This window comes from Pseudomonas ovata, from assembly GCF_003131185.1.
GTDB classification, from domain to species: Bacteria; Pseudomonadota; Gammaproteobacteria; order Pseudomonadales; family Pseudomonadaceae; genus Aquipseudomonas; species Aquipseudomonas ovata.
In genome coordinates, this window is record NZ_QFFU01000004.1 from 1 (window position 1) to 57,671 (window position 57,671).

41 protein-coding genes and 1 pseudogene (1 of these 42 running past the window's edge) are annotated in these 57,671 nt (G+C 63.9%); 26 read left to right on the forward strand and 16 right to left on the reverse strand.

Features of this window, described 5'->3' with window-relative positions:
* Positions 1-306: 306 nt before the first annotated feature.
* Positions 307-1,146, reverse strand: coding sequence for a 23S rRNA (adenine(2030)-N(6))-methyltransferase RlmJ (locus DGA31_RS07055; protein WP_056841391.1), 840 nt, complete (start codon positions 1,144-1,146; stop codon positions 307-309).
* A 294-nt stretch (positions 1,147-1,440) separates the two neighbouring features.
* Here DGA31_RS07055 and DGA31_RS07060 point away from each other — a divergent pair, with 294 nt between their 5' ends.
* Positions 1,441-1,701 (forward strand): hypothetical protein, encoded by a 261-nt coding sequence (locus tag DGA31_RS07060; RefSeq protein WP_109512060.1) that lies wholly within the window; start codon positions 1,441-1,443, stop codon positions 1,699-1,701.
* Between the two features lie 56 nt (positions 1,702-1,757).
* Here DGA31_RS07060 and gbdR read toward each other — a convergent pair whose 3' ends face one another.
* The gene (gene gbdR / locus DGA31_RS07065; protein WP_056841389.1) at positions 1,758-2,861 is read right to left on the reverse strand and encodes a choline metabolism transcriptional regulator GbdR; all 1,104 of its coding nucleotides are present in this window, start codon (positions 2,859-2,861) and stop codon (positions 1,758-1,760) included.
* A 595-nt stretch (positions 2,862-3,456) separates the two neighbouring features.
* Positions 3,457-4,833, reverse strand: a complete 1,377-nt coding sequence (locus DGA31_RS07070; RefSeq protein WP_056841388.1) for an L-serine ammonia-lyase — start codon at positions 4,831-4,833, stop codon at positions 3,457-3,459.
* 503 nt (positions 4,834-5,336) lie between these two features.
* On the opposite strand from DGA31_RS07070, the gene DGA31_RS07080 reads away from it, so the two are divergent.
* The 10 genes from DGA31_RS07080 to yccS all read left to right on the forward strand — a co-directional run bounded on the left by DGA31_RS07080 (position 5,337) and on the right by yccS (position 19,088).
* On the forward strand, positions 5,337-6,284 hold the full coding sequence (locus DGA31_RS07080) for a choline ABC transporter substrate-binding protein (RefSeq protein WP_056841386.1): 948 nt from the start codon (positions 5,337-5,339) through the stop codon (positions 6,282-6,284).
* A 64-nt stretch (positions 6,285-6,348) separates the two neighbouring features.
* Positions 6,349-7,197, forward strand: a complete 849-nt coding sequence (gene choW / locus DGA31_RS07085) for a choline ABC transporter permease subunit (protein ID WP_177339483.1) — start codon at positions 6,349-6,351, stop codon at positions 7,195-7,197.
* Positions 7,194-8,372, forward strand: a complete 1,179-nt coding sequence (choV, locus tag DGA31_RS07090) for a choline ABC transporter ATP-binding protein (protein ID WP_056841384.1) — start codon at positions 7,194-7,196, stop codon at positions 8,370-8,372. The genes choW and choV overlap by 4 nt, the downstream gene beginning before the upstream one ends.
* Positions 8,373-8,686: 314 nt before the next feature.
* Positions 8,687-9,280 (forward strand): transcriptional regulator BetI, encoded by a 594-nt coding sequence (gene betI / locus DGA31_RS07095; protein ID WP_056841383.1) that lies wholly within the window; start codon positions 8,687-8,689, stop codon positions 9,278-9,280.
* Between the two features lie 202 nt (positions 9,281-9,482).
* Positions 9,483-10,925, forward strand: a complete 1,443-nt coding sequence (locus DGA31_RS07100; protein ID WP_109512062.1) for a TldD/PmbA family protein — start codon at positions 9,483-9,485, stop codon at positions 10,923-10,925.
* Positions 10,925-12,250, forward strand: coding sequence for a TldD/PmbA family protein (locus DGA31_RS07105; RefSeq protein WP_109512063.1), 1,326 nt, complete (start codon positions 10,925-10,927; stop codon positions 12,248-12,250). Before DGA31_RS07100 ends, DGA31_RS07105 begins: the two co-directional genes overlap by 1 nt.
* Positions 12,251-12,258: 8 nt before the next feature.
* Positions 12,259-13,671 carry a multidrug transporter subunit MdtD gene (gene mdtD, locus DGA31_RS07110; protein WP_056841380.1) on the forward strand — a complete coding sequence of 471 codons (1,413 nt, stop codon included), beginning with the start codon at positions 12,259-12,261 and terminating at the stop codon, positions 13,669-13,671.
* A 310-nt stretch (positions 13,672-13,981) separates the two neighbouring features.
* Positions 13,982-15,361, forward strand: coding sequence for an ATP-dependent RNA helicase DbpA (gene dbpA / locus DGA31_RS07115; RefSeq protein WP_109512064.1), 1,380 nt, complete (start codon positions 13,982-13,984; stop codon positions 15,359-15,361).
* Between the two features lie 234 nt (positions 15,362-15,595).
* Entirely contained in the window at positions 15,596-16,774 is a 1,179-nt protein-coding gene (locus DGA31_RS07120; protein ID WP_109512065.1) for a BaiN/RdsA family NAD(P)/FAD-dependent oxidoreductase, read from the forward strand.
* A gap of 130 nt (positions 16,775-16,904) precedes the next feature.
* The gene (gene yccS, locus DGA31_RS07125) at positions 16,905-19,088 is read left to right on the forward strand and encodes a YccS family putative transporter (protein ID WP_109512228.1); all 2,184 of its coding nucleotides are present in this window, start codon (positions 16,905-16,907) and stop codon (positions 19,086-19,088) included.
* A 131-nt stretch (positions 19,089-19,219) separates the two neighbouring features.
* Here yccS and DGA31_RS07130 read toward each other — a convergent pair whose 3' ends face one another.
* Positions 19,220-19,957 carry a substrate-binding periplasmic protein gene (locus DGA31_RS07130; RefSeq protein WP_109512066.1) on the reverse strand — a complete coding sequence of 246 codons (738 nt, stop codon included), beginning with the start codon at positions 19,955-19,957 and terminating at the stop codon, positions 19,220-19,222.
* 224 nt (positions 19,958-20,181) lie between these two features.
* On the opposite strand from DGA31_RS07130, the gene DGA31_RS07135 reads away from it, so the two are divergent.
* A complete protein-coding gene (locus tag DGA31_RS07135; protein ID WP_056841376.1) occupies positions 20,182-20,640 on the forward strand; it encodes a GNAT family N-acetyltransferase in 459 nt (152 codons plus the stop codon).
* A 13-nt stretch (positions 20,641-20,653) separates the two neighbouring features.
* Here the strand turns inward: DGA31_RS07135 and DGA31_RS07140 are convergent, their stop codons facing one another.
* From DGA31_RS07140 to putP, 4 genes are all read right to left on the reverse strand, one after another.
* The gene (locus DGA31_RS07140; RefSeq protein WP_109512067.1) at positions 20,654-20,950 is read right to left on the reverse strand and encodes a winged helix-turn-helix domain-containing protein; all 297 of its coding nucleotides are present in this window, start codon (positions 20,948-20,950) and stop codon (positions 20,654-20,656) included.
* A gap of 112 nt (positions 20,951-21,062) precedes the next feature.
* Positions 21,063-21,581: a M48 metallopeptidase family protein gene (locus DGA31_RS07145; RefSeq protein ID WP_109512229.1), complete on the reverse strand. Its 519-nt coding sequence runs from the start codon at positions 21,579-21,581 to the stop codon at positions 21,063-21,065.
* A gap of 43 nt (positions 21,582-21,624) precedes the next feature.
* Complete coding sequence (locus DGA31_RS07150) at positions 21,625-23,754, reverse strand: two-component system response regulator (RefSeq protein ID WP_109512068.1); 2,130 nt, start codon at positions 23,752-23,754, stop codon at positions 21,625-21,627.
* 214 nt (positions 23,755-23,968) lie between these two features.
* On the reverse strand, positions 23,969-25,459 hold the full coding sequence (gene putP / locus DGA31_RS07155) for a sodium/proline symporter PutP (protein ID WP_109512069.1): 1,491 nt from the start codon (positions 25,457-25,459) through the stop codon (positions 23,969-23,971).
* A gap of 448 nt (positions 25,460-25,907) precedes the next feature.
* On the opposite strand from putP, the gene putA reads away from it, so the two are divergent.
* Entirely contained in the window at positions 25,908-29,858 is a 3,951-nt protein-coding gene (gene putA / locus DGA31_RS07160; RefSeq protein ID WP_056841372.1) for a trifunctional transcriptional regulator/proline dehydrogenase/L-glutamate gamma-semialdehyde dehydrogenase, read from the forward strand.
* Between the two features lie 71 nt (positions 29,859-29,929).
* On the opposite strand, the gene DGA31_RS07165 is transcribed toward putA, so the two are convergent.
* Both DGA31_RS07165 and DGA31_RS07170 read right to left on the reverse strand, forming a co-directional pair.
* A complete protein-coding gene (locus DGA31_RS07165; RefSeq protein ID WP_109512070.1) occupies positions 29,930-31,201 on the reverse strand; it encodes an NHL repeat-containing protein in 1,272 nt (423 codons plus the stop codon).
* 63 nt (positions 31,202-31,264) lie between these two features.
* Positions 31,265-33,910, reverse strand: coding sequence for a dermonecrotic toxin domain-containing protein (locus DGA31_RS07170; RefSeq protein ID WP_109512071.1), 2,646 nt, complete (start codon positions 33,908-33,910; stop codon positions 31,265-31,267).
* A gap of 235 nt (positions 33,911-34,145) precedes the next feature.
* On the opposite strand from DGA31_RS07170, the gene DGA31_RS07175 reads away from it, so the two are divergent.
* Both DGA31_RS07175 and mscK read left to right on the forward strand, forming a co-directional pair.
* Entirely contained in the window at positions 34,146-35,888 is a 1,743-nt protein-coding gene (locus tag DGA31_RS07175) for a potassium/proton antiporter (protein ID WP_056841369.1), read from the forward strand.
* Between the two features lie 316 nt (positions 35,889-36,204).
* Entirely contained in the window at positions 36,205-39,594 is a 3,390-nt protein-coding gene (mscK, locus tag DGA31_RS07180) for a mechanosensitive channel MscK (RefSeq protein WP_109512072.1), read from the forward strand.
* A gap of 169 nt (positions 39,595-39,763) precedes the next feature.
* Here mscK and DGA31_RS07185 read toward each other — a convergent pair whose 3' ends face one another.
* The 5 genes from DGA31_RS07185 to DGA31_RS07205 all read right to left on the reverse strand — a co-directional run bounded on the left by DGA31_RS07185 (position 39,764) and on the right by DGA31_RS07205 (position 47,521).
* Complete coding sequence (locus tag DGA31_RS07185) at positions 39,764-41,647, reverse strand: methyl-accepting chemotaxis protein (RefSeq protein ID WP_109512073.1); 1,884 nt, start codon at positions 41,645-41,647, stop codon at positions 39,764-39,766.
* A 296-nt stretch (positions 41,648-41,943) separates the two neighbouring features.
* Entirely contained in the window at positions 41,944-43,185 is a 1,242-nt protein-coding gene (locus DGA31_RS07190; protein WP_109512074.1) for an OprD family porin, read from the reverse strand.
* 147 nt (positions 43,186-43,332) lie between these two features.
* The gene (locus DGA31_RS07195) at positions 43,333-45,069 is read right to left on the reverse strand and encodes an acetyl/propionyl/methylcrotonyl-CoA carboxylase subunit alpha (protein WP_109512075.1); all 1,737 of its coding nucleotides are present in this window, start codon (positions 45,067-45,069) and stop codon (positions 43,333-43,335) included.
* Positions 45,066-46,670 (reverse strand): 5-oxoprolinase subunit B/C family protein, encoded by a 1,605-nt coding sequence (locus DGA31_RS07200; RefSeq protein ID WP_109512076.1) that lies wholly within the window; start codon positions 46,668-46,670, stop codon positions 45,066-45,068. The genes DGA31_RS07195 and DGA31_RS07200 overlap by 4 nt, the downstream gene beginning before the upstream one ends.
* 77 nt (positions 46,671-46,747) lie before the next feature.
* Positions 46,748-47,521 carry a LamB/YcsF family protein gene (locus DGA31_RS07205; RefSeq protein ID WP_109512077.1) on the reverse strand — a complete coding sequence of 258 codons (774 nt, stop codon included), beginning with the start codon at positions 47,519-47,521 and terminating at the stop codon, positions 46,748-46,750.
* Between the two features lie 360 nt (positions 47,522-47,881).
* On the opposite strand from DGA31_RS07205, the gene DGA31_RS07210 reads away from it, so the two are divergent.
* The 3 genes from DGA31_RS07210 (at position 47,882) to DGA31_RS07220 (ending at position 50,762) form a co-directional block, all read left to right on the forward strand.
* On the forward strand, positions 47,882-48,547 hold the full coding sequence (locus DGA31_RS07210) for a GntR family transcriptional regulator (protein ID WP_082481794.1): 666 nt from the start codon (positions 47,882-47,884) through the stop codon (positions 48,545-48,547).
* A gap of 16 nt (positions 48,548-48,563) precedes the next feature.
* Positions 48,564-50,027: a protein adenylyltransferase SelO gene (selO, locus tag DGA31_RS07215; RefSeq protein ID WP_109512078.1), complete on the forward strand. Its 1,464-nt coding sequence runs from the start codon at positions 48,564-48,566 to the stop codon at positions 50,025-50,027.
* A 339-nt stretch (positions 50,028-50,366) separates the two neighbouring features.
* Positions 50,367-50,762, forward strand: coding sequence for a PAAR domain-containing protein (locus DGA31_RS07220; protein WP_056841359.1), 396 nt, complete (start codon positions 50,367-50,369; stop codon positions 50,760-50,762).
* Between the two features lie 20 nt (positions 50,763-50,782).
* On the opposite strand, the gene DGA31_RS07225 is transcribed toward DGA31_RS07220, so the two are convergent.
* Positions 50,783-51,562 carry a ParA family protein gene (locus DGA31_RS07225; protein ID WP_056841358.1) on the reverse strand — a complete coding sequence of 260 codons (780 nt, stop codon included), beginning with the start codon at positions 51,560-51,562 and terminating at the stop codon, positions 50,783-50,785.
* A gap of 331 nt (positions 51,563-51,893) precedes the next feature.
* Here DGA31_RS07225 and DGA31_RS07230 point away from each other — a divergent pair, with 331 nt between their 5' ends.
* The 8 genes and pseudogenes from DGA31_RS07230 to DGA31_RS07265 form a co-directional block, all read left to right on the forward strand.
* The gene (locus DGA31_RS07230; RefSeq protein WP_109512079.1) at positions 51,894-52,625 is read left to right on the forward strand and encodes a beta-ketoacyl synthase chain length factor; all 732 of its coding nucleotides are present in this window, start codon (positions 51,894-51,896) and stop codon (positions 52,623-52,625) included.
* Positions 52,601-53,413 carry a lysophospholipid acyltransferase family protein gene (locus tag DGA31_RS07235; RefSeq protein ID WP_056841356.1) on the forward strand — a complete coding sequence of 271 codons (813 nt, stop codon included), beginning with the start codon at positions 52,601-52,603 and terminating at the stop codon, positions 53,411-53,413. Before DGA31_RS07230 ends, DGA31_RS07235 begins: the two co-directional genes overlap by 25 nt.
* The gene (locus DGA31_RS07240) at positions 53,388-53,648 is read left to right on the forward strand and encodes a phosphopantetheine-binding protein (RefSeq protein ID WP_056841355.1); all 261 of its coding nucleotides are present in this window, start codon (positions 53,388-53,390) and stop codon (positions 53,646-53,648) included. Before DGA31_RS07235 ends, DGA31_RS07240 begins: the two co-directional genes overlap by 26 nt.
* A 9-nt stretch (positions 53,649-53,657) precedes the next feature.
* On the forward strand, positions 53,658-53,912 hold the full coding sequence (locus DGA31_RS07245) for an acyl carrier protein (RefSeq protein ID WP_056841354.1): 255 nt from the start codon (positions 53,658-53,660) through the stop codon (positions 53,910-53,912).
* A complete protein-coding gene (locus DGA31_RS07250; RefSeq protein WP_109512080.1) occupies positions 53,909-54,454 on the forward strand; it encodes a COG4648 family protein in 546 nt (181 codons plus the stop codon). Before DGA31_RS07245 ends, DGA31_RS07250 begins: the two co-directional genes overlap by 4 nt.
* A 12-nt stretch (positions 54,455-54,466) precedes the next feature.
* Positions 54,467-56,149 (forward strand): acyl-CoA synthetase family protein, encoded by a 1,683-nt coding sequence (locus DGA31_RS07255; protein WP_161959166.1) that lies wholly within the window; start codon positions 54,467-54,469, stop codon positions 56,147-56,149.
* On the forward strand, positions 56,142-56,894 hold the full coding sequence (locus DGA31_RS07260) for a glycosyltransferase family 2 protein (protein ID WP_109512082.1): 753 nt from the start codon (positions 56,142-56,144) through the stop codon (positions 56,892-56,894). Before DGA31_RS07255 ends, DGA31_RS07260 begins: the two co-directional genes overlap by 8 nt.
* Positions 56,891-57,671, forward strand: a pseudogene (locus DGA31_RS07265) (LpxL/LpxP family acyltransferase) (its annotated part continues 162 nt past the right edge of the window); the annotation flags it as partial. The gene DGA31_RS07260 and the pseudogene DGA31_RS07265, both read left to right, overlap by 4 nt.

A 57,671-nucleotide genomic window follows, 5' to 3' on the forward strand; every position in this document is an offset into this window, starting at 1 on the left:
CGCTCTGCCCGCGACCGGCTGCGCAGCAGTCGTAAAAATAGCGGCGTTTAATCAATTTCTGCGAGCGCTCCGCACTCGGTCGCCGGCAAGCGGGCTCCTACCGGTCGGTGCCTACCCGAATAGCCTGTTCTGTAGGAGCGCGCTCTGCCCGCGACCGGCTGCGTTAGCAGTCGTAAATTTTCAGCGTTTTCGAGATTTCTGCGAGCGCTCCGCACTCGGTCGCGGGCAAGCGCGCTCCTACAAGCGGTGAATTTTATAGCCAATAAAATCAGTTAGTTATTTTTATGAGAGGCCTGCGGCGACTGGTTATTCGGCGATCAGCCAGTCCATCTTCCAGTCGCCCTTGGTCTGGCCGAGCTTCTCGGCCAGGTACGGCAGCAGCTCGCGCAGTTCTTCTTCCAGGCCCCACGGCGGGTTGGCGATGGCCAGGCCCGAGCCATTGAGGCTGGCCGGGGTGTCGAGCGGGTGCACGTACAGTTCCACGCGCAACAGCTTGGGCGCACCGGTTTCGGCCAGGTCCTGGTAGAAACTCCGGAGCAGGCGCGGGTCCTTGATCGGGTACCAGAGGGCCGCCACTGTCTGGCGCATGCGCCCGAACGTTTCCTTGAGCGCCACGCTGCAGCGCTTGAGTTCATCAAGCTGTTCGAACGGCGGGTCGATCAGCATCACCGCGCGCTTTTCGCTGACCGGCAACAAGGCACGCGGCACATGCCAGCCCTCGCCCAGATGCACCGCCACACGGCGGTCGAACTTCATGTTGTCCTTGAGCAGCACGCCGTCATCGGGGTGTTTCTCGTTGAGCAGCACGCGGTCCTGCTCACGGCTCAGGCGCCGCGCCAGCTCCGGGGAACCGGGGTAGTAGCGCAACTCGCCGGTCTTGCGGTTCATGTGGCGCAGCACCTCCATGTAACCGGCAGCCGCCGGTGGCAGGTCGGTGGCGTCCCACAGGCGGCCGATGCCGTCGATCCACTCACCAGTGCGCGAGGCTTCGTCGCCGCGCAGGTCGTAAAGGCCAATGCCGGCATGGGTATCAAGGTAGGCGAACGGCTGCTCCTTGCGCGACATCAAGGCGAGCAGGCGAGTCAGGACGATGTGTTTCAAGACGTCGGCGTGGTTGCCGGCATGGAAGGCGTGACGGTAATTCATGGCAGCTCCTGGAAGGCTGCGCAGTTTAACAAAATGTACGGATGAAAAGCCCCGGCAAAGCCGTCACAAAACCGGGGGCTCACGTAGCGGTGCGACCGAAGGTGACCAAACCATGGCACGGCAACACAGTGTGCAGGCTCAGTCTGCCCGTGCCACAGCCTTGGCGGTTAGCCGAAAACGACCTGTTCTTAGGTAATCCTGCCATTGCCCGCCACAGTACTTGCCCAGGCGCTGAAGCGCTTACAGAATCGGGTGACCCATCCTTGCGTCTCACTCTTGCAAAGGAACACCGTCATGATGCATGCAGACCTGATCGACCAGGACGACCTGATTGGCAAGCTCCGGGCCCTGGGCTTCGAGACCCCGTCGGGCGCCACCCCCGAGCAAGCCTGCTCGCACGCGGTACGCGGCCTCAATGATTCACGCGCCATGGCCCTCAAAGGCATGGTGGTGAGCATCCTGGGCAGCAGCGCGACCATTCTGCCGGCCGTGCGCCAGGCCATCGACCAGCAACTGCTGCCGGCCCTGGCCGCCTACAAGCAGAGCCACGCCTGAAACGCCATCGCCCCCATGAATGGGGGCGATGGCAGAGGGGCGGGTGAAGCGGGCAGTCAGACCCGGACGCTGGCGAACGTCGACTCGTTGCGTGCCTGGTTGAGCGCCGACATTGGCCCGGACAGCGGCGCCAGCACCATCGCCTGCGGAATCGGCAGCATCGCGACCTGCTGGGCGGTGTTGGAACCTACGCGCTCATCGCGCGGCGGAATGCCGAAGTATTCGCGGTAGCACTTGGAAAAGTGTGGCGTCGACACAAAGCCGCACACCGACGCCACCTCGATGATCGACATCGGGGTCTGCTTGAGCAGTTGCCGGGCGCGGATCAGGCGCAGCTTGAGGTAATAGCGCGACGGCGAGCAATGCAGGTACTTCTGGAACAACCGCTCCAGCTGGCGCCGCGAAACGGCGACGTACACGGCCAGTTCGTCGAGGTCGATGGGCTCTTCGAGGTTGGCCTCCATCAGCGCGACGATTTCCTGCAGCTTGGGCTGGTTGGTGCCCAGCATGTGCTTGAGCGGCACGCGCTGGTGGTCCTGTTCGTTGCGAATGCGCTCGTAGACGAACATCTCGGAGATCGCCGCCGACAGCTCACGGCCGTGATCACGGCTGATCAGGTGCAACATCATGTCCAGCGGCGCGGTGCCACCGGAGCTGGTGAAGCGGTTGCGGTCCAGGGTGAACAGGCGCGTGCTCATGCTGACCCGTGGAAAGGCTTCCTGCATCGAGGCCAGGCACTCCCAGTGCACGCTGCAATCGAAACCGTCGAGCAGCCCGGCACAGGCCAGCGCCCAGCTGCCGGTGCACACCGCACCCAGGCGACGCGACTGGCGGGCCTGCGATTGCAGCCAGCTGACGTGCTCGCGAGTGACGGTGCGCTGGATACCGACACCGCCGCAGACGATCACGGTGTCCAGGGCCGGCGCCTTTTGCATCGCGGCATCCGGGGTGATCTGCAGACCGTCGCTGGCCCAGACCTGGCTGCCGTCCAGGCTCAGGGTGGTCCAGCGATACAGCTCGCGGCCGGACAACTGGTTGGCCATGCGCAGGGGTTCGACCGCCGAGGCGAGGGAAATGAGCGTGAAGTTATCGAGCAGCAGGAAGCCGATGGACTGCGGCGTGCGGTTCTGGGGGGTGGATCCTACATTGAGCGATGTCATCACGGAATCTCCTCACACATGAGCGGGGGCGGCCTAACTCGGCTCTATTTTTATTGCCCTGTAAATCGTAGGGCTGTCCCATTACATCGCAAATCTCATGCCTGAAAATTGATCGACTCCATAAAAGAACCAAAAACGACGTCGCTGAGCGTATGCGCGACTGCGACCTTCATATTCAAATGCGACAAAGCGTCGCGCCTGGGGCCGACGATGAGCAATTTGGTAGCACTCGGACAGATCGAGAAACACCCCGGCACAAAACAGTGTCACTGCAAGCACGATGAACGGGGTGATGAGCGCGCCATAAGAAGGCGAAATGAGGCGTGTGTGAGCAAAAACCGGGCGGTGACGCCTGCCTTCGCGACCGCTGGTCGCTCCACAGTTATGGGTCGAACCCGGCCCCAGCACACGGCAAAAATCCGTAGGAGCGACCAACGGTCGCGAAATCATCGGTCGAACCCGGACCCGGCACATGCCACAAATCCGTAGGAGCGACCAGCGGTCGCGAAAGGGTCGGCACATTCAACACACTCAGCGCCTGCAAGACCGCATTCGCGACCGGGGGTCGCTCCTACAAATCGGTTGCGACCTTGTCTCAGCACTCCACCGCGCTGACGGCCAGGCCGCCGCGGGAGGTTTCCTTGTACTTGTCGTGCATGTCGGCGCCGGTGTCGCGCATGGTACGGATCACCCGGTCCAGGGAAATGAAATGCTCGCCATCACCGCGCAAAGCCATCTGCGCGGCGTTGATGGCTTTTACCGCCGCAATCGCGTTGCGCTCGATGCACGGCACCTGCACCAGCCCGCCGACCGGATCACAGGTCAGCCCCAGGTTGTGTTCCAGGCCAATCTCGGCGGCGTTGCACAGTTGCTCGGGCGTCGCCCCCAGAATATCGGCCAGGCCCGCTGCCGCCATGGCGCACGCCGAACCGACCTCGCCCTGACAACCGACTTCGGCGCCAGAGATCGAGGCGTTTTTCTTGCACAGGATGCCCACCGCCGCGGCCGCGAGGAAATAATCGACCACGTTGGCCTCGCTGACATCGGGGCTGAACTTGACGAAGTAGTGCAGCACCGCCGGGATAATCCCCGCCGCGCCATTGGTCGGCGCCGTGACCATGCGCCCGCCGGCGGCGTTTTCTTCGTTGACCGCCAAGGCAAAGAGGTTGACCCACTCCATCGCGCTCAGGGTCGAGCCGATGACGTTCGGCTTGCCCAGCTCCTGCAGGCTGCGATGCAGCCTGGCGGCACGACGCCGCACATTGAGGCCGCCAGGCAGGATGCCTTCATGCTTGAGACCGCTTTCGACGCACGCCTGCATCGCCCGCCACAGCTTCATGATGCCGGCGTTGATCTCGGCTTCGCTGCGCCAGGCCTTTTCGTTGGCCATCATCAGTTGCGAGACCCGCAGGCCATGCTGGCGGCACAGCTGCAACAGTTCCCGGGCGCTGGAAAACTCGTAGGGCTGCACGGTCTTGTCGCTGTCCAGCTCACCGCTGCGTGCCTGGGTTTCATCGACCACAAAGCCGCCGCCGATCGAGTAATAGGTTTCACGGAACACCTCGCCGCCCTTGCCCTGGGCAATCAGGGTCATGGCATTGGGGTGAAACGGCAGGTTCTCGTCGAGCAGCAGCATGTCCCGCGACCAGACGAAGGCGATCGGCAGGCGACCGTCGAGCAACAAGGTGTCGTCGGTTTTCAAGGCCTTGATGGTCGGTTCGATCTTCGCTGGATCAATGGCATCGGGCCACTCGCCCATCAGGCCCATGATCACCGCATTGTCGCTGCCGTGACCGATGCCGGTGGCCGACAGCGAACCGTACAGCCGCACTTCGATGCGTTCGATGCTTTCCAGCTGGCCATGCTCGCGCAGCCCCTGGACGAACAGCGCAGCGGCGCGCATCGGGCCGACGGTGTGCGAGCTGGAGGGGCCGACACCAATCTTGAACAGGTCGAACACACTGATTGCCATCGTTGAAGCTCCATCATCGGGTCGTGTCACGCCAAAGCGCTTTTATGGGCATAACTGCTACGCTGGAGCTGTCCTGCGCCTGTGCAACAGGACAGGCCGGGACTCAACAGTGCGTCGCCGTTCGCGGTTATGCCGGCATCATCAGGGTTTTCAGGCCCCACGCGCCGTCCCACACCGACCCGGTCATGCTCAGCAACGCCGCCGTCTGTAATGGGCATTTGCATGCCGTAAACGGGTGAATCGAGCCGCTTTCGACTACCCGAACGGGCGCATCAGGGGGCAAAAGAAACTGGAAACGACCTTGCGCACACTGGATGCGACCCCGCCTGTACTGGATACGACTCCCCCTGTAGGCGTTTGATTTTGGCTGGTAGATGATCGAATACATGTCGCTCACTGACAGTTCGCAAGGCACCGTGATGGGCTTCACCCAAGCCTCGCCGATATAGCCGCGTCATCCCTCAAGCGATGGCGATGAGAAGAAAAATCACAGGAGCTCACCCATGAAAGGTTCACAGTCATTGTTGTTGGCCGCCATGCTCGGCTTGCCGTTGCTGGCTCAGGCCGTAGAACCCCAGGCATGCCACACCGTCAACTTCTCCGACGTCGGCTGGACCGACATCACCGTCACCACCGCAGTGACCAGCGCAGTCCTCGACTCCCTCGGCTACAAGACCAAAACCACGATGATCTCGGTACCGGTGACCTACAAGTCACTGGCCGAAGGCAAGAACATGGACGTGTTCCTGGGCAACTGGATGCCGACCATGGAGAACGACATCAAGGCCTACCGCGAGGCCGGCACCGTCGAAACCGTGCGCGCCAACCTGGAGAACGCCAAGTACACCCTGGCCGTGCCCCAGAGCCTCTACGACAAGGGCCTGAAAGACTTCGCCGACATCGTCAAGTTCAAGAAGGAGCTGGACGGCAAGATCTACGGCATCGAGCCTGGCAACGACGGCAACCGCCTGATCCAGAGCATGATCGACAAGAACGCCTACGGCCTCAAGGACGCCGGTTTCAAGGTCGTCGAGTCCAGCGAGGCCGGCATGCTGTCGCAGGTCGACCGCGCCAGCCGCCGTGGCACCGACGTGGTGTTCCTGGGCTGGGAACCGCACCCGATGAACACCCGCTTCAAGCTGCAGTACCTGACCGGCGGCGACGATTTCTTCGGCCCCAACTTCGGCCAGGCCACCATCTACACCAATACCCGCAAGGGCTACAGCGAGCAGTGCAGCAACGTAGGCCAGTTGCTCAAGAACCTGTCGTTCACCCTGGAAATGGAAAGCACCCTGATGGGCAAGGTGCTGGACGACAAGCAAAAGCCTGACGCCGCCGCGCGCGCCTGGCTCAAGCAGAACCCACAGGTGCTCGACACCTGGCTGGCCGGCGTGACTACCGTGGACGGCAAGCCGGGCCTGGAAGCCGCCAAAGCCAAGCTGGCGCAGTAACACTGATGGCAGGCGGGCACCCCTCGCCTGCCGTCCTTTCCTACCCCGCAAGCGGACACCCGACATCATGATCACTGATCACAAACTCCCCTTGGGCGATTACATTGCCGCCTTCGTCGATTGGCTGATACGCCATGGCGCCAATTATTTCGACGCAATCGCCTACTCCCTGGAATTGATGATCCACGGCCTGACTTCCGGCCTTGCCTGGTTTAACCCCTACGTCCTGATCGGCCTGATTGCCGCGCTGACCCACTTCATCCAGCGCAAATGGGGCCTCACCCTTTTTGTCATCCTGTCGTTTCTGCTGATTCTCAATCTGCACTACTGGCAGGAAACCCTTGAAACCCTGGCCCAGGTACTGTTCGCCACCCTGGTGTGCGTGATCATCGGTGTGCCACTGGGCATCATCGCGGCGCACAAGCCGATGTTCTACACCTGCATCCGTCCGATCCTCGACCTGATGCAGACCGTCCCGACCTTCGTCTACCTGATCCCTACCCTGACGCTGTTCGGCCTGGGCGTAGTGCCCGGCCTGATCTCCACGGTGGTGTTCGCCATTGCCGCGCCAGTGCGCCTGACCTACCTGGGCATTCGCGACGTGCCCCAGGAACTGCTCGACGCCGGCAAGGCCTTCGGCTCTTCGCGGCGCCAGTTGCTGACCCGTATCGAGCTGCCGTACGCCATGCCCAGCATCGCCGCCGGCATCACCCAATGCATCATGCTGTCGCTGTCGATGGTGGTGATCGCCGCCCTGGTCGGTGCCGACGGACTGGGCAAACCCGTGGTCAATGCACTGAACACTGCCGACATTTCGGTGGGCTTCGAAGCCGGTCTGGCAATCGTGTTGCTGGCAATCATGCTCGACCGTATCTGCAAACAACCTGACGCCAAGGCAGGGTCCGACGCATGAGCATCATCAAGTTCGAAAACGTAGACGTCATCTTCAGCAAGGACCCGCGTGAAGCGCTCAAGCTGCTGGACCAGGGCAAGACCCGTGGCGAGATCCTCAAGGACCTGGGCCAGATCGTCGGTGTCGAAAAAGCCAACCTGGACATCAACAAGGGCGAAATCTGCGTCCTGATGGGCCTGTCCGGTTCGGGCAAGTCCAGCCTGCTGCGCTGCATCAACGGCCTCAATACCGTCAGCCGTGGCTCGTTGTTCGTCGAGCATGAAGGCACACAGATCGACATTGCCCACTGCACGGCGGCCGAGCTGAAGATGATGCGCACCAAGCGCATCGCCATGGTGTTCCAGAAATTCGCCCTGATGCCCTGGCTGACGGTGCGCGAGAACATCAGCTTCGGCCTGGAAATGCAGGGCCGCCCCGAGAAAGAACGGCGCAAGCTGGTCGATGAAAAGCTCGAGCTGGTCGGCCTGACCCAGTGGCGCAATAAAAAGCCCGACGAGCTGTCCGGCGGCATGCAGCAGCGCGTTGGCCTGGCCCGTGCGCTGGCAATGGACGCCGACATCCTGTTGATGGACGAACCCTTCTCGGCCCTTGATCCGCTGATTCGCCAGGGCCTGCAGGATGAGTTGCTGAGCCTGCAGAAGAAACTGAGCAAGACCATCGTCTTCGTCAGCCACGACCTGGACGAGGCCCTCAAGCTGGGCACGCGCATTGCCATCATGAAGGACGGCCGGATCATCCAGTACAGCGTGCCGGAAGAGATCGTGCTCAACCCGGCCGATGAATACGTGCGCAACTTCGTGGCCCACACCAACCCGCTCAATGTGTTGTGCGGCCGCAGCCTGATGCGCACCCTGGACAACTGCAAGCGCATCAACGGTTCGGTGTGCCTGGACCCGGGCGGCGACTCCTGGCTGGACCTGGCCGAAGGCAACGTGATCAAGGGCGCCCGCCAGGGCGTTGCCCCCATCGCGCTGCAGAACTGGCAGCACGGCGAAGGCGTCAGTCACCTGGAGCGCCGCCCGACCCTGGTGGACTCCGGCATCGGCATGCGCGATGCGCTGCAGATCCGCTACCAGACCGGCCACAAGCTGGTGCTGCAGGACGGTAACCGGGTGGTCGGCATCCTTGGCGACACCGAGCTGTACCACGCCCTGCTGGGCAAGAACCACGGCTGACATGGCCTGCGGCGGCGGCTGCTGCTGCTGCTGCTGCTGCTGCTGCTGCTGCTGTAGGAGCGCGCTTGCCCGCGACCGGCTGCGTTAGCAGTCGTAAATTTTCAGCGTTTCGCAGATTTTGGACGTGTTCACACTCAGAAATTTGTGGCGTTTCCGAAATTTTACGAGCGCTGCGCACTCGGTCGCGGGCAAGCGCGCTCCTACAGGCCATCCTTATCCGTCAACCGGGACTTTTTATCGATTTATAGGGCCGTCAAAAAAACCTAGACTGCCGGGCCGTTTTTCGCCCATTGCGTGTCAGGAGACTTCGCTTCATGCCCAAGGTCGGTATGCAACCCATTCGTCGCCAACAATTGATCCAGGCCACCTTGAGTGCCATTGATCAAGTGGGCATGGGCGACGCCAGCATTGCCCTGATCGCCCGTCTGGCCGGTGTGTCCACAGGCATCATCAGCCATTACTTCAAGGACAAGAACGGCCTGATCGAGGCCACCATGCGCCACCTGATGCACGCCTTGAGCAGCAACACCGCCAACCGTCGCCAGGCCTTGGCCGACGACAGCCCGCGCGCGCACTTGCGGGTCATCATCGAGGGCAACTTCGACAGCAGCCAGGTCAACGGCCCGGCGATGAAGACCTGGCTGGCGTTCTGGGCCACCAGCATGCACCACCCGTCCCTGCACCGCCTGCAACGCATCAACGACCATCGCCTGTATTCGAACCTGTGCTGGCAGTTCCGCCGCGTCCTGTCCGAACACCAGGCCCGCAGCGCCGCCCGCGGTCTGGCCGCGCTGGTCGACGGCCTGTGGCTGCGCGGCGCCTTGTCGGGCGATGCATTCGACACCGACCAGGCCCAGCGCATCGCCCTGGAGTATGTGGATTTGCAATTGGCCAAGGCACAAGGCTGAATACCGCATACACCGCAGTAGGAGCGCGCTCTGCCCGCGACCGGCTGCGTTAGCAGTCGTAAAAATAGTGGCCTCACTATCGCAGGAAGGTCCTTGCGGACCTTGTCGCGGGCAACACGGATAGCCGCCCCCCGCGCTCCACCCCGCGCCAGTCCGGCAACAGATCAACCCGCCGTGATACCCGGCAAGGAGCCCCGCCCGCATGTTCGATTTCCATGCCACGCTCACCCAGCGCTTTGCGGCCCTGCGCAGCCAGGCGCCGTTCTTTTCCGTGCGCCATGTGCGCCGTACCCACCAGCACCTGTCGGTGCGCCGCAACGTGGCGCAGCCGCTGGCGCTGGGCCTGGATGAAGGGGTGATGATCACCGTGCGCCTGGCCGGGGTCGAGACCTATGCCGCCACCCACGACCTGTCGCAGCGCGGCCTGCAGGCGGCACTCGAATGTGCCGAACAACTGGCCCGCCAACTGGCGCCCCATGCGCTGCTGGACCTGACCGAACAACCGGTGTCCAGCGCCTGCGCCGACTACCTGTCACCGCACCTGGACGCTGCTTTTCCGGCGCTGGGCGATGCCCTGGCGCTGCTGCAGAGCGAATCGGCCGCCGTGCCTCGCGACGAGCGCCTGGTCGACTGGCAAGCCAGCCTGGGGCTGGAGACGGTCGAACAGATCTACCTCAATACCGCCGGCGCCCGGATTCGCCAGGCGCAACGCTTTGTCTATCCGGGCCTGAGCGTCACCGCCTATGACGGCCACGACAGCCAGACCCGCAGCCTGGGCGGCAGCAACTTCGGCCAGCAAGGCGGCGTCGAGGTCATCGAGCGCTGTGGCCTGATCAATGCCGCCCCGCGCATTGCCGACCAGGCCCTGCAACTGATCCAGGCGCCCAACACCCCCAGCGGCCCGCGCGACCTGCTGTTGATGCCCGACCAGATGAGCCTGCAAATCCACGAGTCCATCGGCCACCCGCTGGAGCTGGACCGCATCCTGGGCGACGAGCGCAATTACGCCGGCACCAGCTTCGTCAAGGCTGCGGACTTCGGCACCCTGCAATATGGCTCGGCGCTGCTCAACGTGACCTTCGACCCGGACATTCCGGAGCAACTGGCCAGCTACAGCCATGACGACGACGCCAGCCCCGCCAGCAAGCATTTCCTGATCCGCAACGGTCTGCTGGAGCGCCCGCTGGGCGGCGCACTGTCGCAATACCGCAGCGGCCTGCCGGGAGTGGCCAACAGCCGCGCCTGCAACTGGAACCGCGCGCCCATCGACCGCATGGCCAACCTCAATATCGAGGCGGGTGATCAGTCGTTCGAACAACTGGTGGCGGGCATCGAACGCGGCATCCTGATGTCGACCAACCGTTCGTGGTCCATCGACGATGCACGCAACAAGTTCCAGTTCGGCTGCGAATGGGGCCGGCTGATCGAAGACGGCCAGCTCAAGGGCGTGGTCAAGAACCCCAACTACCGGGCGGTGTCGGCGCAGTTCTGGCGCAACCTCTGCGCGGTGGGCAATGCCGACACCGTCGAAGTGCTGGGCACGCCCAATTGCGGCAAGGGCGAACCCAACCAGGTGGTGCGGGTCGGGCATGCTTCGCCAGCCTGTGTATTCAATGACGTGGATGTATTCGGAGGAGACGCCTGATGGAACGGCAAACACAGTTCGAGGCACTGGTTGCCGTGCTCAGGGCCGCGCTGCAAGCGGGCGAGCAGTTCAGCCTGGCCTATGAGGCCGAGGCGTCCGATTTCATCCGTTTCAACCACGGCCAGGTGCGCCAGGCCGGCTGCGTGCAGCAGGCCAGTGTCAGCCTCAAGCTGATCCACGAGGGCCGGCATGCCGACCTGACCCTGACCCTGGCTGACGATTCCGACGAGGACCGCCGGCGCCTGGAGCAGGCCGTGACCCAGGTGCGTCAGGCTCTGCCGTTGTTGCCGCCAGACCCGTACCTGCTGCCCAATACCGAGGCCTGGCACAGCGAAAACCGGCAAGCAGCGCCTTTGCCCGATACCCAGGACGTAGTGGCCCGGATCAGCGAACGTGCCCATGGCCTGGACCTGGTCGGCATCTACGCCGCCGGTCCTATCTATCGCGGCTTTGCCAGTTCATGGGGGGCAATGGGCTGGCACCAGGCCAATAGCTTCAACCTCGACTGGAGCCTGTTCCACACCAATGGCCAGGCGGTAAAAGCCAATTACGCCGGTCACGACTGGGACAGCGCAGCCTTTGACCGTCAGTTCGAACAGGCCCGCGAGCAACTTGACTACCTGGGCCGCCCGGCCATCACCCTGGCGCCGGGTCAGTACCGCGCCTACCTGGCCCCGGCGGCGCTGGACGAAATCATCGGCATGCTCGCCTGGGGCGGTTTTTCTGCCCAGGCCATCGCCAGCAAGCACAGCCCGTTGCAGCGCCTGTACGACGGCGAGGCGCGTTTCAATGCTGCAGTGTCGCTCGATGAACAGGTCAGTGGTTCGCTGTCGCCGGCGTTTTCCGGTGAAGGCTACCCGCGCCGCGACCTCGCCCTGATCACATATGGCAAGGCCGGCGAGCGACTGGTCGATTCGAGCAGCGCCGCCGAGTACAACCTGCCGGCCAACGGCGCCAATGCCGGTGAATCGCCCAGCGCGCTGAGCATGGCCGGCGGCGACCTGGAGCAGGCACAGATCCTGGCCCGGCTCGGCACCGGCCTGTACATCGGCAACCTCTGGTACCTGAACTTCTCCGACATGCCGGCCGCGCGCATGACCGGCATGACCCGTTTCGCAACCTTCTGGGTCGAGGACGGTCGGATTATTGCGCCCGTCAGCACCATGCGTTTCGACGACAGCGCCTACAGCCTGCTCGGCGACCAGCTCGAAGCCTTGACCCGCGAGCGCGAACTGATCCTGTCGACCAGCACCTACGAACAGCGCCAGACATCCTCGACGCACCTGCCCGGCGCCCTGATCAACCGCCTGACCCTGACGTTGTAGCCAACCGCATGACGACCTCGACACCTTTGCTCGACGAAAAGACCCTGCGCTGGATGCCCTGGGTGATTGCCATCGCCTTCTTCATGCAGAGCCTGGACGGCACCATCCTCAACACGGCGCTGCCGTCAATGGCCCACTCGCTGCAGGAAGACCCGCTGCGCATGCAGTCGGTGGTCATTGCCTACATGCTGACCATCGCGCTGCTGATCCCGGCCTCGGGCTGGATCGCCGACCGCTTCGGCATCAAGCGGATCTTCTTCAGCGCGATCCTGCTGTTCAGCCTGGGTTCGTTGTTGTGCGCGGTGTCCTGGTCGGTTGACATGCTGGTCGGGGCGCGGATCATCCAGGGGCTGGGCGGTGCGCTGATGCTGCCGATCGGCCGGCTGATCGTGCTGCGCGCCTACCCGCGCTCGGAGCTGGTACGGATCATGGGTTTCATCACCGTGCCCGGTCTGCTCGGCCCGCTGCTGGGGCCGACCCTGGGCGGCTGGATGGTCGAATACATGAGCTGGCACTGGATCTTCCTGCTCAATATCCCGGTGGGCATCCTCGGTTGCTATGCGGTGCATCGCTTTATCCCGGACCTGCCCGGTGGCGGGCGCACGCGCTTCGACAGCGTGGGCTTTTTGCTGTTTGGCGCCTCGATGCTGTTGATCACCATTGCCCTGGAGGGCCTGAGCGAACTGCACCTGTCGCCGTTTCGCGTGGTCCTGCTACTGTTCGCCGGCATGGGCTGCCTGGCGGCCTACTGGCTGCGCGCCGGCCACGTCGAGTCGCCGCTGTTTTCGCCCAGCCTGTTTCGCACCCGCACTTTTGCAGTGGGCATTCTGGGCAATCTGTTCTCACGCCTGGGCAGCGGCGCGCTGCCGTTTCTGGTGCCGTTGCTGCTGCAGGTGGCGCTGGGTTACTCGCCGTCCGAGGCGGGCATGAGCATGCTGCCACTGGCGGCGGCCGGCATGCTCGCCAAGGGCCTCGCGCGCTGGCTGATCGATGCGCTGGGCTATCGAGTGATCCTGACCGCCAATACCTTGCTGCTGGGCCTGTTACTGGCCAGCCTGGCACTGATCGATGCGCAGACGCCGTACTGGGTATTGCTGGTGCACCTGGCGCTGCTGGGCGCGGTGAACTCGTTGCAGTTCACGGCGATGAACACCGTGACCCTGATCGACCTCAGCGATGCCAGCGCCGCCAGCGGCAACAGCCTGTTGTCGGTGGTGGCGCAACTGGCCCTGAGCCTGGGCGTGGCGGCTGCGGCGGCCTTGCTGGGCGGGTTCAGCACCAATGCGGCGACCGGCGAAGCCAGCGATGTGCTGGGCGCCTTCCAGTTGACCTTCCTGAGTGTCGGGGTGATGTCGGTGCTGGCCGCGGGAATCTTTCTGCAGTTGCCGGGACGGGAACCGGCAAAGCCTGCGGAGCGGTAGGAGCGCGCTCTGCCCGCGACCGAGTGCGTTAGCGCTCGTAAAATTTCGGAAACGCCATAAATTTCTGAGTGTGAACACGTCCAAAATCTGCGAAACGCTGAAAATTTACGACTGCTAACGCAGCCGGTCGCGGGCAAGCGCGCTCCTACGGATGAATTAATATCCAATAAAATCAGCAGTCATCTTTTTGGCGAGGGTAGCCACAGCTGCGAATGACGCAAGCAGCGCCGCCATCCCCGGCTAAAGCCGGTCCTACACATCCATACGACCTGATACACTGCGCAGCATTTTGTCTTGCAGGTTCACCGTCGTGACACAAACCGCTTTCAACACCTTGCCCCTGTCCGCTGCCATGCTGGCCAACCTTGAGTCGCTGGGGTACGCCGAAATGACGCCGATCCAGGCGCAAGGCCTGCCGGTGATCCTCAAGGGCATGGACCTGATTGCCCAGGCCCAGACCGGTAGCGGCAAGACCGCCGCCTTCGGTATCGGCCTGCTCAACCCGATCAACCCGCGCTTCTTCGGCTGCCAGGCCCTGGTCATGTGCCCGACCCGCGAGCTGGCCGACCAGGTGGCCAAGGAAATCCGCCGCCTGGCCCGTGCCGAGGACAACATCAAGGTGCTGACCCTGTGCGGCGGCGTGCCGTTCGGCCCGCAGATCGGCTCGCTGGAACACGGCGCGCACATCATCGTCGGCACCCCAGGCCGCATCCAGCAACACCTGCGCAAAGGCTCGCTGGTGCTCGATGGTGTCAACACCCTGGTGCTCGACGAAGCCGACCGCATGCTCGACATGGGCTTTGTCGATGCCATCACCGACATCGTCAGCCAGACCCCCGAGCGGCGCCAGACCCTGCTGTTCTCGGCCACCTACCCGGCCGGCATCAAGCAACTGGCGGCCAAATTCATGCGTGACCCGCAGACAGTCAAGGTGCAGACCCTGCACGCCGACAGCCAGATCCAGCAGATTTTCTACGAAATCTCGCCCGAGCAGCGCCTCGATGCCGTGGTGCGCGTGCTCAATCACTTCCAGCCGGCCTCGGCCGTAGCGTTCTGCTTCACCAAGCAGCAGGTCCAGGAAGTGGTCGATCACCTGACCGCCAAGGGCATGTCGGCCGTGGCCCTGCATGGCGACCTGGAGCAGCGCGACCGCGACCAGGTGCTGGCGATGTTCGCCAACCGCAGCACCTCGGTGCTGGTGGCCACCGACGTGGCGGCCCGCGGCCTGGACATCGACGCCCTGGACATGGTGATCAACGTCGAACTGGCGCGTGATTCGGAAATCCATGTACACCGCGTAGGCCGTACCGGCCGCGCCGGTGAGAAAGGCGTGGCAATCAGCCTGGTGGCGCCGCCGGAAAGCGCCCGCGCCCGCGCCATCGAGTCGCTGCAGAAGGCCGCGCTGAACTGGCAGCCCTACGACGACCTGACCACCAAGGGTGGCGCCCGCCTGCAACCGGCCATGACCACGCTGTGCATTGCCTCGGGCCGCAAGGAAAAACTGCGCCCCGGCGATATCCTCGGTGCCCTGACCGGCGACGCCGGCATTCCGGGTGCGAAAGTGGGCAAGATCGCGATCTTCGACTTCCAGTCGTACGTGGCCGTGGAACACGCCATCGCCCAGCAGGCCCTGGATCGCCTGAGCAAGGGCAAGATCAAGGGCAAGTCGCTGCGCGTGCGGATTCTCTGACGCCCGGCTGGCTATCGAATTCCCCCTAGTAGGAGCGCGCTTGCCCGCGACCGAGTGCGCAGCGCTCGCAAAATCTCGGAAACGCTGAAAGTTCATGATCGATACTTTTGCGAAACGCTGAAAGTTCATGACTGATACTTTTGCGAAACGCTGAAAATTTACGAGCGCTAGCGCACTCGGTCGCGGGCAGAGCGCGCTCCTACACACCCCCCCATGGCCTCTGAGGATTCTGTTGTGCCTGTTACTGACGTTGTCATCATCGGCGCCGGCGCGGCCGGTTTGATGTGTGCGCTGACCGCTGCGGCGCGTGGTCGGCGGGTCATGGTCATCGACCATGCCAACAAGCCCGGCAAGAAGATCCTGATGTCCGGCGGCGGGCGTTGCAATTTCACCAACATGTACACGGAACCGGCCAATTTCCTGTCGCATAACCCGCATTTCTGCAAGTCGGCGCTGGCGCGCTACACGCAGTGGGATTTCATCGCGATGGTCGCCAAGCATGGCGTGCCTTATCACGAGAAAAAGCTCGGCCAGTTGTTCTGCGACAACAAGGCCAGCGACATCCTCGAGATGCTGCTGGAACACTGCCGTGACGCCGGCGCCAGCCTGCACATGGACACCTCGGTGCAGAACATCGACAGGATCGACAGCGGCTACCGCTTGCAGACCACGCTGGGAACGCTCGAGTGCACCTCGCTGGTGATCGCCAGCGGTGGCCTGTCGATTCCGACCCTGGGGGCGACCGGCTTCGGCTATCAGGTCGGCCAACAGTTCGGCCACACACTGCTGCCGACGCGCGCAGGCCTGGTGCCGTTCACCATCACCGACGCGCTCAAGGTGCTGTGCACCGAGCTGTCGGGCACCTCGGTCGATTGCCTGGTGAGCTGCAACGACAGCGCGTTCCGCGAAAACCTGTTGTTTACCCATCGCGGCCTGAGCGGGCCGGCGATGCTGCAGATCTCTTCGTTCTGGCAGCCGGGCGACACGCTGCACATCAACCTTTTGCCCGACCACGACGCGCACGAGTGGCTCAAGCAGCAACAGGCCGAGCGTCCCAACAGCGAACTGAAAACCCTGCTGGGCGAGTTGTTCACCAAGAAGATGGCGACCCTGCTGGCCGAGCACTGGTTCACGTCAAAGCCGCTCAAGCAGTACACCCATGCGGAACTGGCCACCCTCGCGGAGAAACTGGCCGACTGGCAGGTGGTGCCGGCCGGCACCGAAGGCTACCGCACCGCCGAAGTGACCCTGGGCGGCATCGACACCCGCGAGGTGTCGTCCAAGACCATGGAGTCGCTGAAGTCACCAGGGCTTTACTTCATCGGCGAAGTGCTGGATGTGACCGGCCACCTGGGCGGCTTCAACTTCCAGTGGGCCTGGGCATCGGGCTACGCGGCGGCGCAGTACGTGTGACATGACGCCGCAGCCGGCAATGCCTGGCGACGGCCGGAACATTTTTTGCTGATGCCGGTGTACAGCCCACGCGTAGGGCTGTACATATCCCTCTGCATGATCATTTGTGAAAAAGGCTGTCAGCGCATTCATGGCATCTAAATCCTTGCGTCACACGCTGCGTCGCTTATGGGCCCAGGACAAGTTCAGCTACAGCATCCGGGTGTTCATCGCCCTGACCGGCAGCATGGCCTTGTGTTGGTACCAGAACGAGATGGGCCTGCTGATCCCGCTGTTTCTGGGCATCATCGCTTGCGCCCTGGCCGAAACCGACGACAACTGGCAGGGCCGCCTCAATTCGCTGGCCGTGACGCTGGTGTGTTTCAGCGTGGCGGCGCTGGCGGTGGAATTGCTGTTTCCCTACCCCTGGATCTTTGCCATTGCCCTGGCCCTGGCAAGCTTTTGCCTGACCATGCTCGGTGCCTTGGGCGAGCGCTACGGCGCCATTGCCTATGCCACGCTGATCCTGTCGGTGTACACCATGATCGGCGTCGACCAGCGCGGCGGCGAGGTGCTGGACTTCTGGCATGAGCCGATGCTGCTGGTGGCCGGCGCTGCCTGGTACGGGCTGTTGTCGGTGCTGTGGCAGCTGCTGTTTTCCAACCAGCCGGTGCAGCAGGCCCTGGCGCGGCTGTTTCGTGAGTTGGGGCTGTACCTGAAGCTCAAGTCGAGCCTGTTCGAACCGATCCGTACCCTGGATATCGAGGCGCGACGCCTGGAACTGGCGCAACAGAACGGCAAAGTGGTGGCGGCGCTCAACGCCACCAAGGAGATCATCCTGCACCGGGTCGGCAGCGGCCGGCCGGGCTCGAAGGTCAGTCGCTACCTGAAGCTGTATTTCATCGCCCAGGACATTCACGAGCGCGCCAGCTCCTCGCACTACCCCTATAACTCGCTGACCGAAGCGTTCTTTCACAGCGACGTGCTGTTCCGCTGCCAGCGCCTGTTGCGCCAGCAAGGCTCGGCCTGCCAGGCGCTGTCCGAATCGATCCAGATGCGCCAGCCGTTCATCTACCACGCCAATTTTGCCGAGGCCATGGAAGACCTGCGGGCGTCGCTGGAGCACTTGCGCGTGCAGAGCAACCCGGCCTGGCGCAGCCTGTTGCGCTCGCTGCGGGCACTGGCGGCCAACCTGGAAACCCTCGACCGGCTGATCAAGGATGCCAGCAACCCCGACGCCCTGGCCGATGCCAGCGACAGCAGCCTGCTGGACCGCTCGCCGCGCACGTTCAAGGATGTCTGGAGCCGCCTGCGCCAGCACCTGACCCCGACCTCATTGCTGTTTCGCCATGCCCTGCGCCTGCCGCTGGCGCTGTCGATCGGCTATGCGATGGTGCACCTGATTCATCCCACCAATGGCTACTGGATCATCCTGACCACGGTATTTGTCTGCCAGCCCAGCTACGGGGCCACCCGGATCAAGCTCGGCCAGCGGATCATCGGCACGTCCATCGGCCTGGTGGCGGGTTGGGCACTGTTCGGCCTGGTGACCAGCCCGATCCTGCAGTCGATGTGTGCGGTGCTGGCGGGCGTGGTGTTCTTCGTCAACCGCACCACGCGCTACACGCTGTCGACGGCGGCGATCACGGTGATGGTGCTGTTCTGTTTCAATCAGGTCGGCGATGGCTACGGGCTGCTGCTGCCACGCCTGCTCGACACCCTGCTGGGCAGTCTGATCGCGGGCCTGGCGGTGTTTCTGTTCCTGCCCGACTGGCAGGGCCGGCGCCTGAACAAGGTGCTGGCCAATACCCTGGCGTGCAACAGCCTGTACCTGCGCCAGATCATGCAGCAGTACGCCAAGGGCAAGAGCGACGACCTCGCCTACCGGCTGGCCCGGCGCAATGCTCACAACGCCGACGCGGCGCTGTCGACCACGCTGGCCAACATGCTCAAGGAGCCCGGGCACTTTCGCAAGGAAGCCGATGTGGGCTTTCGCTTCCTGGTGCTGTCGCACACGCTGCTCAGCTACCTGTCGGGACTGGGCGCGCACCGCGATACGCTGTTGCCACCTGCGGTGCATGAACAATTGATCGACGGTGCCGGCGCGACGCTGGCGGCCAGCCTTGAAGACATCGCCCGCTGCCTGGCCGAGCGCCAGCCGGTGGCGGTGCAGAGCGATGCCGAGGAGGCCCTGGCCACAGAACTTGAACAGGTGCCCGACGAGCTGGAGGAAAGCCAGCGCCTGGTGCAGACCCAACTGGCCTTGATCTGCCGGCAACTGGCGCCCTTGCGCACGCTGGCGGCGCACTTGATCAAGCAGCCGGAGCCGGCTTGACGACGCCGGGATAAAAACGCAAGGGCCGGGTTGTTCTGAAGGGGTTGTTCCTGCTGGCCGTGGTGGTCTGTGAGAAGGGTTCCGGCCCTCTTGCGAAGACACACCACAAACCCCCCGCCAGGCCTGCGCCTCTAAAACCCATGCCGCTTGAACAGCGCTTCATAGCTGCCATCGGCGCGCATGGCGGCAATGGCGGCGTCGAAGCGCTCGACGATCAAGGCATGTTCGGGGTGCTTGAGGCTGACCAGGATACGCAGGTTGTTCTCACTCAAGGGGTTGGGCAGGAACTCGAGTGTATCGCGCACCTGCGGCTCTTCCAGGGCCAGTTGATGACGCGCCACCAGTTCGTCCTCAAGGGTCAGGTCGATGCGCCCTGCCGCCAGCATCCGGGCGGCCATGGAAAAATTCTGTACCGGCACCTTGCGCAGCCGGGTGTTGCTGTCGAAAGCCGGCGCATAGGCATAGCCGCGCACCACACCGATGCTGTACTGACGCAGCAACGACAGGCTCCAGTCCTCGATGGGCTCATCCTTGCGCTTGAGAAACAGAATCCGGTTGACCAGATAGCCCCCGGAGAATTGCCCGATCGTGGTGCGATCTTCGCTGTACCAGGCATTGATCAACACATCGTGGCGCCCCTCGGACAGGCCAAGCATCGCCCGCGCCCAGGGCAGTTGCTGGTACACCGTCACATAGCCGGCGCGGGCCAGCGCCGTGCTGACGATATCAGTGGCCAGGCCGCCATTGAGCAGCACCGAATCGGTGAATGGCGCCCAAGGGTCAGCCACCAGCCGCAAACGCTCTGCTGCATTGCCATGGGCCATCAGCAAGCATCCCATCATCCCTATGACCTGAATCCATCGCTGCATGCATACGTTCCTGATCTGGCCCGTTGCCCGGAATGCTTCCGATCAACTCATGGATACTCGACACAGCGTTCGGTCCACGCTCACCGATGCTACCAATACACTCAGCCGCATTGACAGACCAAGCGCACCTTGCGCCCTGCACGATGGCAGGCGAAACAGGGTTTTATTGGGAATACCGCCCGATGAGTTTAGAATCCGCTCAGGTTTCCCTCCGAGTCAGCGACATGTCTATCAAATGGATCTGCAAACACCATACCGACCTGAGCATCGAACAGCTTTACGCCGTTCTGCGCCTGCGGGCCGAGGTGTTCGTGGTCGAGCAGCAATGCGCGTATCTGGATATCGACGGACTGGATATGACCGGCGACACCTGCCACCTGATGGGCTGGCAGAACGAGCAACTGGTGGCCTACCTGCGCCTGCTGGACCCGATCCAGCAAGCGGGCGATGTGACCATCGGTCGGGTAGTGACGGCACCGTCGATCCGCAAGATGGGCCTGGGCCATGAACTGATGGTCCAGGCCCTGGAGCATGCCGAGCGCAAGTGGCCCGACCAGCCCATCTACCTGTCGGCCCAGGCGCACCTGCAAGGCTATTACAGTCGCTACGGCTTCGATCCGGTGGGCGAACTCTACCTGGAAGACAATATCCCGCACATCGGCATGCGCCGCGACCTGGAATGATTGCCTGCCGTGGTCATGGATAGGCCAGCACCTGCCTGATCTTCACCAGATTGCGCTCGATCCAGGCCTTGTCGATGGCGCCCCAGTCATGGATCCGGTAGTCACCGGCCTGGTTGCGCGCGCCCTCGCGCTGCTCGAATTCACACACGATGTCCAGGTCGGCCAGGGCGGCGATGGTGTCCTGCGCGGTGCGCCGTGGCATGCCGGTCACCTCGACCAGCGCCGGCACAGTGCCGGCCTGCCCGCTGTCAATCAGCCAGGCCACGTACAGGCGGCGGTAGAAGCTGCTTTTGGTCTTGCTGACGTCCATGGTTGATTCCTTTGTCTGAAGCGCCTTGCGATCCAGCCTGACCCTGGCCGATGGGCTGATTTCACGGGCCCGTCGCGGGCAGAGCCCCCTCCCACAAGCGCGTCGTTGCTGATCAGTCAGTGGTAGCGCTGCCCGGCAGGTCGCGCCAGGTCAGGTAGACGCGCAAGTCGAATTCCAGCTGGTGGTAGCCGGGCAGCATGTGCTCGCACAACTTGTAGAACGCCTTGTTATGGTCGCTTTCCTTGAAGTGCGCCAGTTCGTGGACCACGATCATGCTCAGGAACTCGGGCGCAGCCTCCTTGAACAGCGAAGCCACGCGAATCTCTTTCTTGGCCTTGAGCTTGCCGCCCTGCACCCGCGACACCGTGGTGTGCAGGCCCAGTGCGCGGTGGGTCAGGTCCAGGCGGTTGTCGAACAGCACCTTGTCGATCGGCGGGGCATTGCGCAGGTGGTCGTTTTTCAACCCCTGGGCAAAGGCATACAACGCTTTGTCGCTCTGGATGGCGTGGCGCTGCGGGTAGCGTTTTTGCAGGTAATCGCCCAGGCGACCCTGGGCAATCAGGTCACGGACCTGATCCTGCAGGGCGGGCGGATAGGCTTGCAGATACTTGAGCGCAAACGGGCTGGGCACGATCGGGGCACACACGAACCGGAAAGCGGCCAGTCTACACCACTCAAACCACCTTCAAACCCGGCCCGCACCATTGGCGCGGCATGCCGGTGGCCTGTTCGACACTCATGGGTGCCGCCACCAGCGGGCCCTGGATCAACTGGCAACCATTGGCGAGCAGCCACTGGTATTGCTCGAGACTGCTGACGCCATCGGCCATGACCTGCATGCCCAGGTTGCGTGCCAGCTCGATGATGCTGTGCGCCAGCGCCGCATCACGCGGCGAGTCGAGCAAGGTGGCAACGAAATGCCGGTCGATCTTCAACGTGTCGAGCTCAAGGGCACGCAGGTGCGCCAGCGAACAGTCGCCCACCCCGAAATCGTCCAGGGCCACGCGCACGCCAATGTCATGCAATTGGCGCAGCTGTTTGCGGCTATGGGCCAGGTTGTGCATCAACGAGCGTTCGCTGATCTCGACCTCGAGCTGCCCCGGACACAGGTCGTGAAGCGCCAGCACGTGCTGCAGCTCGCAGGCCAGGCTCGGCAGGCAGAACTGTGCGGAGCCAATGGCCACGCTGATGACCAGGTCGGCATCGAACACCGGGATCCAGGCCTGACGTTGCCGGGCGCCCTGATCGAACATCCAGCCGCCAAGCCGGTTGATCAACCGCGATTCTTCCAGCAACGGCATGAACAGCGCACGCGGTACATCGCCCACCACCGGGTGCTGCCAGTGCAGGATGGCCTCGAAACCGCGCAAGCGATTCTCGGCCAGGTTCACCTGCGGCTGGTAGATCACCGAGAACTGATGGTTGTCGATGGCACTGCGTACGCTGTCTTCGAGCATCAGCCGCGAACGCGCCCGACCGTTCATGTTCTGGTCATAGAAGCGGTATTGCTGGCGCCCGGCGCGCTTGGCCTCGTACATCGCAGTGTCGGCCACGCGCAGCAGCGCATCGAGGTCGGCGCCGCAGTGGGGATGGATGGCGATGCCGATGCTCACCCCCAGGGTGGCATCCACGCCATTGACATGTCGACGCACCGACACCCGCTCGATGATCTTTTCGGCGATCTTGGCGGCCTGCTCGGGATGCTCCAGCCCCTCGATCACCACGGCGAACTCGTCGCCCCCAATGCGCGCCAGCACATCGTAGGGGCGCATGCATTCGCGCAACTGCCCGGCCACCCAGAGCAGCACCTGGTCGCCGGCCTCATGACCCAGTGAATCGTTGACGTGCTTGAAGCCGTCCAGGTCCAGGTACAGCACCGCCAGGCACTTTTCACTGCGCAGGTTGCGCTGCAACAGGCTGGGCACCGCCTTGTGCAGGCCGCGCCGATTGAGCAGCCCGGTCAGCGCATCGGTCACGGCCTGCTGCTCCAGTTGCCGGTACAGGTCGCGCTCCACCGACATGTCGAGGATGCTCAGCACCATGGCTTTCTGTTCGGTGGGCAACGGTGCGCTGGAGAAGGTCACCGGCAACTGGCCACCGGTACGGGTGCGCAGGATGGCATCGTGCACCCGCCAGGTTTCGCCACGCCGGTACCACTCATGAAACCCCGACTCCAGCCAGTGAGCGGCCTGTGGCTGGCCGACATGATCGAGCAGGGCCGAGCCACACAACCGTTGCTCGGTGCTGTCGAGCAGGCGGCAGATGGCCGGGTTGGCAAAGCGCACGATGCCGGCCTCGTCGACCACCAGAATGCCCTCGGCGACATTCGACAGCACCGAGGCATTGAAGGCCCGCGCCGCGTCCAGCTCCTGGGTCAGCGTCTGCAAGGCACGGCGATTGCGCTGCTGCTCCAGCAGGGCCTGAACCTTGGGTTTGAGGATATTGGGATCGAAGGGCTTGAACAGGTAGTCGGTGGCGCCGCTGGCGTAGCCCTTGTGCACCGCTTCCTGGCTTTGCTCGTTGGCGGTCAGAAAGATGATCGGGGTCAGCCGGGTGCGCTGGCTGCCCCGCATCAGCCGCGCCACCTCGAAACCATCCATGCCCGGCATCTGTACGTCCAGCAGCACCAGGTCGACATCACGCTCAAGCAGCACGCTGAGCGCCTCAAACCCTGAGCTGGCCGTGACAATGCAACGGTCGGCACGCTGCAGAACCGCACACATCGTCACCAGGTTTTCGGGGTAATCGTCGACCACCAGAAGCACCGAAGCGCCATCACCTGGCTTGTCTTGCGCGCATTCCATGCCGTTTCTCTTGTAGTCGTGACAGGACGCGAGGGGTCTTGTCATCGGGATGCAACCAACTCTAGCCCTGCCTGAGAAAAAGGATAAGCACGCAGGCGCTTTGCCACCTTTAAAGTCGGTTCCAGCCGACTAACGGTAGGACACCGCCCATAAAAAATGGCCCGCGCGTCACAAGACGGGCGGGCCATTTTCATGCAGAGCTGTCAGGCAAGCATCAGCGCACAGCGTCCTTATAGGCCTTGTCGGCCAGCTCGAAGCGTTGCTGCATGCTCGCCGACGGCTTCTGGCCGATCAGGCTGAACACCACGATGGCCAGGGTTGCCAGGATGAAGCCCGGCACGATTTCGTACAGACCGAAGCTGGTGAACTGCTTCCACAGCACCACAGTCACGGCACCGACGATCACACCGGCCAGGGCGCCATTGCGGGTCATGCCCTTCCACAGCACCGAGATCAGCACCACCGGACCGAAGGCGGCGCCGAAGCCGGCCCAGGCGTAGCTCACCAGGCCCAGCACACGGTTGTTCGGGTTGGCGGCCAGGAAGATGGCGATGATTGCCACCAGCAGCACCATGGCACGACCGACCCACACCAGCTCGACCTGCGAGGCTCCCTTGCGCAGGTACGCCTTGTAGAAGTCTTCGGTCAGGGCACTGGAGCACACCAGCAACTGGCAGCTCAGGGTGCTCATGACCGCCGCCAGGATGGCCGACAGCAGGACACCGGCAATCCAGGGGTTGAACAGCAGCTTGGACAGCTCGATGAACACCCGCTCAGGGTTTTCGGTCACGGGACCGGCGAGATCCGGGTTGGCCGAGAAGTAGGCGATACCAAAGAAGCCCACGGCGCAGGTGCCGGCCAGGCACAGGATCATCCAGGTCATGGAGATGCGGCGCGCCTTGGCGATCGACTTGACCGAATCGGCGGCCATGAAGCGTGCCAGGATGTGCGGCTGGCCAAAGTAGCCCAGGCCCCAGGCCAGCAGCGAGATGATGCCGATGAAGGTGGTGTTCTTGAACATGTCGAAGCTGGTCGGATCCTTGGCCTCGATGGCCAGGAACGTGGTGTCGACACCGCCGGTGGCCAGCAGCACGATGATCGGCGTCAGGATCAGCGCGAAGATCATCAGCGTGGCCTGCACGGTATCGGTCCAGCTCACCGCCAGGAAGCCGCCCACGAAGGTGTAGGCGATGGTAGCAGCGGCGCCGGCCCACAGCGCGGTCTCGTAGGACATGCCGAAGGTGCTTTCGAACAGGCGTGCACCGGCCACGATGCCCGAGGCACAGTAGATGGTGAAGAAGATGAGGATCACGATGGCCGAGATGATGCGCAGCAGACCGCTGTTGTCTTCGAACCGGCTGGAGAAGTAGTCCGGCAGGGTCAGGGCATCACCGTTGTGCTCGGTCTGTACCCGCAGGCGACCGGCCACGAACAGCCAGTTGAGGTAGGCGCCGACGATCAGGCCGATTGCGATCCAGGTTTCCGACAGGCCTGACATGTAGATGGCGCCCGGCAGGCCCATCAACAGCCAGCCGCTCATATCCGAGGCACCGGCCGACAGGGCCGTGACGAAACTGCCCAGGCTGCGACCGCCCAGGATGTAATCGGAAAGGTTATTGGTCGAGCGATAGGCCATCAGGCCGATCAGCACCATTGCCGCGATATAGATCACGAAGGTGATCAGGGTGGGGTTCGTGAAACTCATGTGTTCTGCCTTGGCATTTGTTGTTATTCAACGCCCGGACGCTCAAGCCCGGTCGACCACTGAAATGCAGCCTGTTGCTTGCTCATGTCCGGGCGCTACGCTGACTGAAGACCCTCGCAAGCAGCCTTCGTCGTTAAGGTTGCACCGACGCCCGGCATCCTATTAAACATTCTGAACAAGGTGCAACCATTTTTACCCGGCGAGTTGCACCGACCATCGACCCGCTCACAACCCTGGCAAAAAGCCCGTTTTCCGGGCACCAAACAGGCATTTGACAGCTAATCGCACCAAAATCAGGCACTTAGCACAAATCGGCTTCGGCTGTTGGATCGCGAGTGTAAAGTTTCGATGAAAATGGGTTGCACTAGGTTGCACCCGGCTGGACGCAGGGATAATCTGCGCACACAGCCAAATGCCACATTCACCGTGGCGACAAAGAGGACAAGACATGGCCACCACCACTCTGGGCGTGAAACTCGACGACCCGACCCGCGAGCGATTGAAAGCAGCCGCACAAACGATTGACCGTACCCCGCACTGGGTCATCAAGCAGGCGATCTTCAATTACCTCGAGAAGCTCGAGAGTGGTGCAACCCTGCCGGAGCTCAATGGCCAGGACAAGGAAGGCGACGACCGTGGCGAACTGCCGGTCGATGCCAGCCACCAGAACTTCCTGGAATTTGCCGAGAGCATCCTGCCGCAATCAGTGCTGCGCGCGGCCATTACCTCGGCCTACCGTCGCCCGGAACAGGAAGTGGTGCCCATGCTGCTGGAGCAGGCGCGCCTGCCGGCTCCCATGGCCGATGCCACTCACAAGCTGGCCGCCTCGATTGCCGACAAGCTGCGCCACCAGAAGAGTGCCGGCGGTCGTGCAGGTATCGTCCAGGGCCTGTTGCAGGAGTTCTCGCTGTCGTCGCAGGAAGGCGTGGCCTTGATGTGCCTGGCAGAAGCGCTGCTGCGCATCCCGGACAAAGGCACCCGCGATGCCTTGATTCGCGACAAGATCAGCACCGGCAACTGGCACCCGCACCTGGGAAACAGTCCGTCGCTGTTCGTCAACGCCGCGACCTGGGGCCTGCTGCTGACCGGCAAGCTGGTCTCGACCCATAACGAAACCGGCCTGACCTCCTCGCTCAGCCGCATCATCGGCAAGAGCGGCGAGCCGATGATCCGCAAGGGCGTCGACATGGCCATGCGCCTGATGGGCGAGCAGTTCGTCACCGGCGAAACCATCGGCGAAGCGCTGGCCAACGCCAGCAAGTTCGAAAGCAAGGGCTTCCGCTACTCGTACGACATGCTCGGCGAAGCGGCCCTGACCGAACACGACGCACAGAAATACCTGGCCTCCTACGAGCAGGCGATCCACTCGATCGGCAAGGCATCGCACGGCCGTGGCATCTATGAAGGCCCGGGCATCTCGATCAAGCTCTCGGCCCTGCACCCGCGCTACAGCCGCTCGCAGTACGAGCGCGTGATGGAAGAACTCTACCCGCGCCTGCTGTCGCTGACCCTGCTGGCCAAGCAATACGACATCGGCCTGAACATCGACGCCGAGGAAGCGGACCGCCTGGAGCTGTCGCTGGACCTGCTCGAGCGCCTGTGCTTCGAACCGCAACTGGCCGGCTGGAACGGCATCGGCTTTGTGATCCAGGCCTACCAGAAGCGCTGCCCGTACGTGATCGACTACGTGATCGACCTGGCTCGCCGCAGCCGTCACCGCCTGATGATCCGCCTGGTGAAAGGCGCCTACTGGGACAGCGAGATCAAGCGCGCCCAGCTCGACGGCCTGGAAGGCTACCCGGTCTACACCCGCAAGGTGTACACCGACGTGTCCTACATTGCCTGCGCCCGCAAGCTGCTGGCGGCCCCGGAAGTCATCTACCCGCAGTTCGCCACCCACAACGCCCACACCCTGTCGGCGATCTACCACATCGCCGGGCAGAACTATTACCCCGGCCAGTACGAATTCCAGTGCCTGCACGGCATGGGCGAACCGTTGTACGAGCAGGTCGTGGGCAAGGTGGCCGATGGCAAGCTGAACCGTCCGTGCCGCGTCTATGCCCCGGTCGGCACCCATGAAACCCTGCTGGCCTACCTGGTACGCCGACTGCTGGAGAACGGCGCCAACACCTCGTTCGTCAACCGCATCGCCGACCAGTCGATCTCGATCCAGGAGCTGGTGGCTGATCCGGTCAGCAGCATCGAGCGCATGGCCACCCAGGAAGGCAGCTGCGGCTTGCCGCACCCGCGCATTCCACTGCCGCGCGACCTGTATGGCCGCGAACGCGCCAACTCCAGCGGCATCGACATGGCCAACGAACACCGCCTGGCATCGTTGTCCTCGGCCTTGCTGGCCAGCGCCAACCATGACTGGAAAGCCGTACCGTTGCTCGGTTGCCCGAGCAGCCAGGAAACCCCGGTGGCCGTGCTCAACCCGTCCGATCACCGTGACGTGGTCGGCCATGTGCAGGAAGCCACTGTCGCCGACGTCAACAATGCCATCCAGTGCGCCATGAGCGCCGGCCCCATCTGGCAGGCCACGCCGCCGGCCGAGCGCGCCGCGATCCTGGAGCGTGCCGCCGACCTGATGGAAGGCGAGATCCAGCCGCTGATGGGCCTGCTGGTCCGCGAAGCCGGCAAGACCTACCTCAACGCCATCGCCGAAGTGCGCGAGGCGGTGGACTTCCTGCGTTACTACGCCGTGCAGGCCCGCACCGAATTCAACAACGACGCCCATCGTCCGCTGGGGCCGGTGGTGTGCATCAGCCCGTGGAACTTCCCGCTGGCGATTTTCAGCGGCCAGGTGGCCGCAGCCCTCGCCGCCGGCAACCCGGTGCTGGCCAAGCCGGCCGAGCAGACGCCGCTGATCGCCGCCCAGGCCGTGCGCCTGCTGCTCGAAGCCGGTATTCCTGAAGGCGTGGTGCAACTGCTGCCGGGCCGTGGCGAAACCGTCGGTGCCGGGCTGGTGGGTGACGAGCGCGTCAAAGGCGTGATGTTCACCGGTTCCACCGAAGTGGCGCGCCTGCTGCAACGCAATGTCGCCGGGCGCCTGGACACCCAGGGCCGGCCAATCCCGCTGATCGCCGAAACCGGCGGCCAGAACGCCATGATCGTCGACTCCTCGGCGCTGACCGAGCAAGTGGTCATCGACGTGGTGTCCTCGGCCTTCGACAGCGCCGGCCAGCGTTGCTCGGCCCTGCGCGTGCTGTGCCTGCAGGAAGACTCGGCTGACCGCGTGATCGAAATGCTCAAGGGCGCCATGGCCGAAAGCCGCCTGGGTAACCCGGAGCGCCTGAACGTGGACATTGGCCCGGTGATCGACGCCGAGGCCAAGGCCGGTATCGAGAAACATATCCAGGCCATGCGCGACAAAGGCCGCAGCGTGTACCAGATGGCGATGGCCGACACCCCGGAAATCAAGCGTGGCACCTTCGTGATGCCGACCCTGATCGAGCTGGAAAGCTTCGACGAACTGCAACGCGAGATCTTCGGCCCGGTGCTGCACGTGGTGCGCTATGCCCGCAAGGACCTGGATGCGCTGATCGACCAGATCAACGCCTCCGGCTACGGCCTGACCCTGGGCGTGCACACCCGTATCGACGAGACCATCGCCAAGGTCATCGACAAGGCCCATGCCGGCAACCTGTACGTCAACCGCAACATCGTCGGTGCCGTGGTCGGCGTGCAGCCGTTCGGTGGCGAAGGCCTGTCGGGCACCGGCCCGAAAGCCGGTGGCCCGCTGTACCTGTACCGCCTGCTGAGCACCCGTCCGCAGGATGCCATCGCCCAGTCGTTCAGCGCCGCCGATGCCCGCCAGGCGCCGGACACGCGCCTGCGCGATGCCCTGCTGCAACCGTTGCAGGCCTTCAAGGCCTGGGCAGCCAGCCAGCAACGCACCGAGCTGGTGACGCTGTGCGAGCAGTTTGCCGCCCAGTCGCAAAGCGGCATCAGCCGGATGCTGGCCGGCCCGACCGGTGAGCGCAACAGCTACACCATCCTGCCGCGCGATCAGGTGCTGTGCCTGGCCGACGACGAGGGTGACCTGCTGGCGCAACTGGCCGCTGTACTGGCCGTGGGCAGCCGTGCGGTGTGGGTCGACAACGATTCCACCCGTGCCCTGCGCAACCGCCTGCCACGCGACCTCCAGGCGCGCCTGCAACTGGTGGCCGACTGGAGTCGCGACGAGGTGGCGTTTGATGCGGTCCTGCACCATGGCGACAGCGACCAGCTGCGCGGCGTGTGCGAGCAGGTGGCCCAACGGGGCGGCGCGATCGTTGGTGTCCATGGCCTGCCGTACAGCGACACCGGCATTGCCCTGGAGCGCCTGGTGATCGAGCGGGCCTTGAGCGTCAATACCGCAGCGGCCGGCGGTAACGCCAGCCTGATGAGCATCGGCTGACCTGACCGGTTGCCGGTTTCAGCGTAAATAAAAAGGCGGAGCGCGCAAGCGCTCCGCCTTTTTTGTCGGGCTCAGGCCAGAAAGCGGTATAACGCCAAGGAAATCGAGCGGTCGCCACTGGCATAGGCGCTCAAGATAATCTTGTCGCCCTCCTCACCGGGCTGAACGAGCAAGCCCCCAATGTGCTCGTCAATCCTCCCCACAGCGACCTGCCCGCCCTGGCCAAACTGTGGATCCAGTCGACCGTCCGGCAGGTATCGACGCAAGGTATACGAGTCATCCTGCGAATCCACGAGCAGCACCTTGCCATCATGCTGTACACCGATATGGGCTTGCTGCGCCTGAATAATGACAGGTTCACCCTGATTGAAACCTTTATCGATCTCACCGCTGCTTGTCAGGCACAGGAAAAAGCCACGCATGACACCTTGACCGGGGTCACGGACATACCCTGTCAGCCAAAGCCGTCCCTTGTCATGGAAGACACGACTGAAGACTGTGGACGGATAGCCAGACACGCTATAAGGAAACCGGCCCTGACTGGCAAAGGTTTCTTTCAACTCACCGGTGTCTGCATCAAGACAGTACAGCCAAGCGCCAGAGCCAGCATCGTCAGTGACGTCCATTGCCAGGATCACATCGTGCTCCGCCGGGCGCACAGTCATATCCCTCAACTGCAAAGACTGCGTACCCTCTCCCAGAATGAGTGTGCCGTCCTGCGCGAAGCCGTTGTCCGGATGACCTTCAGACCGAAGGCGCATCAACAGAACCCTGCCGTACCGTGCTGATTCCAGATAAGAACAGGCGATCCATGCGTTGAGACGCCCTTGAACGGCCACAACGCCATTTCCATCGACCGAGACATTCTCGCGTGTAAGCGGGCGTTCTCTGACCTGACCTTCTGCCGTGCGATACAGCAAGATGACCCGGTCACTCGGCACAGCGGTGAGAATACAGTCCTCCCCAGTCTGCGAGCCCACATCAATGCCACCAATGCCGTTTGTTACAGGCAAGGACAGCCAATAGCCTGAATCATCAAAAGAGGTATCCAGTACTCCGTCAGCAGTGAATCTTCCGACAGTCACATATCGGGTGCCAGCCCCGATCTTCTCGCTGGTGCCGACACCCAGAATCCGGTGCTGGTGATCCAGGCTGAATTTACGAAACCTCATACTGGAGCGACCCTCACCCAACTCCAGCCGCCCCCCTTGCCCAAAACCCGGGTCCAGGTCGCCTGCTTTCAGATTTTCCATATCATCCTCCCTGGATGTGAATGGCTCGCACGCAATCACAAGACGCCGCCCGCGCCAATCAACATTGCGTTCAAAAACGTGTTCAAACATGTCTACCCATCTTCATGGTGCAAACCACGCGTGGTTACCCGCAACTGGCAGAACTGCGAGGTTTCACGATGCCGGTAATGGGCTGCTTCCCTGCACGGCGGTTGATGGCAGCGGGAAAAACCGCTCGACCAGCTTCTGGCCCTCAGCCCCCAGCCGCGCCGCATACTGCTCGCGGCTGAACGGCTCGCCGGTGCGCATTTCATAGACCTTGCTGCCGGCCGGTGGCAGCGGCACTTCCTTGATCCGCACCCGGATAAATTTGTAATGGGTGCCAGCGACTTCGCGGATGTCCTGCACCTCGAAATAGTGCCCTGGCGCAAACAGCGACTCGGCCTCCTCCTCTTCCCTGGAGAACAGGGCGATCGGTGTGGCGCCCAGGTATTGCTCGGCCAGCATTTCGAAGACGATCGAGGTCTCATCGAAGCTGATCGGCCCGCTGAAGCCATAGGACGGTGCGCCGGCCTGGCTGCTGGCAAAGGACCGGGCCACGTACGGGTTCTCGCTGAACGAGGCAAAATCGGTATTGACCAGCACATCGCCGGCCTTGATGACGCCTGCGCGAAAGGTCATGCCTGACGTGCCCCGGGCCCCACTGCCACCGCGGTACAGGGTGGCGTGGTTGTCATAGCCGATGGCCTGCAGGTCGTCGGCCAGTTCCTCGATCATTTCCACCTGATTGGTGATCCCGGCCTTGCCGGTGCGCAGGAACTGGTTGAATTCTTCCTCGCGCTCCGAATACCGCGTCACCCGCCCGCCGACATAGTGATCGTGGTCGACCTTGAACACACGGTATTCATCGCCCCAGGCATCGCGCAGCACCTGATCACCTTCACTGTCGACGCTCAGCTCATCCTCGGCCGCCAACTGATGCACACTGACAACCGCCTTTTGCCGCGCCAGTGCCAGATCCGACAACCGGTCCTCTTCGTCGGCATTGAACTGCATGTAGGTGTCCCAGAACGTCGAACGAATGGTCGGGTAGACCGGCGCTTCAGGCGGGCTGCCTGCCAGCGCGCTGGGCCCCGCTTCGTTCATCGGGCTGCCACCGCTGAGCTGCAGGGCCGGCAGCGCTTCCCATTCGTCATGGGCATTGAGGCGCACGGCGCGGGCACCCTCAAAGGCGAACGGGTTCAGCGGGTCGACGATCAGCCAGGTGTTGAGCGCCTGGCTGTAGCGCACCCGCTGCGGCGTATTGCCCAGCCTGATCCAGGTTTCACCGGTTTCGCTGCGCGTGATGCCTTGCATCGGGGCCTGGCCGGCCAGTTGCGCCTCACGGTTGAGGTTCTGTAGCGCGATCCATTCGGGGCCGGCGACATCCGGGCCTGACAGGGCACCTGCCGCAGCGGACGCCGAAGCACGCAGGGCAGGCAGTGCGTCCACCAGCAAAGGCAGGTTGAACAGCACGAAGATCGAATTGAGGATCGCACCGATCACCCCGGCCTTGCGCTGCCGGGCCGTGCTGCCGTTGATGGCCAGGTCGATGTTCAGGCCGACATTGGCCAGGCCCGCCCCCACCAGCGTCAAGGCCAGCGGCCAGGCCACCACGGCGCTCGGGCCGAAGACCCGCATGAAGGCATTGAGGTAGCCGATCCACATCTGCTTGCGCAGGCTGGCATTGGAGGTCAGCGCATCGGCCACGGCCTGCATCTGGTGCCGGGCCTGTTCGCGCAGATGCTCGAAGACATCGCCAACGATGACCCGCTCATGCGTGTTGAGCAACCGCAAGGCAACAGCCTCGACGCGGTTGTGGTCGGCGTCGAGCGGCTGCTGGCCGATCTGGTCGAGCAGCGCGCCAAAGGCCTCGGCATGGTCTTGCCAGGCCTGTGGCGAACTCAGAAACAGGGTCTCGAAATGCCGGCGCAAGGCCGGTTGGCTGATGCAATGCTGTACCCACTCGTACAGGTCGCGCTCGGTCTCGCAGACCTGAAAGGCCGGGTCCTGCCCCGGCAAGTAGAGGATTTGCCGCCCGCGGACATCGACCATGCGGATGATCTGGCTGGCCTCATGGCCGCCAATGTCGAAGCTGCGCACGCTGACCTCACCCTGTACAGGCAGCGCCAGGCTGTGCGTGTGGTTGCCAGGCGACAGCGCAGGCTCACGGGCAACGGCCCGCACAAGTGCGCGCCCGTCGACAACGGACAACTGCCCACGGCGCACCGCCAGGGCGGCAGCAGACAGAAAGCGGGCCCGGGCCAGCTCGCAGAACGTAGCCCCATGGCGGACCCAGAAGGCGTCGACTCGCCGGCGAAAGTCGCTGGCAAAATCCAGCGCCCAGAGCTGCTGCAGGACCTGGCCGGGCAGCAGGGCCACTTCGTTGTGCTCATCGAACGCGCCGCGGTGTTGCGGGCCGTCGGTATAAAAACCGCCGTACACCTGCAGATCGTCCGGGCCGTCCTGGTCCTGGGCATTGAAACGGCGCATCACCAGTTCGACCAGCGTCATCGACTCGACCGGCGCGCCGCTATGCTGCCAGCCCGTGAACGTGAGCGGGCTGCTCGACGCTGTAGCAAAGCGGTGCCACCAGACCCGGTCCGGGTCGAGCACCTTGCCGGTGTGCTGCTTGATCACCTGGCGGGCGGCAGCCCACGCCAGCCCGTGAACATCCGGGTAGTCCTGCATGAAACGCTGCGCCTTTTGCTTGAAACGCGCCTGTTCGGAGACATACCGGGTCTGCTCGGGGCCGGCCAGAAATTCGTGGAGTTGCGACATGATCAGGTTCCTTGGAGTGAGAAACCCGGCACCTGATCAGATCGCCCGGTGGGTGCGGCGTTAATTATTTAGCCCGTGACGAGATTGATGGCCAGACAGTCGTTTTCGGACCGTCCCGACAGACAAGCCTTTGACAGCCAACCAATTCAACAGGTTAAATCCCTTGGCACGCGCGGTGCATGGTCAAAGGCCAGCATCGATGTTTTCTCTTCAGCCTGACCCCGGAGTACCGCCCTTGGATGCCACCACCATCAACAGCCTGTTCCTGATCGGCGCGGTGTTGGTCGGGGCGAGCATCCTGGTCAGCTCGCTGTCCTCGCGCCTGGGCATCCCGATCCTGGTCATCATTCTGGCGGTCGGCATGGTCGCCGGCGTCGACGGCGGCGGGATCATCTTCAACGATTACGCCACCGCCTACCTGATCGGCAACCTGGCTTTGGCGGTGATCCTGCTCGACGGCGGGTTGCGCACCCGGGTCAGCAGTTTCCGGGTCGCACTGTGGCCGGCGCTGTCGCTGGCCACAGTCGGGGTACTGATCACCACGGTGCTGACCGGCATGGTCGCCGCCTGGCTGTTCGGCCTGACGCTGATGCAGGGCCTGCTGATCGGCGCCATCGTCGGTTCCACCGATGCGGCGGCGGTGTTCTCGCTGCTGGGCGGCAAGGGCTTGAATGAACGGGTTACCGCCACCCTGGAAATCGAGTCGGGCAGCAACGACCCGATGGCCGTATTCCTCACCGTGACCCTGATCGGCATGCTCGCCAGCGGCGAAACCGGCCTGCACTGGGGCCTGCTGGGCCACCTGATCCAGGAGTTCGGTATTGGCGGGCTGATGGGTCTGGGCGGCGGCTGGCTGATGCTGCAACTGGTCAACCGCATCAACCTGGCCGCCGGCCTGTACCCGATCCTGGTGATCGCCGGCGGCCTGGCGATCTTTGCCCTGACCAACGCCATCCACGGCAGTGGTTTTCTGGCCATCTACCTGTTCGGCCTGGTGCTGGGCAACCGCCCGATCCGCAGCCGCCACGGCATCCTGCACATGCTCGACGGCATGGCCTGGCTGGCCCAGATCGGCATGTTCCTGGTGCTGGGCCTGCTGGTCACCCCGCACGACCTGCTGCCCATTGCCATTCCGGCCCTGGGCCTGGCGCTGTGGATGATCCTGGTGGCCAGGCCGCTGTCGGTGCTGGTCGGCCTGCTGCCGTTCAAGGCCTTCCATGGCCGCGAAAAAGCCTTTATCGCCTGGGTCGGCCTGCGCGGCGCGGTGCCGATCATCCTCGCGGTGTTCCCGCTGATGGCCAAGCTGCCCAATGCCCAGCTGTACTTCAACCTGGCGTTCTTCATCGTACTGGTGTCGCTGCTGCTGCAAGGCACCAGCCTGCCGTGGATGGCCAAGCTGCTCAAGGTCACCGTACCGCCAGACCCGGCGCCGATCTCGCGCTCGGCGCTGGAGGTTCACATCACCAGCGAATGGGAGCTGTTCGTCTATCGCCTGGGCGCCGAGAAGTGGTGCATTGGCGCCGCCCTGCGCGAATTGAAGATGCCGGAAGGCACACGGATCGCAGCGCTGTTCCGCGGCCAGCAACTGCTGCACCCCTCAGGCAGTACCACGCTGGAAGTCGATGACCTGTTGTGCGTGATCGGTCACGAACACGACCTGCCGGCGCTGGGCAAACTGTTCAGCCAGGCGCCGCAACGCGGCCAGGACCTGCGCTTCTTCGGTGATTTTGTGCTCGAAGGCGATGCGCACCTGGGCGACGTCGCCGCCCTGTATGGTCTCAAGCTCGACGGCCTGAGCCCGGACATGCTGTTGGGCCAGTTCATCGTGCAGAAAAACCGCGGCCCGGCCATCGTCGGCGACCAGATCGAATGGAACGGCACCCTGTGGACCGTGGCAGTGACCGACGGCGACCGCATCGTCAAGGTCGGGGTCAAGTTCCCCGAAGGCACCCGCCCGGGACCGGCGCTGTTCCTCTGATCGCCACCTGCGCGGCCCTGGGTGCCCGGTAGGAGCGCGCTTGCCCGCGACCGGCTGCGTTAGCAGTCGTAAATTTTCAGCGTTTCATAGATCCCTGATGGGTTAGCAGTCGTACACTTGTGGCGTTTCTGAAACTTTGCGAGCGCTTCGCACTCGGTCGCCGGCAAGCGGGCTCCTACAGGTGTGAATTTTATAGCCAATAAAATCAATAAGTTATTTTTTGTTTGATGAGAGCCCGCTGTGTCTGCTGCGCGACGGCTGGCAAGCATTGCTTTAAACTGCGCCTCTTTCCGTTACTGCCCCCTGACCGGTGTCTATGCCTTCCTTGCGTGCGTTCCTGGTAGCCGCCATCCTCGGCCTGTGCCTTTCCACTTCTGTCACGGCGCTGGCCGCCGACCCGCCGAGCCGCGACAGCGTCCAGCAAAGCCTGGACAAGATCGGCGACCGCAAGCTGCCGGAGGCCGACCAGAAGGCGCTGCAGCAAGTGCTCGAGCAGACCCTGGCCTTTCTTTCCAGCCAGGACGACAGCCAGCAGAAACTGGCCGCCCTCAAGCAGCAACTGGAGCAGGCACCCAAGCAGGTGCTGGAAAACCAGCGCGAGCTGGAGCGCCTCAAGGCTAGCCAGGTGACGCCGGTGGCGCAGCGCTATGCCCGGCTCGACGTGCCGCAGCTTGAACAACTGCTCAGCGAGCGCAGCACCCAGCAGAGCGACCTGCAAAAGGCCCTGAACGATGCCAACAGCCTGATCCTCACCGCCCAGACCCGGCCGGAACGCGCGCAGACCGAAATCAGCAACAACCAGACCCGCACCCAGCAGATCAATGCCATCCTCAAGGCCGGCAAGGAAGGCGGCAAGACCCTGAGCGCCGACCAGCGCAACCTGTACAACGCCGAGTTGGCCTCGCTCAGCGCCGTCAGCCTGTTGCGCCGCCAGGAGCTGGCCGGCAACAGCCAGTTGCAAGACCTGGGCAACAGCCAGCACGACCTGCTGAGCGAAAAGGTCCAGCGCCAGGACCAGGAAATCCAGGACCTGCAGACCCTGATCAACGACAAGCGTCGTACCCAGTCGCAGAAGACCGTTGAAGAACTGGCGCTGGAAGCACAGAAATCCGGCGGCAGCAGCCTGCTGGCCACCGAAAGCGCGGCCAACCTCAAGCTCTCCGACTACCTGCTGCGCGGCACCGACCGGCTCAACGAACTGAACCAGACCAACCTCAAGACCAAGCAGCAACTGGACAACCTGACCCAGACCGACCAGGCGCTGGACGAGCAGATCAATGTGCTCAGCGGCAGCCTGCTGCTGTCGAAGATTCTCTACCGGCAAAAGCAGGCGCTGCCGCACCTGCAACTGGACCGTAACCTGGCCGATGAAATCGCCGACATCCGCCTGTACCAGTTCGAGCTCAACCAGCAACGCGAACAGATGAGCACGCCGCTGGCGTACGTTGAAAAACTGCTCACCACCCAACCGCAGGAGGAGATCACTCCGGCGCTGCGCCGCACGCTGATGGACCTGGCGGTCACCCGCAACGACCTGCTCGAACGCCTCAACCGCCTGCTGGCCTCGATGCTCAATGAGTCGATCACCCTGCAGCTGAACCAGAAGCAGCTGATCAGCACGGCCATCAGCCTGCGCGCCACCCTCGACGAGCAGATGTTCTGGATCCCCAGCAACAAACCGCTGGACGTGGAGTGGTTCCAGGGCATCGGCCCGCGCCTGCACAAACAGATCACCACCCTGCCCTGGACTTCGAGCATCAGCGAACTGTTCGAAGGCCTGACCCAGCACCCGCTGCTGTTCGTCCCGCTGCTGCTGCTGATCGGCGTGCTGACCTGGCGGCGCAATGCCCTGTACGCCAAGCTCAACCAGCTGCATGCCGACATCGGCCACTTCCGCCGCGATAACCAGTGGAAGACGCCGCTGGCACTGCTGATCAATATCCTCCTGGCCCTGCCCGTGGCGCTGGGCCTGGCCTCGTGCGGCTATGCCTTGCAGATCGATGCACGCGGGCAGAATGCCAACCTGGGCCTGGCGCTGCAGGAAGTGGCCTTGACCTGGCTGGTGTTCTACACCGCCTACCGGGTGCTGGCGCCGGGCGGCGTGGCGCAGCTGCATTTTCGCTGGGAACCGGTGCAGGTCGAGTTCCTGCGCCGCTGGATCCGCCGCCTGGGCCTGGTGGTGCTGGCGCTGGTGGCGGTGGTCGCCGTGGCCGAGCATCAACCGGCGGCGCTGGCCGACGATGTGCTGGGCATCGGCGTGGTACTCAGTTGCTACGCGCTGATGACCCTGCTGCTGGGCCGCCTGCTGCTGGCCAGCCCCACGCACCACAACGCCTCGCTGTTTCGCAAGGCACTGGGACTGGCCTTCACCGCCCTGCCAGCGGCGCTGTTCATCGCCGTGTGCTTTGGCTACTACTACACCGCGCTCAAGCTGACCGACCGGCTTATCGACACCCTGTACCTGTTGCTGCTGTGGCTGGTGGTCGAGGCCACGTTCATCCGCGGCCTCAACGTTGCGGCCCGGCGCCTGGCCTACCAGCGTGCCCTGGCCAAGCGCCAGGCGGCCCGGGAAAACGGCGACAGCGATGTGCCCGTCGAAGAGCCCAAGCTGGACATCGAGCAGGTCAACCAGCAATCGCTGCGCCTGATCCGCCTGGCCCTGATGTGCTTGTTCATCGGTGCGATGTACTGGGTCTGGGCCGACCTGATCACCGTATTCTCCTACCTGGACAACGTCACCCTGTACGAATACACCAGCGGCACCGGCGCCAACATGAGCATGGTGCCGATCAGCCTGGGCGACATGCTCGGCGCCCTGGTGATCATCGTCATCACCTTCGTGCTGGCACGCAACCTGCCCGGCCTGCTGGAAGTCTTCGTGCTGTCACGCCTGAGCCTGGCCCAGGGCAGCGCCTATGCCACCACCACGCTGCTGTCCTACACCATTGCCGGCGTGGGCTTCGTGACCACCCTGTCGACCCTCGGGGTCAGCTGGGACAAGCTGCAATGGCTGGTGGCTGCGCTGTCGGTGGGCCTGGGCTTCGGCATGCAGGAAATCTTCGCCAACTTCATTTCCGGGATCATGATCCTGTTCGAGCGTCCGGTGCGCATTGGCGACACCATCACCATCGGCAACCTGTCGGGCACGGTCAGCAAGATCCGTATCCGCGCCACGACCATCACCGACTTTGACCGCAAGGACATCATTGTCCCGAACAAGACCTTCATCACCGGCCAGTTGATCAACTGGTCGCTGACCGACACCGTGACGCGTGTGACCCTCAAGCTGGGTGTCGACTACGGCTCGGACCTGGACCTGGTGCGCAACCTGTTGCTGCAGGCCGCCCGCGAGAACCCGCGGGTGCTCAAGGAGCCGGAGCCGATCGTGTACTTCCTCAACTTCGGCGAAAGCACCCTGGACCACGAACTGCGCATGCACGTGCGCGACCTGGGCGATCGCAACCCGGTGCTGGACGAGATCAACCGCTTCATCAACCGCGAGTTCAAGAAGCAGAAGATCAACATCTCGTTCCGGCAGATGGAGGTCTACCTGAAGAACATCAACGGTGGCGAACTCAAGCTGGTGCCCCTCGACCCGGCCGGACAACCGGTCCCACCCGCCAAGGCCACCACGCCCCTGAACATCGACAAATCCCCGGTCACCCCCAAGGACGTGCCCGAGCCACCCGAGGCCAAACTGGATTGAACCCTATGCCGCCGCCCTGTAGGAGCGCGCTTGCCCGCGACCGGCTGCGTCAGCAGTCGTAAATTTGTAGCGTTTCGCAGATTTACAGTCGGAAATTTGCAGCGTTTCTGAAATTTTGCGAGCGCTTTGCGCTCGGTCGCGGGCAAGCGCGCTCCTACTGTGTAGCGGGTCATAACCTGAACGTCGCGACGATGGCGCTCAGGCGGCCGGCCTCGTTGTCCAGTTGGGCGCATGCCTGCAAGGTCGCAGCCAGGTTATCGGTGCTGTGTTCGTTCAGGCGGCTGATTTCATGCACGTCGCGGTTGAGCTGCTCCACGGCCGTCGACTGCTGCTCGGTCGCGGCCGCCACGGTGAGGTTGACGTCATCAATCTGACCGATGCGCGCCACCACCGCCTGCAGGCTGGCGCCGGCCTCAGTGGCCACCGCCACGCTGCGGCTGCCCATGTCATGGCTGACCAGCATGGTCTGCGCCGCCTGGGTGGCGCCTTGTTGCAGCGCCTCGATCACCCCGCGGATTTCCTCGGTGGCTTGCTGGGTGTGGTGCGCCAGGCTCCTGACTTCATCGGCCACCACGGCAAAGCCGCGCCCGGCATCCCCGGCCCGGGCTGCCTCGATGGCCGCGTTCAGCGCCAGCAGGTTGGTCTTGGCCGACACCGCCGAGATCACTTCCAGCACCTTGCCGATGTTCGAGCTGCGCGCATTGAGGTCCTCGATCTGCGCGCGGGTGTTTTCGATATTGCCTTGCAGGCGGCGCATCGTGCTCACCGTGTCCTCGACCAGCGTGCAGCTGGAGCTGACCTGCGTGCGTGCCTCGGACGCCTCCCGGGAAGCCGCCGAGGCACTGCCGGCGATGTTTTGCGCCGTGGCGCCCAGCTCCTCGATGGCGGCGGCAATGCTGGTGGTGTAGCCGGCCTGGCTGCGGGCCTTTTCCACCGACGAATTGGAGGCGCCCAGCACACTCCGGGTTGCCTGCTTCAGGGTCTGGGTGGTCGATGAGACCTCGCTGATCGACGCATGCAGGCGGTCGACAAAACGATTGAACCCCTGCGCCAGCAAGCCGAACTCATCCTGCGAGGCAATCGCGAGGCGCCGGGTCAGGTCGCCCTCGCCCTGGGCGATGTCCTGCATGGCCTGGCTGATCTGGCGCAAGGGTTTCATCAGCACACGCAGCGCCAGCCCCAGCAGCAGCAAGGTGACCAGCACCGCAATCACGGTGGCAATGATCGCCGCCTGACGAAACGCTGCCAGGCTGGCCAGCACCACGGGGCGGTCGAGGGCGATGCCGATGTACCAGTCCTGTGACGGCACACCCTTGATGGGTGCAAACAGGGTCAGTTTTTCGCCATCGGCCGCCGTGGCCTCGCTCAGTTGATCGGTCAATGCCGGGGCCTGGCCCATGAACAGGTCAGCCAGGGTCTTGCCGATCATGGCCTTGTCCGGGTGCACCAGGATCTTGCCGTCCTTGTTGACCATGAAGGCATAGCCACGGCCTTCGAACGCTTGCGCATTGAGGGTGCGGGCAATGGTCTCGATGCTCAGGTTGACGCCAAACACGCCCAGCACCTGTGCGCCTGCGCGAATCGGCACCGCCTGGCTGATGACCCGGTAATCGATGCCGACCCCGACATAGGGCTCGGTCATCACCGCACCCGACGCGATGGCGTCCTTGTACCAGGGCCGCTGGCGGCTGTCGTAGTCGGCGGGCATCTGCCGGGGCGGCTCGATATGAAAAGCGCCCTCGCGGGTGCCGACGTAACTGGCCACGAAGGTCTCCTGCAACACCGGTGTGCGCAGTGTTTCCAGCAGGCGGGCAGGCTCGGGATCGCGGCCGAGTTGCTCGGCCATGCCCTTGACCAGCAACAGCCGGCCGTCCAGCCAGCTCTGGATATCGTGGGCCATGGCACCGGCCAGGTTGCGCGTGCTGTGCTCGAGGCGCTGCAGGGTGTCATGACGCAGGCGCATATCGTTCAGGGCACAGAACACCCCGAACACCAGCATGATCACCAGCGAGGCGCTCAGCAGGACTTTCTGGTTGAACCCGAGAGGCTTCATCGGTTATTTCCTCGTGATGGCGTTCAGATCGACGCATGACTTGTAGGAGCCCGCTTGCCGGCGACCGAGTGCGGAGCGCTCGCAGAAATCTGCGAAACGCTGCAAATTTACGACTGCTGCGCAGCCGGTCGCGGGTAAACGCGCTCCTACCGGGTCCCATGTTTGCTGCAAGACAGCGTTGTGTCAGTGACACAGCTTGCCGGCGACCGAGTGCGGAGCGCTTGCAGAAATCTGCGAAACGCTGAGAATTTACGACTGCTGCGCAGCCGGTCGCGGGCAGAGCGCGCTCCTACGGGTTACCAGAGCGCCAGGGTGTAGCTCAGGATCAGGCGGGTTTCGTCCAGGTCATTGCCGAAGGTGGAGCGCACCGTGGCATTGCGCACCTTGAGGCCGACATTCTTCAGCGGCCCGCTTTGCACCACGTAGCCCAGGTCGGTGTTGCGCTCCCATTCCTTGCCGGTATTGCTGCCGGCAACGCGCACGTTGTCGCCGCTGACATAGCGGGTCATGAAGGTCAGGCCGGGGACGCCCAGGGCGGCAAAGTTGTAGTCGTAACGCACTTGCCAGGAGCGCTCCTCGCTATTGGCAAAGTCATTGATCTGCACAAAGTTGACCAGGTACGGGTCACTGTTGGCGATGTACGGAAACGGGTCGTCGCCGCTCATGCGCTGGTAGGCGGCGGTGAACACGCTGGCGCCCAGGGTGTAGGCCACCAGGCCGTTGGCTGCGCGGTTGTCCAGCGCGCGGAAGTTGCCATCTTCGGTACTTTTCGAATAACGCAAATCAAACTTCAATGACTGTTTATCGGCCAGGGGAATCTCATACACCACGCCACCGAAGTACTGCCGATAAACATCTTCCAGATTGCCGTAATAGGCACTGACACTCAGGGCCTTATTAAAGGCGTAGGTACCGCCACCAAATACAAACTCGTCACTGACCCCGCCCACGCGGTTACCGGTAAAGTCCTGGTAGTTTGACGAGCTGTTGAACTTGATCTGGGTCAACTTGCCGCCTTGCAGCGTCAGGTTGTCGATGTCCTTTGAGTTGAGTAATGCCCCTTCGAAGGTGGCCGGCAGCAGGCGCGTGTCGTTGCTCGACACCACCGGGGTGCGAAACGCCAGCGAGCCGACCTTGAGCACGGTTTCGGAAATCTTCGCCTTGGCCGTCAGGCCCAGCTTGGCGTATTCGTCCTGCGAGCCACGGCCATTGCGCGAGCTCAGGTCCGCCGGCAAGAGGCCCGTGCCACCGGAGCCATCGCCGCCATCGAGCTTGAACCCGACCATCCCCAGCGCATCGAGCCCCAGCCCCACGGTGCCGGCGGTGTAGCCCGACTCGAAACGCAACAAGGCGCCTTGCGCCCATTCGGCAGCGTGATCGCGCTGGGCCGTGGGCGGGCCGTTGCGAAAGTCGCGGTTAAAGTAGAAGTTGCGCAACTCCACACTGGCCTTGCTATCGGCCATAAAGTCCGCCGACGCCTCCAGTGGCAACAGGGACACACACGCACACGCGATCGCAACCGTCTTGGTCATCGACATTTGATTAACTCCTGAGAAGGGGCAGATTCAATCGAAACGCTTTTTTTATTTATAAGTAATGCGGGTAACTCGACACACGTACTCGCGGCAGCCGGCGGCCGCCGGACATGAAGTCCGACAGCGTGCTGGCCTTAAAACAACAGCGGTTTAAACAGTTTCAATACGGCCGATGAGCGCCTTGGCCTCGAAATAACGACCCGGTTGTTCCTTGATGACCAACCGCCCGGCACACGGCGCCAGGATCGAGGTTTCCATCTTCATCGACTCCATGACCGCAATCACCTGCCCGGCCTCGACGGCGGCGCCGTCTTCGACGACCCAGGCGTGCAGGTTGCCGGCCACCGGGCTGGCCACCGCCTGCGGGTCGAGCGCTTCGGCCGGCACGCTGTGGTCGCGGTCGCTGGCGGCCTGGTTCAGGCTCAGGCCACGCAATAGCGCGGCCGGCAGGCCCAGGTCGTGGCGCTTGCCGTCGATTTCGATAAAGGTGCGCAGCACCTCAGCGTCTGCCGCCGTGCCGCTGCGCGGGGCGATGGTGACCTGCTCGGCAAAGTCGGTCTCGATCCAGCGGGTGTGCACCGCAAAGGTATCGGGGGCGGTGAAGTCGCCGTGGGCCATGACCGCCTGATGGAACGGCAGCACGGTGGCCACGCCTTCGACCTTGAACTCGGCCAGCGCGCGGCGCGCCCGGCTGATCGCCTGTTCGCGGGTGGCGCCGGTGACGATCAGCTTGGCGATCATCGAATCGAAGTTGGGCGACACACGCGAACCTTCGACCACGCCGGTGTCCAGCCGCACGCCGGGGCCGGACGGCGCACGGAAGCGCTCGATGACGCCCGGCGTAGGCAGGAAGCCGTTACCGGCATCCTCGGCGTTGATGCGGAACTCGAAGCTGTGGCCGCGTGGCACCGGGGTGTCCTGGAACGACAGCGGCAAGCCTTCGGCCACGCGCAACTGCTCGATCACCAGATCGATGCCGCTGGTTTCCTCGGTCACCGGGTGTTCGACCTGCAGGCGGGTGTTCACCTCCAGGAACGACAAGGTGTCATCGCCGCTGAGCAGGAACTCCACGGTGCCGGCGCCCACGTAGCCGGCCTCGGCGCAGATGGCCCGGGCCGAGTCATGAATGCGCTGGCGCAATTCATCGCTCAGGAACGGTGCCGGTGCTTCCTCGATCAGCTTCTGGTTGCGGCGTTGCAGCGAGCAATCGCGGGTGCCGACCACGACCACGCGGCCATGACGGTCAGCGATGATCTGCGCCTCGATATGCCGCGGGCGGTGCAGGAAGCGCTCCAGGAAGCACTCGCCACGGCCGAAGGCAGCGACGGCTTCGCGCACCGCCGACTCGTACAACTCGGTGATGTCGTCCATCTGCCAGACCACTTTCAGGCCACGGCCGCCGCCACCGAACGCCGCCTTGATGGCAATCGGCAAGCCATGCTGCTCGGCAAAGGCGATCACCTCGGCCGCGTCACTGACCGGGTTGGCGGTGCCGGCCACCAGCGGCGCGCCGACCTTCAGGGCGATGTGCCGGGCCTGGACCTTGTCGCCCAGGGCATCGATGGTCGCCGGGTCCGGACCGATCCAGGTCAGGCCGGCGTCGAGCACGGCGCGGGCAAAGTCGGCGCGCTCGGACAGAAAGCCATAGCCTGGGTGCACGGCATCGGCGCCGGCGCGGGCGGCCACGGCCAGCAGTTTTTCGATGTTCAGGTAGGTGTCGCTGGAGCGCTCGCCTTGCAGGGCCCAGGCTTCATCGGCCACCTGCACATGCAGGGCGTCGATGTCGCCATCGGCATACACCGCCACCGAGGCCACGCCGTAGTCGCGGCAGGCACGGGCAATTCGAACAGCGATTTCACCACGGTTGGCAATCAGGACCTTTTTCATTTTTTCTCGATCTCGTCTGAAGAGGCTGGCAGCACCGGCTCGAAGGCACTCAGCGGATTGAAGCGAATTCGCGCATTGACCGGAATCTGCCCGGCCAGGTCGATGTGGTACGGGGCGACCACACCGATCACCGGATAACCGCCGGTCAACGGGTGGTCAGCCAGGAACAGCACCGGCTGGCCGCTGGGCGGCACTTGCAGGGCGCCGACCACGGTGCCCTCGCTGGGCAGCTCGCCCTGGATGGCGCGCTCCAGCGCCTGCTCGCCGGCCAGGCGAATGCCGATGCGGTTCGACTGTGGTGTCACCTGCCAGGTCTGTTGCGTCAGCAAGGCTTGTGCAGCCGGCGTGAACCAGTCACTGCGCGGCCCCATGATCACGTCCAGGGTGATGACTTCATCACGGTGCGGCATGGCAAACGCCGGTTGTTCGTCCAGCGCCACGGCCGGGCCGCCCGCCGTGTGTTGCAGGCCCAGGCGGTCGCCGGCGGCCAGAGGCGCAGGTCCTACCTGGGCCAGGGTGTCGGTGGACAGGCTGCCCAGCACCGGGGTCACGGCAAAGCCGCCGCGCACGGCCAGGTAACTGCGCAGGCCGGCGGTGGGTGCACCAAGGGTCAGCCGGTCGCCATTGTGCAGGCTGAACGGCGTGTACAGCGCCGGTTGCAGGCATTGGCCGCTGGCAGTACGCACCTCGACCGGTACCTGGGCGCCGGTAATGGCCACCACGGCATGACCGTGGCAGGTCAGGCTCAGGCCCCCCATCAGCACTTCCAGGGCGCCGGTGCCCGGCGCGTTGCCCACCGCCCGGTTGGCGGCGCGCAGGGCGCTGCGGTCCATCGCGCCGGAGGCCGACACGCCCTCGCCCGCCCGGCCTGGGCGGCCCAGGTCCTGCAGCAGGGTTTGCAGGCCCGGCGCGATGATCTCAAGGTAATCCTGCGTCACCTCGGACACGGGCAAGCGCTCTGCCACCGTTACCGACAGGCCGCCGGCCGGCAACGGCCCGGCGTCGCAAAAGCGCACGCGGTAGCCGGGCTGGAACAGCGCCGGCTCTTCGCGTGCCAGGTCCCACATCTTCAAGAGCGTTACGCCGATGATCTGCCAGCCGCCGGGGCTGGCCTGTGGATAAACACCGCTGAAGCCGCCGGCCAGCGCCACGGCACCGGCCGGAATGCGCGTGCGCGGGGTGCTGCGCCGTGGCACCACGAAGCCTGCGCCGCCGCTGAGGTAGGCAAAGCCCGGCGCAAAGCCGCAGAAGGCGACGTCGTAGTCACTGCCGGTGTGGCGCGCGATGACTTCCTTGACGCTGATACCCAGCTCGCGGGCGACATCATCCAGGTCTTCACCGTTGTAATGCACCGGGATTTCGATCAGCTTGCCCGCCTGACGGACCTTGCCGTTCAGGTCGCGTGCCGCGATCTGTGCGGCCAGCGCCTCGCGACTGATCGCACCCGGGCGAAAGCTCACCAGCAAGGTCCGCGCCGCCGGAACGATCTCCTGCACGCCGGCCACCGGCGTCTGCTGCAGGGAATCGAACAGGGCGAGGGTCTCGTCCAGGTTCGCCAGTTCAACCAGAAGTGCGTCCAGGCCGGCCGGATAGAAACGCATGATCCTCTCCTATTTGAGGTAATCGCTGTCGGGGCCCGATACAGGCCCCGGCGCGTGAATAATGGCAAAGAGTACGCTCATGCAGGTTGCCTCTGGCCAAATGCACGGATCTTCACGCCTGCGTTGTGCAGGCAGTCTTTCAGGGTACGGGCGATGGCCACTGCATAAGGGCTGTCGCCGTGCACGCAGATAGAGTCGGCCTGCAGCGCGATCACACGCCCGTCCACCGATTCGATCACACCCTCGTTGACCAGGCGCAGCATGCGTTGCGCAATCAGGTCAGCGTCGTGCAGTACCGCCCCTGGCCGCGAGCGTGACACCAGCGCGCCGTCGTCGGTGTAGGCACGGTCCGCGAAGGCCTCGGCCACGCATGACAGGCCGGCCTCACGGGCCCAGCCCAGCAACGGCGAATTGGCCAGGCCCACCAGCTTGAGCGCAGGGTCAAGGCGCAGCAGCGCCTCGATCACCGCCGCCGCCTGGACCGGGTCGCTGGCGATGGTGTTGTACAGCGCGCCGTGCGGCTTTACATAGCTCACCCGCGCCCCGACGCTGCGGGCCAGCCCTTGCAGGGCGCCAATCTGGTAGATCACATCGGCGGTCAGCTGTTCGGCCGGGATGTCCATGTTGCGCCGGCCGAAGCCGACCAGGTCCGGGTAGGCGACATGGGCACCGATGGCCACGCCGCGGGCGGCAGCAGCCTTGAGGGTGCGCAGGATCCCGGCAGGGTCGCCGGCATGAAAGCCGCAGGCCACGTTGGCACTGCTGACGAGTTCGAGGATCGCCGTATCGTCGCCCATGCTCCAGGCGCCGAAACTCTCGCCCAGGTCACTGTTGAGATCGATGGTTTGCATGGTCAGGTCTCCGTTGGAATCAGGCGGCGCCGATGAAGCCGACAGTGGCCATCATGAACATGGCCGCGATCAGAGAAGCTCTGTGTGCCTTTGTGAACTCACGGATGGTCTGTGTCACGGCGTTCGTCCTGCGTGGGTAATGACTCACCTCAGCAATGAGCGTGCCATCACTCTACCAGCCAGGCTCAAGCGTAGGAAAATACTGACAATATTGTTGAACAATCAATATTAGATAGCATGACCATCTGCACCATATTGTTACCCTTTAACTCAGGCATGCTACTTAATGAAGCACGCTGCTTGCTACTGGCCAAGCGCTCAGGGAACATCAGCACGGCTTTTCTTATTTCTGGATCCCTAATGAACGACGCTTCTTCTCCATTGCCCCGAACGCTTGGAGAATCCATCACTCAGGAAATGCGCAGGATGCTGGTCGAGGGCGAGCTGGTGCCCGGCCAGCGCTTGTCCGAAGCCGCCCTGGCCGAAAGCCTGCAGATTTCGCGCAATACCTTGCGCGAAGCGTTCCGGGTCCTGACCCAGGAAGGGCTGCTCAAGCACGAGCCCAATCGCGGCGTGAGCGTGGCGGTGCCCGACATGGCCTCGATCATCGACATCTACCGCATCCGCCGCTTCATCGAGTGCCAGGCCATCAGCCAGGGCAGCCCCCAGCACCCCGGCACGGTGCACATGCGCGAAGCGGTCGAAGCCGGCATGCGGGCCCGCGAGAACAAGGACTGGACCGCCGTCGGCACCGCCAACATGCGTTTTCATCGCGCCATCGTCGAACTGGCCGACAGCTCGCGGCTGGTCGCGTTCTACGGACAGATCTCGGCCGAGCTGCGCCTGGCCTTCGGCCGGCTGAAAAACCCCGAATTTTTGCATTCGCCCTATGTCGACATGAATGCGGCCATCCTGCGCACCCTGGAAGAGGGTCGGGCAGACGAGGCCAGCACCCTGCTCGAAGCCTACCTGGTGCAATCGGAACGTACCGTGCTGGCCGCCTTCGAGCGCAGCCTGAACCGCTAACTGGAGGCCGCACCCTGTGAGCGCCCTGGACGAACTTGATTTCGACAACCGCTTTGCCCGCCTGGGCGATGCGTTTTCCACCTCGGTCCTGCCCGAGCCGATCGACGAACCGCGCCTGGTGGTGGCCAGCGAGTCGGCCCTGGCGCTGCTCGACCTGGACCCGGCGCAGGCTGAACAGCCGTTGTTCGTCGAAGTGTTCAGCGGCCACAAGTTGTGGGCCGATGCCGACCCGCGGGCCATGGTCTATTCCGGCCATCAGTTCGGCGGCTACACGCCGCGCCTGGGTGACGGGCGCGGGCTACTGCTGGGCGAAGTGCGCAACCAGGCCGGCGAGGTCTGGGACCTGCACCTCAAGGGCGCCGGCCCCACGCCGTTTTCGCGCATGGGTGACGGCCGTGCGGTGCTGCGTTCGTCGATCCGCGAGTTCCTGGCCTCCGAAGCCCTGCATGCACTGGGCGTCCCCACCAGCCGGGCCGCCTGCGTGATCGGTTCCAGCACCCCGGTATGGCGTGAAACCCAGGAGCGTGCGGCCATGGTCCTGCGCCTGGCACAGAGCCATGTGCGCTTTGGCAGCTTCGAGTACTTCTACTACACCAAGCAGCCCGAGCAGCTCAAGCAACTGGGCGAGTACGTGCTGGCCAACCACTACCCGCATTGCCTGGAACAGGCCGAGCCGTGGCTGGCCATGTTTACCGAGATCGTCGAGCGCAACGCCGGACTGATCGCCCAGTGGCAGGCCTATGGCTTCTGTCATGGGGTGATGAACACCGACAACATGTCGATCCTGGGCATCACCTTCGATTTCGGCCCGTTCGCCTTTCTCGATGACTTTGACCAGAACTTCATCTGCAACCACTCCGATCATGAAGGCCGCTACTCCTATAGCAACCAGGTGCCGATCGCGCAGTGGAACCTCAGCGCCCTGGCCCAGGCCCTGACGCCGTTCATCAGCGTCGAAGCCCTGCGCGAGGCCATCGGCCTGTTCCTGCCGTTGTACCAGGCCCACTATGACGACCTGATGCGCCGCCGCCTGGGCCTGACCTGCGCCGAGGACGACGATGCGCAACTGGTCAGCCAGTTGCTGCAACTGATGCAGACCGGGGGCGTGGATTACCACCTGTTCTTCCGCCAACTGGGTGACCGCCCGGCCGCCGAAGCCTTGCGCCACGTGCGCGACGACTTCATCGACATCAAGGGTTTCGATGCCTGGGGCGAACGCTACCTGGCGCGCATCGCCCGCCAGGACGACGGCAGCGAACAGCAACGCCGCGAACGCATGCATGCCGTCAATCCGCTGTACGTGCTGCGCAACTACCTGGCGCAGAACGCCATTGAAGCGGCAGAGAAAGGCGATTACGAAGAGGTGCGCCGTTTGCACCGGGTGCTGAGCGACCCGTTCAATGAGCAGGCCGGCATGGCGCAATACGCCCAACGGCCACCGGACTGGGGCAAGCACCTGGAAATCAGCTGCTCCTCGTAACGGCCGGACACCAGTAGGAGCGCGCTTGCCGGAATGCCGGACCACCGCGACCGAGTGCGCAGCGCTCGCAAAATTTGTGCAACGCCACAAATTTGTGATTGCTAACACGCTAAAAATCTCGGAAACGCTGAAAATTTACGACTGCTAACGCAGCCGGTCGCGGGCAAGCGCGCTCCTACCGGGGGTGTCTTCAAGGTTCGTCAGCGGGCGGCGGGGCCACCGCTTACAAGGGCTTGTCTGATTTTTCCGTAGGACCTTTCCTTAAACACCCAGGTGCATCCCCGACCCGGCTATTTCCACCTAGCATTCGCTGCTCCAACCCACAAAGGAGCAGTGCCCATGCCATTTTTAGTCAGGGAAGGCGATTCCACCACCACCGGCGGTTTTGTGCTGGTCGCCTCCGCCACGGAGGTCATCGACCTGCGCCGGGTCGCGCGCATGGGGGACCCGGTATGGTGCCCGGCGTGCAAACGCGTCGGGTTCATCGCCCAGGGCAATCCGACCTGGATCGACGAGCAGGTCGCCGTGGCCACCCACGGGCATCAGGTGCAATGCGGCTGCAAGCCGGGCACTCACAGCGTGCAGGCCTCCCAGGAGCATTTCCAGGCCGACATGGAGGCGAGCATCGCCATCCCCGACGACATGGCCGAGGCGGCACGTGTCCAGGCCGAGCAACTGACCCTTTCGATCAAGGACGGCACGTTCAACTCACGGCTGTTCCGCCCTATCGCCTGACCCGCCTGGCGCAGGGCCTGTCAGTCCTGCGCGTGGGTCTCCAGGTAATGATGCAGCTCCACGAACTGCTGCGTCAGCTTGTGCCGCGGGTCCATGTGCACCAGGGGCAGGTTGACCTGGTGCGACTCGCGCATCTTGACCGAGGCGCTCAGGTACACCGGCAGCACCGGCAGGCCCTCGGCAATCAGTTCGTCAAGCATCTGCCTGGGCAGGCTGGCACGGGGCTGGAACTGGTTGACGATGATGCCTTCGACCTGAAGGTCCTCGTTATGGTCCTCCTTGAGGTCTTCCAGCTCGCGGATCAGGCCATACAGGGCCTGGCGTGAAAAGCTGTCGCAATCGAACGGGATCAACACCTTGTGGGCGGCAATCAGGGCCGAGACCGCATAGAAGTTCAGCGCCGGCGGCGTATCGATGTAGATCCGCTCGTAATCCTCATCCAGCGCGTCGAGCAGTTTGCGCAGTTTGTTGATCTTGTGCTTGGCCTCGAGCTTGGGTTGCAGCTCGGCCAGTTCGGCCGTGGCCGTGATCACATGCAGGTTGTCATACGGCGTTTCATGGATGTCCACATGGTTCTTGCGGGCGAACGGCGCCGAGGACAGCGTGTTCTTGAAAAACTCGGCAATGCCCATCGGAATATCGTCGCCGGTCAGGCCGGTGAGGTACTGAGTCGAGTTGGCCTGGGAATCAAGATCGATCAGCAGTGTCCTATAGCCCTCGTTGGCGCTGACTGCTGCCAGATTGCAAGCGATGCTGGATTTACCCACACCGCCTTTCTGATTGAACACCACGCGACGCATGGATTGACCTCCCTGATAGGTAAAAAGCTGTAACAGGCCAGTTTGGCCAGACAAACCGATCAAGTCTAGGCGATGTATGTGACAAGTTCATGAACACGCAAGAACAGGGTGCGGTTGCAGCGATATGACTGCAATCACACGCGAACAGTGCTGTCCTGAGGTGCCCTTCAGTCGGAAACAGCGAAGCGGCGCACAGATAATGTGTAACAAATTTGCTACCGGCCACCCCCATCAGGATAATGCGCGCACTCGGTCAAAAGTCGCGCCAGGGTCGGTGTCGTTCCGGTGTCTCGGTAACGAAAGTCAGCCCGCAGGGGCGGGAAGAAAATCTTTGATCACGTTCAACATCGCACAATGGCGTGCCTGGGCTCCAGGCCTGGCAAGCGCGGATGACTGGCACCAGTGGAGCCGGAATCCGACCTTGCTGCCGGCCAGCGACGAGGCCCCCGACGTCTCGTTCCTGCCGGCCATGCAACGGCGCCGCCTGGGGCGCATGGCGCGCATGGCCTTTGCCGTGGGCTGGCCGCTGGCAGAAGGCTACGAGCCGTTGCCGCTGGTGTTCGTGTCCCGGCATGGCGAGACACCGCGAACCTTCGACATCCTGCGCGACCTGGCCGCCGACGAGCCGCTGTCACCGACCCAGTTCAGCCTGTCGGTGCATAACGCCGTCATCGGCCTGTGGTCGATCATGCGCGGTTCCACCGCTGAAATGACCGCCCTGGCGGCCGCCGGTGACGGCCTGGAGCATGGTGTGTTCGAAGCCGCGACCCTGCTGGCCGAGGGCGCCCCCGCCGTGCTGCTGGTGGTCACCGAGGAACAGCCGCCGGTGGCCTATGCCCAGTGGATCGACGACGTGCCCTTTCCTTACGCCGTCGGCCTGTTGCTCACGCCCGGCAACAACTGGCAACTGACCTTGAACGCCGACGCACAGCCGGGTGCACAGCCCGTGGCAGCCCCGCGCTGGCCGCATGCGCTGAACCTGCTGCAAGCGCTCAATACCGGGCAATCCGCCTGCCAACATCCGTGGAACAAGCGTTTATGGAACTGGCAACGCAAGCACTGAACAAGGGCCGTGACGCCTATTACTGGCGGTTGCTGGCCACCGCGATCAGCTTTGTCCTGTTCGGTATAGGCGGCCTGTGCCTGCGCCTGCTGGTATTCCCGTTGCTGGCCTGCCTGCCGGGCGACCAGGCCTGCCACCAGCGCCGTGGCCGGCGCACCATCAGCTGGCTGTTCTGGCGGTTCATCCGCCTGATGGCGCGCATGGGCGTGCTCACCTATGACGTGCGCGGCGCCGAAAAACTCGGCCGCCCGGGGCAGATGATCATCGCCAACCATCCTTCGCTGATCGACGTGGTGTTTCTCATCGGGCTGGTGCGCGACGCCAATTGCGTGGTCAAGCGCAGCCTCTGGGACAACCCCTGCACCCGCGGCCCGGTGCGCACCGCAGGTTATGTCAGCAACGACGGCAGCATGGACATGCTCGACCTTACCGTGGCAGGCCTGCAGGCAGGCCAGACGCTGATCATCTTTCCCGAAGGCACCCGCACCACGCCAGGCCAGGCACCGGCCTTTCACCGGGGCGCGGCCGCCATTGCCCTGCGCGGGGCACGCATGATCACGCCGGTGACCATCAAGGTCAGCCCCACCACGCTGACCAAGGCCGAACCCTGGTACCGCATACCGCAGCGCCGCGTACATTTCAGCCTGACCGTGGGCGCCGACATCGACCCACAGACCTTTGCCGTGCTTGGCCCGGCGCCTCTGGCGTCGCGCAAACTCAACGATTACCTGCATGACTATTTCATCAAGGAGCTCGCCGCAGATGAGCGATCTACACCGGGACATTAAGCAACTGATCATCGACGCACTGGGGCTGGAAGACATCAGCACCCAGGACATCGGCAACGACCAGATCCTGTTCGGCGAAGGCCTGGGCCTGGACTCGGTCGACGCCCTGGAGCTGGGCCTGGCCATCCAGAAGCGCTACGGCATCAAGATCGACGCCGACGCCAAGGACACCCGTTCGCACTTCACCAGCGTCGACAGCCTCGCGGCCTTCGTCAGCGCCCGACAACCGGCCTGAGAACTGATCATGCAAACCCGTGAAGACATCTTCGAAACCCTGCGCAGCGCCCTGGTCGAGCTGTTCGAAATCGAACCGGAGCGCGTCACCCTGGACGCCAACCTGTACCAGGACCTGGAAATCGACAGCATTGATGCGGTGGACCTGATCGACCACATCAAGCGCAAGACCGGGAAAAAGATCGCCGCCGATGAGTTCAAGTCGGTGCGCACGGTCAATGACGTGGTCGAAGCGGTCTACCGGCTGGTCAACGCCGCCGCATGAAGCGGCTGATCGGCCTGCTGCTGGTGCTGGCAGGCGTGCTCTACCCGTTTGCCGTGTACGCAGGCCTTGAGCATTTCGCGCCCTGGCAGTTCGCGTTGCTGCTCGGCAGCCTGTGGCTGGCCCGCGCCCTGACCGGCGAGCGCCGCCCCGGCAGCCTGGCGATGGCCTTGGTGGCCTTGGGCTTCTGCCTGCTGCTGGCACTGCTCGACAGCCCGCTGCTGCTGCGCTGGTACCCGGTGCTGATCAGCGCCTTCATGCTGTGCCTGTTCGGCGCCAGCCTGATGCGCGGCATGCCGATCGTCGAGCGTCTGGCACGGTTGAGCGAGCCCGACCTGCCCGAGGTCGCGGTGCGTTACACACGCCAGGTGACCGGGGTGTGGTGTGCGTTTTTCCTCGGCAACGGCCTGATCGCCGCCAGCCTGACCCTGTGGGCACCGCTGCACTGGTGGGCGCTGTACACCGGGCTGATTTCCTATGGATTGATGGGCCTGCTGTTCGCAGGCGAATGGACGGTCCGCCGGCGTGTCAGAGGCGGCGCATAAAAAATGAATGACATGAACTGGTTGAATCTTGAACACCTGCTGCTTGACCCTCGACCCGACCGCCTGCTGTGCCCGCAGCCGGCGCTGAGCCATGCGCAGTTCTGCGCCCAGGCCCTGAGCGCCGCCGCCGGCCTGCAAGCGCGGGGCGTGCAGCGCCTGGCCGTGCACTTGGACGATGCCGGCGACCTGGCCATTGCGCTGTTCGCGGCCTGGCGCGCCGGCGTCAGCGTGCTGCTGCCATCGGACCTGCAAGACCAGACCCGCGAGCGCTGGAACCCGCAGGTCGACCTGTGGCTCAGCGAGCAGCCGGGCGATGCACGCCTGGCCGACCTGCTGCAGGCGCCCCTGGCCCCGGCGGCATTGGACCTGGACGCCTGCCAGTTGAGCCTGTGCACCTCCGGTTCCAGCGGCGAACCCAAGCGCATCGACAAGCGCCTGCGCCAGCTGGACAACGAAGTGCGCGGCCTGGAACGCCTGTGGGGCGCCGGACTGGGCGATGCCTGCATCATCGGCAGCGTCGCGGCCCAGCATATCTACGGCTTGCTGTTCCGGGTGCTGTGGCCGTTGTGCGCCGGGCGGCCGTGGGTGCGCCGGCAACTGCCGTTCCCCGAGGACCTGCAACGCGCCAGCGCCGAGCACCGTGCCTTTGCCTGGGTGGCCAGTCCAGCGCTGCTCAAGCGCATGGGCGACAACCTCGACTGGCCGGCACTGGGCGCGGTGCGCCGGGTGTTTTCCTCCGGCGGTGCCCTGCCTGAAGAGGCCGCCGCAAGCCTGCAGCAGCGCCTGGGCCAGTGGCCGACCGAAATTTTCGGCAGCTCCGAGACCGGCGGCATTGCCTGGCGCCAGGGCCAGGCGCTGTGGCAGGCCTTCGAGGGCGTGCAATTGTCGCAGGACAGCGACGGTGCCTTGCAGGTGCGCTCCTCCTATCTGCCGGCCGGCCATGTCGAACCGACCGCCGACGCCGCCCGCTTCGAAGCCGATGGCCGCTTTGCCCTGCTCGGCCGGCTGGACCGTATCGTCAAGCTGGAAGAAAAGCGTATTGCCCTGCCGGCCCTGGAACAGGCGCTGGCCGGCCATCCGTTCGTCAGCGAGGCGCGCCTGGGCGTGGTGCAGGAGCGCCGTGCCTCGCTGGGCGCGCTGGTGGTGCTCAGCGACAGCGGCCTGCATGCCTTGCGCAACCACGGCCGGCGCGCCCTGACCGGGACCCTGCGCCAGCACCTGGGCGGCCATTGCGAGCCCCTGGCCCTGCCACGGCGCTGGCGCCTGTTGTTGCAATTGCCGCTCAACGCCCAGGGCAAGCTGCCCCAGGCGCACGTTGAGGCCTTGCTGGCGGCACCGCGCGGCAAGGGCCCGGAGGTGCTGGGCCAACAGACGCTGGACGATACCTTGCACCTGGCGCTGCAAGTGCCGCCGGACCTGGCGTATTTCACTGGGCACTTCCCGAAAGTGCCGGTGCTGCCCGGTGTGGTCCAGGTCGACTGGGCCATGCAGCTGGGCCAGCGCCTGCTGGCGCTGCCGCCACGCTTTGCCGGCATGGAAGTGCTCAAGTTCCAGCAACTGGTGCGCCCCGGCGATCGCCTGAACCTGACCCTGCGCTTCGATGCCGTGCGCGGCAAACTGTATTTTGCCTACCACAACCAGGAACAGGCGCCCTGTTCCAGTGGCAGGCTCCTGCTGGAGCACGACCATGCATAAGCCCTGCGCGGTGATCCCGGTGTTCGACCACGAGCGCGCCGTGCCGCATGTGGTCAAGGCCCTGCGCGACGCCGGCCTGCCCTGTGTGCTGGTCGACGACGCCAGCAGCCCGGCCTGTGCGCAGGTGTTGCAACAACTGGCCACCGAGGAGGGCGTGTACCTGATCCGCCTGCCGGTCAACCAGGGCAAGGGCGGCGCGGTGATGGCCGGCTTTCATGAGGCCGCCCACCTGGGGTTCAGCCATGCGTTGCAGGTCGACGCCGATGGCCAGCACGACCTCGGCGACATCGGCCGCTTTCTCGAACAGTCACGCCAGCACCCGCAGGCGCTGATCTGCGGCTACCCGCAATACGACGCCAGCGTGCCCAAGGGCCGGCTGTATGCGCGTTACCTGACCCATGTCTGGGTGTGGATCAACACCGTGTCGCTGCACATTCGCGACTCGATGTGCGGTTTTCGCGTCTACCCGCTGGCACCGGTGCTCCAGCTGATCAAGGCGGTCAATCTGGGCCGGCGCATGGATTTCGACACCGAGATCCTGGTGCGCCTGTCGTGGCGTGGCCAGCCGATGCACTGGCTGCCGACCAAGGTGCATTACCCGCAGGACGGCCTGTCGCACTTTCGCCTGTTCCATGACAACGCACTGATCTCCGGCATGCACACCAAGCTCTTCTTCGGCATGTTGTTGCGCCTGCCGGTGCTGCTGTGGCGCAAGCTCCCGCTGCTCCACAAGGCCCGCACATGAGCCTGCCGCCCGACGAAAAGCACTGGGCCGACCGCCAGGAGCGCGGCAGCTTCGTGCTGATGAAACTTACCGCCTGGGGCGTGCGCGTACTCGGCCGACGCCTGCTCAGCCCCGTGCTGTATGGCATCGTGCTGTACTTCTTCATTTTCGGCCGCACCGCCCGGCGCAGCATCCACGAGTACCAGCAGCGCCTGGCGCACTGGAGCGGCCAGCCCGAACTGCGCCCCACCACCGCACGGGTGTTCCGTCAGTTCATGGCGTTTGCCGAAGCCCTGCTCGACAAGCTCGACGTCTGGAACGGCAAGCTGCGCATCGAACAGATCCGCATCGTCGACCCGGCCTTGCTGCGCACCCAGCTACGGGGCGCGCGCGGGCAGATGCTGGTCGGCGCGCACCTGGGCAACCTTGAGGTGTGCCGGGCGCTGGCCGAACTGGGCGAGAAGGTCACCATGAACGTGCTGGTGCACACCAAGCATGCCGAGCGCTTCAATCGCCTGCTGGGCGAGGCCGGCGCCACCAACCTGCGCCTGGTACAGGTCAGCGAGCTGGATCCGGCGATCATGCTGCAACTGAGCCAGCGCCTGGACGACGGCGAGTGGCTGGCAATTGCCGGCGACCGCGTGCCCTTGCATGGCGGGCGCCATGTGCAGGCGGACTTTCTCGGCGCACCGGCGGCCTTTCCGCAAGGGCCGTGGCTGCTGGCCGGGTTGCTCAAGTGCCCGGTCAACCTGTTTTTCTGCCTCAAGGACGCCCAGGGCTACCGGGTGATCCTGGAGC

Coding starts and splice junctions, on each gene's coding strand:
- DGA31_RS07055 (WP_056841391.1), bottom strand. CDS start 1,146: ATGAATTACCGTCACGCCTTCCATGCCGGCAACCACGCCGACGTCTTG.
- DGA31_RS07060 (WP_109512060.1), top strand. CDS start 1,441: ATGATGCATGCAGACCTGATCGACCAGGACGACCTGATTGGCAAGCTC.
- gbdR (WP_056841389.1), bottom strand. CDS start 2,861: ATGACATCGCTCAATGTAGGATCCACCCCCCAGAACCGCACGCCGCAG.
- DGA31_RS07070 (WP_056841388.1), bottom strand. CDS start 4,833: ATGGCAATCAGTGTGTTCGACCTGTTCAAGATTGGTGTCGGCCCCTCC.
- DGA31_RS07080 (WP_056841386.1), top strand. CDS start 5,337: ATGAAAGGTTCACAGTCATTGTTGTTGGCCGCCATGCTCGGCTTGCCG.
- choV (WP_056841384.1), top strand. CDS start 7,194: ATGAGCATCATCAAGTTCGAAAACGTAGACGTCATCTTCAGCAAGGAC.
- betI (WP_056841383.1), top strand. CDS start 8,687: ATGCCCAAGGTCGGTATGCAACCCATTCGTCGCCAACAATTGATCCAG.
- DGA31_RS07100 (WP_109512062.1), top strand. CDS start 9,483: ATGTTCGATTTCCATGCCACGCTCACCCAGCGCTTTGCGGCCCTGCGC.
- DGA31_RS07105 (WP_109512063.1), top strand. CDS start 10,925: ATGGAACGGCAAACACAGTTCGAGGCACTGGTTGCCGTGCTCAGGGCC.
- mdtD (WP_056841380.1), top strand. CDS start 12,259: ATGACGACCTCGACACCTTTGCTCGACGAAAAGACCCTGCGCTGGATG.
- yccS (WP_109512228.1), top strand. CDS start 16,905: ATGGCATCTAAATCCTTGCGTCACACGCTGCGTCGCTTATGGGCCCAG.
- DGA31_RS07130 (WP_109512066.1), bottom strand. CDS start 19,957: ATGCAGCGATGGATTCAGGTCATAGGGATGATGGGATGCTTGCTGATG.
- DGA31_RS07135 (WP_056841376.1), top strand. CDS start 20,182: ATGTCTATCAAATGGATCTGCAAACACCATACCGACCTGAGCATCGAA.
- DGA31_RS07140 (WP_109512067.1), bottom strand. CDS start 20,950: ATGGACGTCAGCAAGACCAAAAGCAGCTTCTACCGCCGCCTGTACGTG.
- DGA31_RS07150 (WP_109512068.1), bottom strand. CDS start 23,754: ATGGAATGCGCGCAAGACAAGCCAGGTGATGGCGCTTCGGTGCTTCTG.
- putP (WP_109512069.1), bottom strand. CDS start 25,459: ATGAGTTTCACGAACCCCACCCTGATCACCTTCGTGATCTATATCGCG.
- putA (WP_056841372.1), top strand. CDS start 25,908: ATGGCCACCACCACTCTGGGCGTGAAACTCGACGACCCGACCCGCGAG.
- DGA31_RS07165 (WP_109512070.1), bottom strand. CDS start 31,201: ATGTTTGAACACGTTTTTGAACGCAATGTTGATTGGCGCGGGCGGCGT.
- DGA31_RS07170 (WP_109512071.1), bottom strand. CDS start 33,910: ATGTCGCAACTCCACGAATTTCTGGCCGGCCCCGAGCAGACCCGGTAT.
- mscK (WP_109512072.1), top strand. CDS start 36,205: ATGCCTTCCTTGCGTGCGTTCCTGGTAGCCGCCATCCTCGGCCTGTGC.
- DGA31_RS07185 (WP_109512073.1), bottom strand. CDS start 41,647: ATGAAGCCTCTCGGGTTCAACCAGAAAGTCCTGCTGAGCGCCTCGCTG.
- DGA31_RS07190 (WP_109512074.1), bottom strand. CDS start 43,185: ATGTCGATGACCAAGACGGTTGCGATCGCGTGTGCGTGTGTGTCCCTG.
- DGA31_RS07195 (WP_109512075.1), bottom strand. CDS start 45,069: ATGAAAAAGGTCCTGATTGCCAACCGTGGTGAAATCGCTGTTCGAATT.
- DGA31_RS07200 (WP_109512076.1), bottom strand. CDS start 46,670: ATGCGTTTCTATCCGGCCGGCCTGGACGCACTTCTGGTTGAACTGGCG.
- DGA31_RS07205 (WP_109512077.1), bottom strand. CDS start 47,521: ATGCAAACCATCGATCTCAACAGTGACCTGGGCGAGAGTTTCGGCGCC.
- DGA31_RS07210 (WP_082481794.1), top strand. CDS start 47,882: ATGAACGACGCTTCTTCTCCATTGCCCCGAACGCTTGGAGAATCCATC.
- DGA31_RS07220 (WP_056841359.1), top strand. CDS start 50,367: ATGCCATTTTTAGTCAGGGAAGGCGATTCCACCACCACCGGCGGTTTT.
- DGA31_RS07225 (WP_056841358.1), bottom strand. CDS start 51,562: ATGCGTCGCGTGGTGTTCAATCAGAAAGGCGGTGTGGGTAAATCCAGC.
- DGA31_RS07235 (WP_056841356.1), top strand. CDS start 52,601: ATGGAACTGGCAACGCAAGCACTGAACAAGGGCCGTGACGCCTATTAC.
- DGA31_RS07240 (WP_056841355.1), top strand. CDS start 53,388: ATGAGCGATCTACACCGGGACATTAAGCAACTGATCATCGACGCACTG.
- DGA31_RS07245 (WP_056841354.1), top strand. CDS start 53,658: ATGCAAACCCGTGAAGACATCTTCGAAACCCTGCGCAGCGCCCTGGTC.
- DGA31_RS07250 (WP_109512080.1), top strand. CDS start 53,909: ATGAAGCGGCTGATCGGCCTGCTGCTGGTGCTGGCAGGCGTGCTCTAC.
- DGA31_RS07255 (WP_161959166.1), top strand. CDS start 54,467: ATGAACTGGTTGAATCTTGAACACCTGCTGCTTGACCCTCGACCCGAC.
- DGA31_RS07260 (WP_109512082.1), top strand. CDS start 56,142: ATGCATAAGCCCTGCGCGGTGATCCCGGTGTTCGACCACGAGCGCGCC.